The 55,815-nt window shown below is 60.2% G+C and carries 57 protein-coding genes and 2 tRNA genes (2 of these 59 only partly in view); 34 read left to right on the forward strand and 25 right to left on the reverse strand.

The features are described from left to right. The 5 genes from AC1RR7_RS13105 to ntrC all read left to right on the forward strand — a co-directional run. A protein-coding gene (locus AC1RR7_RS13105; RefSeq protein WP_256580669.1) for a toxin-antitoxin system YwqK family antitoxin crosses the window boundary here: on the forward strand, positions 1-337 show its end. It extends 1,007 nt beyond the left edge of the window; the window shows 337 of its 1,344 coding nt (coding positions 1,008-1,344); the start codon falls outside the window, past its left edge; its stop codon occupies positions 335-337. A 97-nt stretch (positions 338-434) separates the two neighbouring features. After that, on the forward strand, positions 435-944 hold the full coding sequence (locus tag AC1RR7_RS13110; protein WP_493157632.1) for a DUF4124 domain-containing protein: 510 nt from the start codon (positions 435-437) through the stop codon (positions 942-944). Next, positions 941-1,564 (forward strand): DUF4124 domain-containing protein, encoded by a 624-nt coding sequence (locus AC1RR7_RS13115; protein WP_096821968.1) that lies wholly within the window; start codon positions 941-943, stop codon positions 1,562-1,564. The genes AC1RR7_RS13110 and AC1RR7_RS13115 overlap by 4 nt, the downstream gene beginning before the upstream one ends. 230 nt (positions 1,565-1,794) lie before the next feature. Beyond that, a complete protein-coding gene (gene glnL / locus AC1RR7_RS13120; protein WP_096821967.1) occupies positions 1,795-2,880 on the forward strand; it encodes a nitrogen regulation protein NR(II) in 1,086 nt (361 codons plus the stop codon). After that, the gene (gene ntrC / locus AC1RR7_RS13125; protein ID WP_096821966.1) at positions 2,877-4,313 is read left to right on the forward strand and encodes a nitrogen regulation protein NR(I); all 1,437 of its coding nucleotides are present in this window, start codon (positions 2,877-2,879) and stop codon (positions 4,311-4,313) included. The genes glnL and ntrC overlap by 4 nt, the downstream gene beginning before the upstream one ends. Before the next feature lie 410 nt (positions 4,314-4,723). On the opposite strand, the gene AC1RR7_RS13130 is transcribed toward ntrC, so the two are convergent. After that, a complete protein-coding gene (locus tag AC1RR7_RS13130; protein WP_493157634.1) occupies positions 4,724-5,164 on the reverse strand; it encodes a hypothetical protein in 441 nt (146 codons plus the stop codon). Here AC1RR7_RS13130 and AC1RR7_RS13135 point away from each other — a divergent pair. Beyond that, the gene (locus tag AC1RR7_RS13135; RefSeq protein ID WP_003220777.1) at positions 5,163-5,618 is read left to right on the forward strand and encodes a tRNA (cytidine(34)-2'-O)-methyltransferase; all 456 of its coding nucleotides are present in this window, start codon (positions 5,163-5,165) and stop codon (positions 5,616-5,618) included. The two genes, AC1RR7_RS13130 and AC1RR7_RS13135, sit on opposite strands and share 2 nt — an antisense overlap. Positions 5,619-5,683: 65 nt before the next feature. Here AC1RR7_RS13135 and secB read toward each other — a convergent pair whose 3' ends face one another. From secB to AC1RR7_RS13150, 3 genes are read right to left on the reverse strand one after another with little or no spacing between them, the layout of a single operon-like run. Beyond that, positions 5,684-6,169, reverse strand: coding sequence for a protein-export chaperone SecB (gene secB, locus AC1RR7_RS13140; protein ID WP_085733279.1), 486 nt, complete (start codon positions 6,167-6,169; stop codon positions 5,684-5,686). A gap of 57 nt (positions 6,170-6,226) precedes the next feature. Beyond that, positions 6,227-6,481 (reverse strand): glutaredoxin 3, encoded by a 255-nt coding sequence (grxC, locus tag AC1RR7_RS13145; RefSeq protein WP_096821963.1) that lies wholly within the window; start codon positions 6,479-6,481, stop codon positions 6,227-6,229. Between the two features lies 1 nt (position 6,482). Further along, positions 6,483-6,896 (reverse strand): rhodanese-like domain-containing protein, encoded by a 414-nt coding sequence (locus tag AC1RR7_RS13150; RefSeq protein WP_096821962.1) that lies wholly within the window; start codon positions 6,894-6,896, stop codon positions 6,483-6,485. A gap of 153 nt (positions 6,897-7,049) precedes the next feature. Between AC1RR7_RS13150 and gpmI the strand changes: the two genes are divergently transcribed. The 5 genes from gpmI to AC1RR7_RS13175 all read left to right on the forward strand — a co-directional run bounded on the left by gpmI (position 7,050) and on the right by AC1RR7_RS13175 (position 13,659). Beyond that, the gene (gpmI, locus tag AC1RR7_RS13155) at positions 7,050-8,576 is read left to right on the forward strand and encodes a 2,3-bisphosphoglycerate-independent phosphoglycerate mutase (protein ID WP_493157636.1); all 1,527 of its coding nucleotides are present in this window, start codon (positions 7,050-7,052) and stop codon (positions 8,574-8,576) included. Positions 8,577-8,712: 136 nt separating this feature from the next. Continuing rightward, positions 8,713-10,017: a murein hydrolase activator EnvC family protein gene (locus tag AC1RR7_RS13160; RefSeq protein ID WP_102622641.1), complete on the forward strand. Its 1,305-nt coding sequence runs from the start codon at positions 8,713-8,715 to the stop codon at positions 10,015-10,017. A gap of 34 nt (positions 10,018-10,051) precedes the next feature. Next, positions 10,052-11,371 carry a S41 family peptidase gene (locus AC1RR7_RS13165; RefSeq protein WP_096821959.1) on the forward strand — a complete coding sequence of 440 codons (1,320 nt, stop codon included), beginning with the start codon at positions 10,052-10,054 and terminating at the stop codon, positions 11,369-11,371. Positions 11,372-11,373: 2 nt separating this feature from the next. Continuing rightward, positions 11,374-12,150 (forward strand): divergent polysaccharide deacetylase family protein, encoded by a 777-nt coding sequence (locus AC1RR7_RS13170; RefSeq protein ID WP_102622640.1) that lies wholly within the window; start codon positions 11,374-11,376, stop codon positions 12,148-12,150. 108 nt (positions 12,151-12,258) lie between these two features. Beyond that, positions 12,259-13,659, forward strand: a complete 1,401-nt coding sequence (locus tag AC1RR7_RS13175) for a Vps62-related protein (protein ID WP_493157638.1) — start codon at positions 12,259-12,261, stop codon at positions 13,657-13,659. Here the strand turns inward: AC1RR7_RS13175 and AC1RR7_RS13180 are convergent. The 7 genes from AC1RR7_RS13180 to AC1RR7_RS13210 form a co-directional block, all read right to left on the reverse strand. Further along, positions 13,640-14,395 carry a substrate-binding periplasmic protein gene (locus AC1RR7_RS13180; protein WP_096821956.1) on the reverse strand — a complete coding sequence of 252 codons (756 nt, stop codon included), beginning with the start codon at positions 14,393-14,395 and terminating at the stop codon, positions 13,640-13,642. The genes AC1RR7_RS13175 and AC1RR7_RS13180 overlap by 20 nt on opposite strands. Before the next feature lie 76 nt (positions 14,396-14,471). Beyond that, on the reverse strand, positions 14,472-15,242 hold the full coding sequence (gene hisF, locus AC1RR7_RS13185; RefSeq protein ID WP_007897430.1) for an imidazole glycerol phosphate synthase subunit HisF: 771 nt from the start codon (positions 15,240-15,242) through the stop codon (positions 14,472-14,474). Positions 15,243-15,251: 9 nt separating this feature from the next. Further along, positions 15,252-15,989 carry a 1-(5-phosphoribosyl)-5-[(5-phosphoribosylamino)methylideneamino]imidazole-4-carboxamide isomerase gene (gene hisA, locus AC1RR7_RS13190; protein WP_003220753.1) on the reverse strand — a complete coding sequence of 246 codons (738 nt, stop codon included), beginning with the start codon at positions 15,987-15,989 and terminating at the stop codon, positions 15,252-15,254. Between the two features lie 42 nt (positions 15,990-16,031). Next, entirely contained in the window at positions 16,032-16,292 is a 261-nt protein-coding gene (locus AC1RR7_RS13195) for a DUF2164 domain-containing protein (RefSeq protein ID WP_096821955.1), read from the reverse strand. Next, on the reverse strand, positions 16,293-16,931 hold the full coding sequence (hisH, locus tag AC1RR7_RS13200; RefSeq protein WP_085712765.1) for an imidazole glycerol phosphate synthase subunit HisH: 639 nt from the start codon (positions 16,929-16,931) through the stop codon (positions 16,293-16,295). Continuing rightward, the gene (hisB, locus tag AC1RR7_RS13205; RefSeq protein ID WP_085712764.1) at positions 16,931-17,524 is read right to left on the reverse strand and encodes an imidazoleglycerol-phosphate dehydratase HisB; all 594 of its coding nucleotides are present in this window, start codon (positions 17,522-17,524) and stop codon (positions 16,931-16,933) included. The genes hisH and hisB overlap by 1 nt, the downstream gene beginning before the upstream one ends. Before the next feature lie 263 nt (positions 17,525-17,787). After that, positions 17,788-19,452 (reverse strand): OFA family MFS transporter, encoded by a 1,665-nt coding sequence (locus tag AC1RR7_RS13210; RefSeq protein ID WP_493157640.1) that lies wholly within the window; start codon positions 19,450-19,452, stop codon positions 17,788-17,790. Positions 19,453-19,805: 353 nt separating this feature from the next. Here AC1RR7_RS13210 and AC1RR7_RS13215 point away from each other — a divergent pair, with 353 nt between their 5' ends. The 5 genes from AC1RR7_RS13215 to AC1RR7_RS13235 all read left to right on the forward strand — a co-directional run bounded on the left by AC1RR7_RS13215 (position 19,806) and on the right by AC1RR7_RS13235 (position 24,030). Further along, entirely contained in the window at positions 19,806-22,037 is a 2,232-nt protein-coding gene (locus AC1RR7_RS13215) for an AsmA family protein (protein WP_102620625.1), read from the forward strand. Further along, on the forward strand, positions 22,034-23,101 hold the full coding sequence (gene mutY, locus AC1RR7_RS13220) for an A/G-specific adenine glycosylase (protein ID WP_102620624.1): 1,068 nt from the start codon (positions 22,034-22,036) through the stop codon (positions 23,099-23,101). Before AC1RR7_RS13215 ends, mutY begins: the two co-directional genes overlap by 4 nt. Continuing rightward, complete coding sequence (locus AC1RR7_RS13225) at positions 23,098-23,370, forward strand: oxidative damage protection protein (protein WP_007952551.1); 273 nt, start codon at positions 23,098-23,100, stop codon at positions 23,368-23,370. Before mutY ends, AC1RR7_RS13225 begins: the two co-directional genes overlap by 4 nt. A 103-nt stretch (positions 23,371-23,473) precedes the next feature. Continuing rightward, a tRNA-Phe gene (locus AC1RR7_RS13230) sits at positions 23,474-23,549 on the forward strand. A 136-nt stretch (positions 23,550-23,685) separates the two neighbouring features. Then, the gene (locus AC1RR7_RS13235) at positions 23,686-24,030 is read left to right on the forward strand and encodes a hypothetical protein (RefSeq protein ID WP_192559542.1); all 345 of its coding nucleotides are present in this window, start codon (positions 23,686-23,688) and stop codon (positions 24,028-24,030) included. Between the two features lie 17 nt (positions 24,031-24,047). On the opposite strand, the gene AC1RR7_RS13240 is transcribed toward AC1RR7_RS13235, so the two are convergent. Next, entirely contained in the window at positions 24,048-24,332 is a 285-nt protein-coding gene (locus AC1RR7_RS13240) for a YceK/YidQ family lipoprotein (protein ID WP_493157643.1), read from the reverse strand. A 77-nt stretch (positions 24,333-24,409) separates the two neighbouring features. Continuing rightward, entirely contained in the window at positions 24,410-24,859 is a 450-nt protein-coding gene (locus AC1RR7_RS13245; RefSeq protein ID WP_096821945.1) for a hypothetical protein, read from the reverse strand. A 261-nt stretch (positions 24,860-25,120) separates the two neighbouring features. Between AC1RR7_RS13245 and AC1RR7_RS13250 the strand changes: the two genes are divergently transcribed. From AC1RR7_RS13250 to AC1RR7_RS13265, 4 genes are all read left to right on the forward strand, one after another. Further along, the gene (locus tag AC1RR7_RS13250) at positions 25,121-26,179 is read left to right on the forward strand and encodes a PDDEXK nuclease domain-containing protein (protein WP_493157645.1); all 1,059 of its coding nucleotides are present in this window, start codon (positions 25,121-25,123) and stop codon (positions 26,177-26,179) included. A gap of 69 nt (positions 26,180-26,248) precedes the next feature. Continuing rightward, entirely contained in the window at positions 26,249-27,223 is a 975-nt protein-coding gene (locus tag AC1RR7_RS13255; protein ID WP_493157647.1) for an alpha/beta hydrolase family protein, read from the forward strand. A 30-nt stretch (positions 27,224-27,253) separates the two neighbouring features. Further along, the gene (locus AC1RR7_RS13260) at positions 27,254-27,667 is read left to right on the forward strand and encodes a hypothetical protein (protein WP_096821942.1); all 414 of its coding nucleotides are present in this window, start codon (positions 27,254-27,256) and stop codon (positions 27,665-27,667) included. 6 nt (positions 27,668-27,673) lie between these two features. Beyond that, positions 27,674-28,126 carry a hypothetical protein gene (locus AC1RR7_RS13265; RefSeq protein WP_102620620.1) on the forward strand — a complete coding sequence of 151 codons (453 nt, stop codon included), beginning with the start codon at positions 27,674-27,676 and terminating at the stop codon, positions 28,124-28,126. 70 nt (positions 28,127-28,196) lie between these two features. Here AC1RR7_RS13265 and gabP read toward each other — a convergent pair whose 3' ends face one another. After that, positions 28,197-29,588: a GABA permease gene (gene gabP, locus AC1RR7_RS13270; RefSeq protein ID WP_493157650.1), complete on the reverse strand. Its 1,392-nt coding sequence runs from the start codon at positions 29,586-29,588 to the stop codon at positions 28,197-28,199. A 552-nt stretch (positions 29,589-30,140) separates the two neighbouring features. Here gabP and AC1RR7_RS13275 point away from each other — a divergent pair. From AC1RR7_RS13275 to AC1RR7_RS13310, 8 genes are all read left to right on the forward strand, one after another. After that, positions 30,141-30,914: an ABC transporter ATP-binding protein gene (locus tag AC1RR7_RS13275; protein ID WP_007897462.1), complete on the forward strand. Its 774-nt coding sequence runs from the start codon at positions 30,141-30,143 to the stop codon at positions 30,912-30,914. 13 nt (positions 30,915-30,927) lie between these two features. Further along, positions 30,928-31,677 carry an ABC transporter substrate-binding protein gene (locus tag AC1RR7_RS13280; protein WP_096821939.1) on the forward strand — a complete coding sequence of 250 codons (750 nt, stop codon included), beginning with the start codon at positions 30,928-30,930 and terminating at the stop codon, positions 31,675-31,677. 78 nt (positions 31,678-31,755) lie between these two features. Continuing rightward, on the forward strand, positions 31,756-32,451 hold the full coding sequence (locus tag AC1RR7_RS13285; RefSeq protein WP_096821938.1) for an ABC transporter permease: 696 nt from the start codon (positions 31,756-31,758) through the stop codon (positions 32,449-32,451). Continuing rightward, complete coding sequence (locus AC1RR7_RS13290) at positions 32,448-33,137, forward strand: ABC transporter permease (RefSeq protein WP_007952568.1); 690 nt, start codon at positions 32,448-32,450, stop codon at positions 33,135-33,137. Before AC1RR7_RS13285 ends, AC1RR7_RS13290 begins: the two co-directional genes overlap by 4 nt. Continuing rightward, entirely contained in the window at positions 33,118-34,353 is a 1,236-nt protein-coding gene (locus tag AC1RR7_RS13295) for a methyltransferase (protein ID WP_102620619.1), read from the forward strand. The genes AC1RR7_RS13290 and AC1RR7_RS13295 overlap by 20 nt, the downstream gene beginning before the upstream one ends. 344 nt (positions 34,354-34,697) lie before the next feature. Continuing rightward, positions 34,698-35,534, forward strand: a complete 837-nt coding sequence (locus tag AC1RR7_RS13300) for an FkbM family methyltransferase (protein ID WP_493157652.1) — start codon at positions 34,698-34,700, stop codon at positions 35,532-35,534. Positions 35,535-35,609: 75 nt separating this feature from the next. Beyond that, positions 35,610-35,685, forward strand: a tRNA-Thr gene (locus AC1RR7_RS13305). A gap of 684 nt (positions 35,686-36,369) precedes the next feature. Then, positions 36,370-37,194, forward strand: a complete 825-nt coding sequence (locus AC1RR7_RS13310; protein ID WP_192559510.1) for a 2OG-Fe(II) oxygenase — start codon at positions 36,370-36,372, stop codon at positions 37,192-37,194. Positions 37,195-37,383: 189 nt separating this feature from the next. Here AC1RR7_RS13310 and AC1RR7_RS13315 read toward each other — a convergent pair whose 3' ends face one another. Together AC1RR7_RS13315 and AC1RR7_RS13320 are read right to left on the reverse strand one after the other, a co-directional pair. Beyond that, entirely contained in the window at positions 37,384-38,094 is a 711-nt protein-coding gene (locus AC1RR7_RS13315; protein WP_096821934.1) for an SDR family NAD(P)-dependent oxidoreductase, read from the reverse strand. A gap of 49 nt (positions 38,095-38,143) precedes the next feature. After that, entirely contained in the window at positions 38,144-38,362 is a 219-nt protein-coding gene (locus AC1RR7_RS13320; protein WP_065257763.1) for a tautomerase family protein, read from the reverse strand. A 479-nt stretch (positions 38,363-38,841) separates the two neighbouring features. Here AC1RR7_RS13320 and AC1RR7_RS13325 point away from each other — a divergent pair, with 479 nt between their 5' ends. Then, positions 38,842-39,768 carry a LysR family transcriptional regulator gene (locus AC1RR7_RS13325; protein ID WP_085712740.1) on the forward strand — a complete coding sequence of 309 codons (927 nt, stop codon included), beginning with the start codon at positions 38,842-38,844 and terminating at the stop codon, positions 39,766-39,768. Here the strand turns inward: AC1RR7_RS13325 and AC1RR7_RS13330 are convergent. The 6 genes from AC1RR7_RS13330 to AC1RR7_RS13355 all read right to left on the reverse strand — a co-directional run bounded on the left by AC1RR7_RS13330 (position 39,685) and on the right by AC1RR7_RS13355 (position 44,383). Beyond that, positions 39,685-40,002 (reverse strand): AzlD domain-containing protein, encoded by a 318-nt coding sequence (locus AC1RR7_RS13330; protein ID WP_007909127.1) that lies wholly within the window; start codon positions 40,000-40,002, stop codon positions 39,685-39,687. The genes AC1RR7_RS13325 and AC1RR7_RS13330 overlap by 84 nt on opposite strands. After that, positions 39,981-40,697, reverse strand: coding sequence for an AzlC family ABC transporter permease (locus AC1RR7_RS13335; protein ID WP_085608636.1), 717 nt, complete (start codon positions 40,695-40,697; stop codon positions 39,981-39,983). Before AC1RR7_RS13335 ends, AC1RR7_RS13330 begins: the two co-directional genes overlap by 22 nt. Next, positions 40,694-41,071 carry a GNAT family N-acetyltransferase gene (locus AC1RR7_RS13340; protein WP_096821986.1) on the reverse strand — a complete coding sequence of 126 codons (378 nt, stop codon included), beginning with the start codon at positions 41,069-41,071 and terminating at the stop codon, positions 40,694-40,696. Before AC1RR7_RS13340 ends, AC1RR7_RS13335 begins: the two co-directional genes overlap by 4 nt. A 79-nt stretch (positions 41,072-41,150) precedes the next feature. Continuing rightward, positions 41,151-41,897, reverse strand: a complete 747-nt coding sequence (locus tag AC1RR7_RS13345; RefSeq protein ID WP_096821932.1) for a 2OG-Fe dioxygenase family protein — start codon at positions 41,895-41,897, stop codon at positions 41,151-41,153. A gap of 232 nt (positions 41,898-42,129) precedes the next feature. Further along, on the reverse strand, positions 42,130-43,416 hold the full coding sequence (locus tag AC1RR7_RS13350) for an OprD family porin (RefSeq protein WP_096821931.1): 1,287 nt from the start codon (positions 43,414-43,416) through the stop codon (positions 42,130-42,132). Positions 43,417-43,714: 298 nt separating this feature from the next. Then, on the reverse strand, positions 43,715-44,383 hold the full coding sequence (locus AC1RR7_RS13355; RefSeq protein WP_493157655.1) for a DsbA family protein: 669 nt from the start codon (positions 44,381-44,383) through the stop codon (positions 43,715-43,717). A gap of 266 nt (positions 44,384-44,649) precedes the next feature. On the opposite strand from AC1RR7_RS13355, the gene AC1RR7_RS13360 reads away from it, so the two are divergent. After that, positions 44,650-46,737: a TonB-dependent receptor gene (locus AC1RR7_RS13360; protein WP_493157657.1), complete on the forward strand. Its 2,088-nt coding sequence runs from the start codon at positions 44,650-44,652 to the stop codon at positions 46,735-46,737. Between the two features lie 63 nt (positions 46,738-46,800). Here the strand turns inward: AC1RR7_RS13360 and AC1RR7_RS13365 are convergent, their stop codons facing one another. The 3 genes from AC1RR7_RS13365 to AC1RR7_RS13375 all read right to left on the reverse strand — a co-directional run bounded on the left by AC1RR7_RS13365 (position 46,801) and on the right by AC1RR7_RS13375 (position 51,457). Then, positions 46,801-47,013 carry a hypothetical protein gene (locus AC1RR7_RS13365; RefSeq protein ID WP_065257771.1) on the reverse strand — a complete coding sequence of 71 codons (213 nt, stop codon included), beginning with the start codon at positions 47,011-47,013 and terminating at the stop codon, positions 46,801-46,803. Positions 47,014-47,258: 245 nt separating this feature from the next. After that, entirely contained in the window at positions 47,259-48,365 is a 1,107-nt protein-coding gene (aguA, locus tag AC1RR7_RS13370) for an agmatine deiminase (RefSeq protein ID WP_096821928.1), read from the reverse strand. 179 nt (positions 48,366-48,544) lie between these two features. Beyond that, a complete protein-coding gene (locus AC1RR7_RS13375) occupies positions 48,545-51,457 on the reverse strand; it encodes an aminotransferase (RefSeq protein ID WP_493157659.1) in 2,913 nt (970 codons plus the stop codon). A gap of 175 nt (positions 51,458-51,632) precedes the next feature. Here AC1RR7_RS13375 and rfbC point away from each other — a divergent pair, with 175 nt between their 5' ends. The 4 genes from rfbC to AC1RR7_RS13395 all read left to right on the forward strand — a co-directional run. Then, on the forward strand, positions 51,633-52,178 hold the full coding sequence (gene rfbC / locus AC1RR7_RS13380; protein WP_096821926.1) for a dTDP-4-dehydrorhamnose 3,5-epimerase: 546 nt from the start codon (positions 51,633-51,635) through the stop codon (positions 52,176-52,178). A 106-nt stretch (positions 52,179-52,284) separates the two neighbouring features. After that, positions 52,285-54,093: a sensor histidine kinase gene (locus tag AC1RR7_RS13385; protein ID WP_096821985.1), complete on the forward strand. Its 1,809-nt coding sequence runs from the start codon at positions 52,285-52,287 to the stop codon at positions 54,091-54,093. Continuing rightward, positions 54,090-55,475: a sigma-54-dependent transcriptional regulator gene (locus tag AC1RR7_RS13390; protein ID WP_102620613.1), complete on the forward strand. Its 1,386-nt coding sequence runs from the start codon at positions 54,090-54,092 to the stop codon at positions 55,473-55,475. Before AC1RR7_RS13385 ends, AC1RR7_RS13390 begins: the two co-directional genes overlap by 4 nt. Continuing rightward, positions 55,472-55,815 carry the 5' portion of a YiiD C-terminal domain-containing protein gene (locus tag AC1RR7_RS13395; RefSeq protein WP_102620612.1) on the forward strand. The gene runs 112 nt beyond the window's last position, so the window shows 344 of its 456 coding nt (coding positions 1-344); the start codon lies at positions 55,472-55,474; its stop codon lies off the right edge, out of view. Before AC1RR7_RS13390 ends, AC1RR7_RS13395 begins: the two co-directional genes overlap by 4 nt.

The raw sequence follows: 55,815 nt of genomic DNA on the forward strand, positions 1-55,815 counted from the left end.
GCGCGAGGGTCGTTGGCAGCTTCTCAACCACGACGACATGGAATGGGTCGCCACCGGATTCCAGACCTATGCCCACGGTCAACTCAACGGCCTCAGCGAATTGACTGTCCGCGGCGCTACCGAGCGCGGTGAATACCGCGATGACAAACGCCAAGGCCTCTGGGTGACCAAGGCGGACAATGGCCACACCCGGAGTGTCCACTTCGCTGACGACAAAAAGGAAGGCGAGTTGCGTGAAGTCGACGCCAATGGTGTGCTGCTCTTCATCGAGCACTACAAGGCCGATGTCCTGTCCGGCGCCCGCGAAAGTGCGGTTACGCCTAGCATCTCACAATAATTCCGGGGCGCTTGTGTGAGCGGATGTTGTCCCGGTTGGGCTAACCGCCGCCCCTGGCCTATGCTGCAACCCATCGTTTTCGTTTCCGGTCGATTTCATGGGTCGCACCTTTCTCTACATCCTGCTGCTGATCGCACTGCCCGCCAGCGCGCAGATCTACAAATACACCGACGCCAGCGGCAACACGGTGTACAGCGATCATGCGCCGGACGGCGTGAAGGCGCAGCCGGTGGCGTTGCCGCCGCTCAACAGCGTCCAGCCTCAGGCACCGAGCATGCCGTCGTCGGACACGGCCAGCCGGGCGCCTGCGCGCAATGCCTATGACGTGATGGAGCTGACCGGCCTGCCCACCGAAGAGGCCCTGCGCGCCAACAACGGCACGTTCACCGTCAGCGTGCTGATTAAGCCGCGCCTGCAACCGCCACATCAATTGCGCCTGCTGCTGGACGACGCGCCTTATGGCCAGCCGAGCAACGTGCCGATCCTGCAGCTGGTGAACATTGACCGGGGCGAGCATCGTCTGGCAGTTCAGGTGATCAATGGCGAGGCGATCATTCAACAGAGTCCGGCAGTGGTCTTCACTGTGCAGCGGGTGCACAAGCCATGACTCGCGGATTGATTGCCGTGTGTCTGGTTCTGTTCGCGCTTGGCGCATCCGCCGAGGTCTTCACGTATGTCGATTCGCAGGGCAATCGGGTCTACACCGATCAACCGCGCGGCAATGCCAAGCGTGTGCCGCTGGCCACCAGCAATCGCATGGCCTCCAACCCGACCGGGGCGGCGCCCATTACCAAAGCTAAAAAATCACCGGAGCAACCGCTGTTCCGCTACGACATGCTGCGGGTGCTGGTTCCCGAACCGGACGCGACCATTCGCAGCAGCGCCGGCGAATTGATCGTCAGCATCACCAGCGAGCCGGGGCTGCAAAAAGGTCATCGCTATCGCCTGCTGCTGGACGGCCAGGCCACCGGCGAGCCCGGCCTTAGCCCGGTGTTCCCGCTGAGCAATATCGATCGCGGCAGCCATAACCTGTCGGTGGAGATTCTCGACGCGCAGGATCGCATCGTCGAGCGCACCGCCAATCAGCCGTTCCACATGCAGCGCATTTCGCTGGCACAGAAACGCCAGGTCAAACCCTGCACCACCGAAGACTACGGCGTTCGCCCGGAATGCCCGCTGAAAGACAAACCCGTCGAACCGAAAAATCCCTTCCTGCGTTTCTTCTAACGCCGTTCAGCTTTGCGCACTATATTGGTGCAACAGTCTGCACCGTACCCACATTGCAACCCATTTTGGTTCGAAAGTACCCGCCAGGGCCGGCCGATCGCCACGCAAACGAGCGTCAAACGCCCGTTTCAGGGGTCGAACGCTTCTTTTCGGAGCCTTGGTTTGGTTTTTGCATTTTCCACACATCGGCGCCTAGTTCTCGCGCACGCCTTGCTCCAAAAGAGGTCCTGATGACCATAAGCGACGCACTCCACCGTTTGCTGCTCGACAACCTGACCACCGCCACCATCCTGCTCGATGCCGAATTGCGCCTCGAGTACATGAACCCGGCGGCGGAGATGCTGCTGGCCATCAGCGGTCAGCGCAGCCATGGCCAGTTCATCAGTGAGCTGTTCACCGAGTCCACCGAGGCGCTCAATTCGTTGCGCCAGGCGGTGGAACAGGCGCACCCGTTCACCAAGCGCGAAGCAATGCTCACCGCCCTCACCGGCCAGACCCTGACCGTGGACTACGCGGTGACACCGATTCTCAGCAACGGCGCGACCCTGCTGTTGCTGGAGGTTCACCCTCGCGACCGCTTGCTGCGGATCACCAAGGAAGAGGCGCAACTGTCGAAGCAGGAAACCAGCAAGATGCTGGTGCGCGGCCTCGCCCACGAGATCAAGAACCCGCTGGGCGGCATCCGTGGCGCCGCGCAGTTGCTGGCCCGGGAGCTGCCGGAAGACAGCCTGCGCGACTACACCAACGTGATCATCGAAGAGGCCGACCGCCTGCGCAATCTGGTCGACCGCATGCTCGGCTCGAACAAATTGCCGTCGCTGGCCCTGTGCAACGTCCACGAAGTGCTGGAGCGCGTTTGCCAGTTGGTCGAGGCCGAAAGCCAGGGCTGCATCACGCTGGTGCGCGATTACGACCCGAGCATTCCCGACGTCCTGATCGACCGCGAGCAGATGATTCAGGCCGTGCTGAACATCGTGCGCAACGCGATGCAGGCGATCAGCAGCCAGAACGAGTTGCGCCTGGGCCGCATCAGCCTGCGCACCCGCGCAATGCGCCAGTTCACCATTGGCCACATCCGCCATCGCCTGGTGACCAAGATCGAGATCATCGACAACGGTCCGGGGATCCCGGCGGAACTCCAGGAAACCATTTTCTTTCCCATGGTCAGCGGCCGTCCGGACGGTACCGGGCTGGGCCTGGCCATCACCCAGAACATCATCAGCCAGCACCAGGGCCTGATCGAGTGTGACAGCCATCCAGGCCACACCACGTTCTCGATCTTTCTGCCACTGGAACAAGGAGCCACATCGACATGAGCCGTAGTGAAACCGTGTGGATCGTCGATGACGACCGTTCTATCCGTTGGGTCCTGGAAAAAGCCCTGCAACAGGAAGGCATGACCACCCAGAGCTTCGACAGTGCCGATGGCGTGATGAGTCGCCTGGCGCGCCAGCAGCCGGACGTGATCATCTCCGACATCCGCATGCCGGGTGCCAGCGGTCTGGACCTTCTGGCGCGGATTCGCGAGCAACACCCACGACTGCCGGTCATCATCATGACCGCTCACTCCGATCTGGACAGCGCTGTCGCCTCCTATCAGGGCGGTGCCTTCGAGTACCTGCCCAAACCGTTCGATGTCGACGAAGCGGTGTCTCTGGTCAAACGCGCCAATCAGCACGCCCAGGAACAACAGGGCCTGGAAGTCGCGCCGACCCTGACCCGCACCCCGGAAATCATCGGCGAAGCGCCGGCGATGCAGGAAGTGTTTCGCGCCATCGGGCGCTTGAGCCACTCCAACATCACCGTGCTGATCAACGGTGAGTCGGGCACCGGTAAAGAACTGGTGGCTCACGCCCTGCACCGCCACAGCCCGCGTGCGGCCTCGCCGTTCATCGCGCTGAACATGGCGGCGATCCCGAAGGATCTGATGGAATCCGAGCTGTTCGGCCACGAGAAAGGCGCCTTCACCGGCGCGGCCAACCTGCGTCGCGGGCGTTTCGAGCAGGCTGACGGCGGCACGCTGTTCCTCGATGAAATCGGCGACATGCCGGCGGATACCCAGACCCGACTGCTGCGGGTACTGGCCGACGGCGAGTTCTACCGCGTCGGCGGGCATGTGCCGGTCAAGGTCGATGTACGGATCATCGCCGCGACCCACCAGAATCTGGAAACCCTGGTTCACGCCGGGAAATTCCGTGAGGACTTGTTCCACCGCCTCAACGTGATCCGCATCCACATTCCGCGCCTGTCGGACCGTCGCGAAGACATCCCGACCCTGGCCAAGCACTTCCTCAGCCGCGCTGCGCAAGAGCTCGCAGTCGAGCCGAAGCTGCTGAAAAGCGAGACCGAGGAATACCTGAAAAACCTGCCATGGCCGGGCAACGTGCGTCAGCTGGAAAACACCTGCCGCTGGATCACGGTGATGGCGTCCGGGCGCGAGGTGCACATCAGCGACCTGCCACCGGAACTGCTGAGCCTGCCGCAAGACTCGGCGCCCGTGACCAACTGGGAGCAAGCACTGCGTCAGTGGGCCGATCAGGCCCTGGCGCGCGGCCAGTCGAGCCTGCTCGACAGCGCGGTGCCGGCGTTCGAGCGGATCATGATCGAGACGGCGCTGAAGCACACCGCGGGGCGTCGTCGTGACGCTGCCGTGCTGTTGGGTTGGGGCCGCAATACCTTGACCCGCAAGATCAAGGAACTGGGAATGAAGGTCGATGGCGGGGATGACGACGAAGGCGAAGAAGGCTGACCCTCAGCGCCCGCCTGCACCGCCGCAAGGCACCGTGACCCGTAATCGGGCACGGTCGCTGGCTCATTCCTGCACCGCAACCCGCTGAAAAAACCATCCGATGAAAAGACGAAGGCCCCGTATTACGGGGCCTTCGTCGTTGTATCGGGCTTTTTTGTTTCAAAACGATAAAAACTGGCACGCCCCCTGCAATAACCCAGTCAGGTGATTCGATTCATCAACCCTTTCGGGGGCCTTGGTACAGGCAGGCCGGGGATTCCCCTCTTTACACCGGACTCGATGAGTCCACCCTTTTGGGGCCCTTGATACAGGCAGGTCAGGGGTTCCTTCTTTACACCGGCTCAGTACGCGATGCGATGAGCCCGCCCGTTTCGGGAACCTTGGTACAGGCAGGCCGGGGATTCCCTCTTTTATTGCTCCCGGAGATGGATCTCCAGCCGCCAGCGGTCATCGACCTTGCTGCCGGCCCACTCCCCTTGCAGCGGCCGCGCTGCTACCAGCGTCAGCAACAGGCCCCCATCACTCAATCGCGTCCGCCAGTTCACGTCCTTGCCGTTGAGCTTGAGCTGGCCCTTCTGCGCCTTGCCTTCGGCCTCGAACAACAGCGCAACGCTGCCATCGACGATCTCGCCGTGCAGCTTCGGTTCGTTGTTGAACCAGACCGCCAGACCGCCATCGACCACCTCGACCTGCTGCAAAACGCTCGGGTCAGGCGTGGTCAAACGGCCGATCATCATCCCGACCATCACACCGACGATCGCCAGTGAAGCCATCACCCGCGGGAATAGTTTCGAACGCGGGTCGGCTTGCGGCGTAGAATGCGCGTCATCTTTACCTTCGGAGCCGTGCATGTTTCACGTCATCCTTTTTCAACCGGAAATTCCACCGAACACCGGTAACGTTATCAGGCTGTGCGCCAACAGCGGCTGCCACCTGCATTTGATCGAACCGCTGGGCTTCGAGATGGACGACAAGCGCCTGCGTCGCGCCGGTCTCGACTATCACGAGTATGCCACTCTGCAACGCCACGCCGACCTGGCCAGTTGCCTGGAAAGCCTCGGTAACCCTCGGTTGTTCGCCTTCACCACCAAGGGTTCGCGACCGTTTCACGATGCGGCGTTCGTCCCCGGCGATGCGTTCATCTTCGGCCCGGAAAGCCGTGGCCTGCCGCCGGAAGTGCTGGATGCCCTGCCCGCCGAACAGCGCCTGCGCCTGCCAATGCGTGAAGGTTGCCGCAGCCTGAACCTGTCGAACACCGTGGCAGTGGCCGTGTACGAAGCGTGGCGGCAGAACGACTTCAAGTAACGCCATACGATCGCCCAAGAAAAAAGCGCCTGTAACGGCGCTTTTTTCGTTGTTGCATCGACCGTTTACTGAACGGTCGGGGTCTCGCCGGCTTCCTGCATGCGCTGCAGCTCTTGCGCGTACAGGGCGTCGAAGTTCACCGGAGCCAGCATCAGGGCCGGGAACGAACCACGGGTCACCAGGCTGTCCAGGGTTTCGCGAGCGTACGGGAACAGGATGTTCGGGCAGAACGCACCCAGGGTGTGGCTCATCGAAGCCGCGTCCAGGTTCTTGATCAGGAAGATACCGGCCTGTTGCACTTCAGCGATGAAGGCGACTTCTTCACCGTTTTTCACGGTGACGGACAGGGTCAGCACGACTTCGTAGAAATCGCCTTCCAGCGCCTTCTGACGGGTGTTCAGATCCAGACCGACCGCCGGGTCCCACTGCTGGCGGAAGATCGCCGGGCTTTTCGGGGCTTCGAAGGACAGGTCGCGTACGTAGATGCGCTGCAAGGAGAATTGCGGTGCGGTTTCTTCTTCGCTGGCTGCAGTGTTCTGTTGGTCAGTCATCTCAGATCCTTTCTGATCTTGGGTCTTTTAGGGTTCTTGGTTTGCAGGTGCAGCAGTTCAGGCCTTGAGCAGCGCGTCGAGCTTGCCGGCGCGCTCCAGGGCAAACAAATCGTCACATCCGCCGACGTGGGTGTCGCCGATCCAGATCTGTGGCACGGACGTGCGTCCGGCCTTCTGGGCCATGGCGGCGCGCACTTGCGGCTTGCCATCGACCTTGATCTCTTCGAAGGCCACGCCTTTGTTCGCGAGCAGGTACTTGGCGCGCGAGCAGTAAGGGCAGTAATCGCTGGAGTAGACGATGACTTCGCTCATGTCACTTCACCAGCGGCAGGTTGTCGCCTTTCCAGCTGGAAATCCCGCCGGACAGCTTGGCGGCGGTGAAGCCGGACTTCATCAGCTCGCGGGCGTGGGTGCCGGCGGTCTGGCCCAGGGCGTCGACCAGAATGATGGTCTTGGCCTTGTGTTTTTCCAGCTCGCCGATACGGGCGGCCAGTTTGTCCTGGGGAATGTTCACCGCGCCAACGATGTGACCGGCGGCGTAATCCTTGCTCGGACGGATGTCCACCACCACGCCGGCTTCCTTGTTGACCAGTGCGGTCAGCTCGCCCGTGCTCAGGCTTTTACCGCCGCCCTGCACTGTGTGCGCCAGCAGCAATGCCAGCAGTACGACGAAGATACCGACAAGAATGTAGTGGTTAGTGGCAAATTCAATCAGGTGAGCAACCATCGAAGGAGGTTCCAGGGCGTTAAAATGTCGGCCAGTATACACAGCCACTATGGTCGGCCAAACCCCGTCCGGCGGTGACGCGGTCGGAACTTCGCTTTAAACTCCAACTCCCTTTTCCATCGCCCTCTTCTTTATTAGCCACGAGTGGATTCCATGACTACCACGCCTAAACCTTTGGTCCTGATGATTCTCGACGGCTTCGGTCACAGCGACAGCCCCGAATCCAACGCCGTCTTCGCGGCCAAAAAGCCTGTGCTGGATCGCCTGTGGGCCACCGTGCCGAACGGCCTGATCTCGGGCAGCGGCATGGACGTCGGCCTGCCGGACGGCCAGATGGGCAACTCCGAAGTCGGCCACATGAACCTCGGCGCCGGCCGCGTGGTGTATCAGGACTTCACGCGCGTGACCAAAGCGATCCGCGACGGCGAGTTCTTCGAGAACCCAACCATCTGCGCCGCCGTGGACAAAGCCGTGGCCGCCGGCAAGGCCGTGCATTTCATGGGTCTGCTGTCGGACGGCGGCGTTCACAGTCACCAGGATCATCTGATCGCCATGGCCGAACTGGCTTTCAAGCGTGGCGCCGAAAAAATCTACCTGCACGCCTTCCTCGATGGCCGTGACACGCCGCCGAAAAGCGCCGCGTCGTCGATCGAGCTGCTCGACGCGACCTTCCAGGCACTGGGTAAGGGCCGCATCGCCAGCATCATCGGCCGCTACTTCGCCATGGACCGCGACAACCGCTGGGACCGCGTTTCCCAGGCCTACAACCTGATCGTCGACGGCAAGGGCGAATTCAATGCCGCCACCGCTCAGGAAGGCCTGGAAGCCGCCTACGCCCGTGGCGAGAGCGACGAATTCGTCAAAGCCACCAGCATCGGTGAGCCCGTGCAAGTCGAAGACGGCGACGCCGTGGTGTTCATGAACTTCCGCGCCGACCGTGCCCGCGAACTGAGCCGCGTGTTTGTCGAAGACGGTTTCAAGGAATTCAAGCGCGCACGCCAGCCAAAAGTGCAGTACGTGGGCCTGACCCAATACGCCGCCAGCATCCCGGCCCCCGCAGCCTTTGCGCCGGGCAGCCTGGAAAACGTGCTTGGCGACTACCTGGCGAAGAACGGCAAGACCCAACTGCGCATCGCCGAAACCGAAAAGTACGCCCACGTGACCTTCTTCTTCTCCGGCGGTCGCGAAGAACCGTTCCCGGGCGAAGAGCGCATCCTGATCCCGTCGCCGAAAGTCGCCACTTATGACCTTCAGCCGGAAATGAGCGCACCGGAAGTCACCGACCGCATCGTCGATGCCATCGAGAATCAGCGCTACGACGTGATCGTTGTCAACTACGCCAACGGCGACATGGTCGGCCACAGCGGTGTGTTCGAGGCGGCGGTAAAAGCCGTGGAATGCCTGGACACCTGCGTCGGCCGCATCGTCGAGGCGCTGGAAAAGGTCGGCGGCGAAGCGCTGATCACCGCCGACCACGGTAACGTCGAACAAATGGCCGACGAAGCCACCGGCCAGGCGCACACCGCTCACACCACCGAACCGGTGCCGTTCATCTATGTCGGCAAACGCGACCTCAAGGTCCGTGAAGGCGGCGTGCTGGCGGACGTGGCGCCGACCATGCTCAAACTGCTGGGGCTGGAAAAACCGGTGGAAATGACTGGCACTTCGATTCTGGTCTGATATCAAAAACGCCCTGTAATCAGCCTGAAACGGCTTTTTATGACGAACGCCTCAAAGCAGTTGGCTTTGAGGCGTTTTTTTTGCCGCGTGGGGCGGGCATACTAGGCCGTCCCTTACCCTGGTGCCGCCCGCCTCTATGCTTCGCGTCCTGATCGCCCTCGCTCTGACATGCCTGCTCCAACCGGCCTTCGCTGACGAGCGCGCGCAAACCCAACAACAGTTGGACGCCACGCGTCAGGATATCGCCGAGCTGAAAAAGCTGCTGGGCAAGCTCCAGGAAGAAAAATCCGGCGTTCAGAAAGAGCTCAAGGGCACTGAAACCGAGATGGGCAATCTCGAAAAACAGGTCGACGCCCTGCAAAAAGAGCTGAAAAAGAGCGAGTCCGAGCTGCAGCGGCTCGATGCGGAGAAAAAAAAACTCCAGAGCGCGCGCACTGAACAGCAACGACTGATCGCCATCCAGGCCCGCGCGGCCTATCAGAACGGCCGGCAGGAATATCTCAAGCTGCTGCTCAACCAGCAGAATCCCGAGAAATTCGCCCGCACCCTCACCTATTACGACTACCTGAGCCAGGCCCGCCTGGAGCAGCTGAAGAACTTCAACGAAACCCTGCGCCAGCTGGCCAATGTCGAAAAAGACATCTCGGCCCAACAAGCCCAGTTGCTGGTGCAGAAAAGCGACCTCGACACCCAGCGCGACGCACTCGACAAGGTCCGCAAGGAGCGCCAGCAGGTGCTGGCCAAGCTCAACGACGACGTGAAGGCGCGCGATCAGAAACTGGCCTCCCGCGAGCAGGATCAGGCAGACCTGTCTAAAGTCCTTAAAACCATTGAAGAAACCCTGGCCCGCCAGGCCCGTGAGGCAGAAGAAGCGCGGCAGAAAGCGCTCATCGCCCAGCAGGAAGCCGAAAAAAAGCGTTTGCGTGAGGCCCAGGCCCGCGCCGATGCGGACTCGGACACCAGCGACGCCCCACGCAAACAAGCCAGACCCACACCTGGCGCGCTGGTTTCCAGCAGCGGCGAGACGTTCGGCGGCCCTTTTGCCGCCACCCGGGGAAAACTTCCATGGCCGGTTGATGGTCGACTGCTGGCACGCTTCGGTGAAACCCGTGGCGACGATGCCCGCACCAAGTGGGATGGCGTGATGATCAGCGCCTCCGCCGGCAGCCAGGTGCACGCCGTACACGGCGGGCGCGTGGTGTTTGCCGACTGGTTGCGCGGTGCCGGGCTGCTGGTGATCCTTGATCACGGCAACGGTTTTCTGAGCCTTTACGGTCATAATCAGACGCTGCTGAAGTCGGCTGGTGACGTGGTAAAAGCCGGTGAGTCCATCTCCACTGTCGGTAGCAGTGGCGGGCAGGACACACCAGCGCTGTATTTCGCAATTCGTCAGCAGGGTCACCCGAGTGATCCGGCGCAATGGTGCCGCGCGCAAGGATAGGCGTTGAGTCACCAACTTTAGGAGTTCGTTCGACATGCTGCATTTGTCCCGTCTTACCTCGCTGGCCCTGACGATCGCCCTGGTGATCGGCGCGCCTCTGGCGTTCGCCGCTCAACCGGCTCCGGCTGTCGCTCCGGCAGGCACTGCCGCGACTTCCAAGGCCCCGTTGCCGCTGGAAGAGTTGCGCACCTTTGCCGAGGTCATGGACCGGATCAAGGCCGCCTATGTCGAACCGGTGGACGACAAGACCCTGCTGGAAAACGCCATCAAGGGCATGCTCAGCAACCTCGACCCGCACTCGGCCTACCTCGGCCCGGAAGATTTCACCGAGCTGCAGGAAAGCACCAGCGGTGAGTTCGGCGGCCTGGGCATCGAAGTCGGCTCGGAAGACGGTTTCATCAAGGTTGTGTCGCCAATCGACGATACGCCAGCGTCGAAGGCCGGCATCCAGGCCGGTGACTTTATCGTCAAGATCAACGGCGCGCCGACTCGTGGCCAGACCATGACCGAAGCCGTGGACAAGATGCGCGGCAAGATCGGCCAGAAAATCACCCTGACCCTGGTGCGCGACGGCGGTACGCCGTTCGACGTGACCCTGGCCCGTGCGGTGATCCAGGTGAAGAGCGTCAAGGCGCAACTGCTGGAATCGGGTTACGGCCTGATCCGCATCACCCAGTTCCAGGTCAAGACCGGCGAGGAAGTCTCCAAGGCCCTGGCCAAGCTGCGCAAGGACAACGGCAAGAAGCTCAACGGCATCATCCTCGACCTGCGCAACAATCCGGGCGGCGTGCTGCAGGCAGCGGTGGAAGTGGTCGACCACTTCATCACCAAAGGCCTGATCGTCTACACCAAGGGCCGGATCGCCAACTCCGAACTGCGCTTCTCCGCCACCGGCAAGGACGAAAGCGAAGCCGTGCCAATGGTCGTGCTGATCAACGGTGGCAGTGCCTCGGCCTCGGAAATCGTCGCCGGCGCCCTGCAAGACCAGAAACGCGCCGTGGTCATGGGCACCACCAGTTTCGGCAAAGGCTCGGTGCAAACCGTGCTGCCGCTGAACAACGACCGTGCGTTGAAGATCACCACCGCGCTGTACTTCACGCCGAACGGCCGCTCGATCCAGGCCCAGGGCATCGTCCCGGACATCGAAGTGCGCAAGGCCAAGATCACCAACGAAGCGGACGGCGAATACTTCAAGGAAGCCGACCTGCAGGGTCACCTGGGCAACGGCAACGGCGGCGCAGACAAACCGACCGGCTCCGGCGCGAAACCGAAAGCCATGCCGCAGGATGACGATTACCAGTTGGCCCAGGCCCTGAGCCTGCTCAAAGGCCTGAGCATCACGTCCGGCCGTTGAGGATGTCTTTGCGTTTTGTCTTTGTCCTGCTGTGCTGTCTGGCGGGTGCTGCTCACGCAGAGCCTGCCAGACCGACACCACAAAAAGCCTACCTGACACTGATCATCGACGACCTGGGGCAGAACCTGCCCCGGGATCGCCGCGTGCTGGCCCTCCCTGGGCCGGTCACCACGGCAATCATGCCCGACACCCCGCACGCCACCGAATTTGCCCGCGAAGCCCATCGCGCCGGCAAGATCGTGATCCTGCACATGCCGATGGACCCGGCCACCGGGCCGTTTGCCTGGCATCCCGAACTGCCCATCGAAGAGCTTGAGAAACGGCTGAACGCCGCGTTCAAAATGGTCCCCTACACCGCCGGCATCAACAACCACATGGGCAGCCGAATGACGGCTCAACCGGTGGCGATGGCCTGGTTGATGGGTGAGTTGCAGCGCCGTCACAAGTTCTTCGTCGACAGCCGCACCAGCGCCCAGACCGTCGCTGCTCAACAGGCACAGAAGATCGATCTGGCAAGTGTTTCGCGGGATGTATTTCTCGATGACGAGCGCACCGAAGCGGCGATCTACACCCAGTTGCAGACGGCAATCAACCTGGCGCGCAAACAGGGTTCGGCGGTGATGATCGGCCATCCTTATCCACAGACCCTGGCGGTGCTGGAACGGGAACTGCCGAAGTTGAAAGCTCAAGGCATCGAGTGGATCGACATCAAGCAGATGATCAGTGTGCGCAGCAATCGCGCCACGGCCGCTCATGGCAAAGACGGCGTCTACCGGTAACAAGCTGTCACGAAGCTATAGATAGATACCGCAGCCAGCCCCCTCCATACCCGGATATTGAGACCCGTCGCGGCGACACCAAGCCGCTTTCTTTATTCGGGATCAATCATGAACACCCAAACTTCTCTCAACTCATCTGTTCGGCAGATGGAGCCCATTGCAGTTGAAAACCTGCTGATCAATTTCACCACCGAGTTTCACCGGATCTGGGACAACACAGGCTCGAATTCAAAACCCGGCAGCTTCTGGCGCCCGACACCGGCTCCCGACCTGCTGCCCGGCTATTTTCCGCTGGGCGATCTCGTTGTCTCCGGACGGGACAATATCAACGACAGGCAGGTGATGGCGGTTGTCCGCGAGGGCGATCCGCAGAATGCCGAAGCCGGCAAGGGACCGGCACTGAGCAGGCCTGATGATTACCAACGGGTATGGAGCGATTCAGGTTCACGCGCCAACGGTGACTGCTCCGTATGGCGGCCGATTCCTCCCGAAGGCTATGTGGCACTCGGAATGGTATGTTCCAACGACCGCAACAAGCCGTCCTTCAACGCCGTTCGTTGTGTACGTGCAGATCTGGTGGTCGCCGCAAGCGCCAACGCGCTGATCTGGAGCGACAAGGGTAGCGGAGCCGACCGCGATTTCAGCACCTGGAGCGTCAAGCCTCCGACCGCACCTGCCGGGGAGATATTCTTTGCACCCGGCACGTTTATCGGTGCCAACGGCTACAGCAAACCTGCTGCATCCATCACGGCCTATGCCTTACGGATGCCTATTGCGCTTCAGGTCGATACGCCTCCGGCGGCCCCTGTACTGACCGGGCATGATGCCTCCGCCATCCTGACGCCACCCAAGATTACACAGGTCGTCCGATTGCCGTGGTTCACGGTCAGCGACCCGGCGATGACAAGCCTTGTACAGCTACGCACTTCACCGTTTTATCGTATGGAAAGAACTGATCGCTACTTGCTCGTCGGCCAAGACCAGAACAGCACAGACATGCATCGCCCTTTCAGGTGGAGAGCCGGCCGAGCCCAATCCTTCGAAATGGTGCGCACGTTCACGCGCAAAACCGGAATCGACATCGGCAGCCAATGGCCGTCGGCATTGTCTGCGCCTGAGTCGGCCATCACCTGCTCAGCCAGGTTGGGCGACAGTTTCTGCAACACCGAATCGGCACCCTATGAATGGGTGAACTCCGAACAGGCAGAAGTTATTGCGCTGGTTGCGAAAAACCGGTTCGCAGCGATTTATCTTATGCAGAGCGACTACCGATTGCTGCGCGAAGACGGTTCACAAGTGGAAGGCCATCTCAGCTATACCGATATGAATAGCCTGCATCTGACTGATTACCCGGCCGAGCCGGAACCGTCAAAGGATACGAAGAAAGAACTTGAGAAACCGACTGCCATCGAGCCAGAGAAGGAACCTGAAAAGCTGCCGGCTGCGGAGCCCGTGGCAGGTCCGCAATCAACGAAAGAATCAGCGACAGTTACAGATACCGCCCCATGATCTCGTCGACCACGCCGTCCTTGCGCATCTGATCAAGCGCTGCCTGAAGTTTGGCGACGGCTTCGTCCGGCACGTCCTTGTTCAGCGCCAGATACAGTTCGGCGCTGTTGAAGCGAAGCACGGTTTTCAACCCGGTCACGCCATCCTGCCGCGCCAGATAACGGCCGGCGGGATCGCCGGTAGCCCACAGGTCGATCTGACCGCTGACGAGCTTTTTGGCGTTGTCCTGATCGCGCAACACCACCACCGGTTTCAGGCCCTGCTTGGCCAGGGTCTCTGCAATCGCATCGCCTTTGTAAGCGCCGATCTTGTACTTGCGCGCATCGTTCAGGGTTTCGAGGGTGATCTTGCTGTCGGCTTTGGCCAGCATGACCCAGTCATCCGGGCCGATGGGGCCGACCCACTTGAACAGCGTCTCGCGATCCGGCAGGCGTGCCATGACGAAAGCACCGTAACCGGGATTCTCCAGCGCCAGCTTGTAGACCCGTTCCCACGGGAAGCGCAGGGTCAGGCTGTAAGTGATGCCGGCACGCTTGAACATCTCGCGCACAATGTCTGTGGCGATGCCGTTGATGTTTTCGTCTTGAGCGAAATTCTTGCCGTTCTTCGCCATGTTGTACGGCGGGAAGTTTTCGGTGAGGAGCACCAGATCGGTGTCGGGACTTTCTTCGGCGTGGCCAGTGTTGATCAACAACACGGAGGCACTGGCGAGAGCGAGAAGCAGGCGTTTGATCATGTCGGGCTACCGAAATCCATGGCGTGCCCAAGAGTGCCTTGGGTACGCCATGCTGTCCACTGGCCTGTATGGATGTTTAACGCATTACGATGCCGCGGTGCGCCATATAAGCCTTGGCTTCCTGAACGGTGTATTCACCGAAGTGGAAAATACTTGCCGCCAGTACAGCGCTGGCGTGACCTTCGAGGATGCCATCGGCCAGATGCTGCAGGTTGCCGACGCCACCGGAAGCGATCACCGGGATCCCCAGCGCATCGCTGATGGCGCGGGTCACACCCAGGTCGAAACCGTTTTTCATGCCGTCCTGATCCATGCTGGTCAGGAGGATTTCACCGGCACCCAGGCCTTCCATTTTCTTCGCCCACTCGACCGCGTCGAGACCGGTCGGCTTGCGACCGCCGTGGGTGAAGATTTCCCAGCGCGGGGTTTCGCCCGGGCCCGAGACCTTCTTCGCGTCGATGGCGACGACGATGCATTGCGAGCCGAAATGCTGCGCCGCTTCGCCGACGAATTCCGGGTTGAACACGGCAGCGGTGTTGATCGACACCTTGTCCGCACCGGCATTGAGCAGATTGCGAATGTCCTGCACGGTCCGCACGCCGCCGCCGACGGTCAGCGGAATGAACACCTGGCTGGCCATGCGCTCGACGGTATGCAGCGTGGTGTCACGACCATCGACACTGGCGGTGATGTCGAGAAAGGTAATCTCGTCGGCACCCTGCTCGTCGTAGCGTCGGGCGATTTCCACCGGGTCGCCGGCGTCACGGATGTTCTCGAACTTCACACCTTTGACGACCCGGCCGTTGTCCACGTCCAGGCAAGGGATGATGCGTTTGGCCAGCGCCATGGTCAGTCCTCAGCCTTGGTACGAGTCGCAGAAAGCTTGCGCTTCGGCGACGTCGAGAGTGCCTTCGTAGATCGCCCGGCCGGTGATGGCGCCGATGATGCCTGGCGCCTTGGCGTCGAGCAGCGACTTGATGTCACCCAGGTTGTGAATGCCGCCGGACGCGATCACCGGGATCTTGGTGGCAGCAGCCAGCGCAGCGGTGAACGGTACGTTGCAGCCCTGCATCATGCCGTCTTTGGCGATGTCGGTATAAACGATCGAGGACACGCCGTCTGCTTCAAACTGTTTGGCCAGGTCGATGACCTGCACGGTGCTGATTTCAGCCCAGCCATCGGTGGCGACAAAACCGTCCTTGGCATCCAGACCGACGATGATCTTGCCCGGGAACGCACGGCAGGCTTCCGCGACGAACGCCGGATCCTTCACCGCTTTGGTGCCGATGATCACGTAGCTCACGCCGGCCTTGACGTAGTGTTCGATGGTTTCCAGCGAACGGATGCCGCCGCCGATCTGGATCGGCAGGGTCGGGTAGCGCTTGGCGATGGCGGTCACCACTTCGCCGTTGACCGGTTGGCCTTCGAAAGCGCCGTTCAGGTCGACCAGATGCAGACGACGGCAACCGCCCTCCACCCACTTGGCAGCCATGCTCACCGGGTCATCGGAGAACACTGTGGAATCTTCCATGCGGCCCTGGCGCAGACGTACGCAGGCACCGTCTTTGAGATCGATAGCGGGAATAATCAGCATCTGGCAAACCTTCAAATTTGAATGTTCAGCTTGGCTCGGAAATCAGTTTTTCTCGAGCGCCCACAGGTCGCTTTCGATGCTTTCAAACCGCTCCTTGAGGTGGGTCTGCACATCGAAAATCGCCCTGTTGTAATAGTGCGGAGCAATTTCGCGGGTAAACAGCTCAAGAATTTCCGCCGCCTCGAACGAACCCAGGTCCAGTTCGAAACGATCCTCCATGAACCGCTGGATCTTGCGATTGGCGTCGCTTTCCTGCTCGGGCGTGAGGGTCAGGATCGGCGGCTTGGATTTCTTGACGGCCATTTACCAGCGACCATCCCACGCAGCGAAGTTCTGCAGCAATTGCAGGCCATGGGTATGGCTCTTCTCCGGGTGGAACTGCACGGCGAAACGCGAACCTTCGGCCAGCGCCGCGGCGAAATCGACACCGTAATGACCGCTGCCGACCACCTGCCGCGGGTTACCGGCGGCGATGTAGTAGCTGTGCACGAAGTAGAAACGCGCCAGGTCCGGAATGTTGTGCCACAGCGGGTGATCCACCGACTGCTTCACTTCGTTCCAGCCCATGTGCGGGACTTTCAGGTGCTCGCCGTCTTCATGCAGGTCTTTGCCGAAGAACTTCACCGCGCCCGGGAACAGGCCGATGCAGTCGACGCCGTCGTTCTCTTCGCTGGTGTCAAGCAAGGCTTGCATGCCGACGCAGATGCCGAGGAACGGGCGATCCTGGCTGACTTCACGTACCAGCGAATCGAAACCGAGGCGACGGATCTCCGCCATGCAATCGCGAATCGCGCCGACGCCGGGGAACACCACGCGGTCGGCTTCGCGGATCACGTCCGCATCGCTGGTGATCAGCACCTTGCCGGCGCCAACGTGCTCGAGGGCCTTGGCCACCGAGTGCAGGTTGCCCATGCCGTAGTCGATTACCGCAACCGTCTGCATTACAGCACGCCCTTGGTCGAAGGCATCTGGCCGGCCATGCGGTCGTCCAGTTCGACGGCCATGCGCAGCGCGCGGCCGAAAGCCTTGAACACGGTTTCGATCTGGTGGTGAGTGTTGGTGCCACGCAGGTTGTCGATGTGCAGGCTGACCAGCGCGTGGTTGACGAAGCCCTGGAAGAATTCCTGGAACAGGTCGACGTCGAAGCCGCCGACGGTGGCGCGGGTGTACGGCACGTGCATCTGCAGGCCCGGACGGCCGGAGAAGTCGATCACTACGCGCGACAGCGCTTCATCGAGCGGCACGTAGGCATGGCCGTAGCGACGGATGCCTTTCTTGTCGCCGATGGCTTGTGCGAAGGCCTGGCCGAGAGTGATACCGACGTCTTCCACGGTATGGTGGTCGTCGATATGCAGATCGCCCTTGCATTGGATATCCAGGTCGATCAACCCGTGACGGGCGATCTGATCCAGCATGTGCTCAAGAAAAGGAACACCGATATCGAATCGGGCCTTTCCGGTGCCATCAAGGTTGATCGAGGCTTTGATCTGGGTTTCCAGAGTGTCGCGCTCGACAGACGCCTTACGTTCGGCCATCACCAGCTCCGCAAAATCATTGGGCGAAAAAGGCAGCCATTATAGGGGCGCGGGGCCGAAACAGAAACACGAGACGTGATATGGCAGACGGATAGAAGCCCGTACTGTCGGGGATAGACATGTCCATACAAGCCATTTCGGACAGCCCAAAACAACTGTGGGAGCGAGCTTGCTCGCGATGAGGGCCGCACATTCAACATCACTGTCGACTGTCAGACCGCTATCGCGAGCAGGCTCGCTCCCACAGGGTTACGACGTTTTACTTAGTGGAACAGCACCGCAGTCTTCTGCAGGGTCACCCACACACCCCACGCCAACGGAATCCCGACCGCCAGCCACGCAGCAACCGCCAACGGCTTGCTGCCCGGCGCGGCTTTCCACTCAAGCACGGTGCTGCTGTCAGCACCCTTGTCGTGGCCCAGCGCCTGCTCGGCAGCCAGTTCGGCGTCGGTCATGAAGTACTTGTCTGCCACCGGACGTACCAGCAGGTTGCACAGGAAACCCAGCACCAGCAGGCCGGCGAGGATGTACAGGGTGATGTCGTAAGCCGCCGCGCGTTCAACGCCGATGCTCAGTTGATACTCACGCAGGTAGTTCACCAGCACCGGACCCAGCACGCCAGCAGCAGCCCATGCTGTCAGCAGACGACCGTGGATCGCACCGACCATCTGCGTGCCGAACAGGTCGGCCAGATAGGCCGGAACGGTTGCGAAGCCACCGCCGTACATCGACAGGATGATGCAGAACGCCGCCACGAACAGCGCAACGTTGCCCAGATGGCCGAGGTTCGGAATCAGCGCGTACAGCGCAAAGCCCAGCGCGAAGAACACGAAGTAGGTGTTCTTGCGACCCAGGTAGTCCGAGAACGACGCCCAGAAGAACCGGCCGCCGATGTTGAACAGGCTCAGCAGACCAGTGAAACCGGCCGCAATCGCTGCGATCGACGCCAGTTGCCCGGCATCCAGCTGACCGAACGGCAGATCATTGCCCAGCAGCTTGCCGCCGAACACTTCCTGCAACAGTGGCGAAGCCATGCCGAGGATGCCGATACCGGCGGACACGTTCAGGCACAGCACCAGCCACACCAGACGGAATTGCGGGGTTTTCCACGCCACATTCACGTGTACGTGACGGTGGGTGATCATCGCATTCGACGCTTTCTTCGCTGGCGCGGTCCAGCCTTCAGGCTTCCAGCCGGTCGGCGGGACGCGGTACGACAGCGCACCACCGATCATGAACACGAAGTAGATCGCGGCCATGGCCACAAAGCTCTGCCACACGCCCACGTCAGCCGGCGAAGCGAAATGGCTCATCAGAGCGGTCGCCAGTGGCGCACCGACCATCGCGCCACCACCGAAGCCCATGATCGCCATGCCGGTGGCCATGCCGCGCTTGTCCGGGAACCATTTGATCAGGGTCGACACCGGCGAGATGTAGCCCAGGCCCAGACCGATACCGCCGATCACGCCGGAGCCGATCCACATCAGCCAGATCTGGTGGGTATAAATACCCAACGCCGAGATCAGCAGTCCGCCACACCAGCACAGTGCCGAGACCACACCGGCCTTGCGCGGGCCGGCGTGTTCGAGCCAGCCACCCCAGATCGCTGCCGAGCAGCCGAGGAAGATGAAGAACAGGGTGTAGATCCAGCCGAGCATGGAGATCGGCCAGTCGCATTGCGACGAGAAGACTTGTGCGATGAAGCTCATGTCCGGCGCGCAAGCCACCGGAGCGGTGATGCCCAGCGCCTTGGACAACGGCAGCCAGAACACGGAAAAACCGTAGGCCATGCCGATGCACAGGTGAATGGCCAGAGCGGCCGGTGGTACCAGCCAGCGGTTGAAACCGGGCTTGGCGATGATGCGTTCCTTGGACAGGAACGCAGGCTGGGCGGCGCTGAGGCCGTCCGCCGTAATGCTCGTGCTCATTGTGTATCCCCCAATTATTAGTATGGTTCGCCAGCCACTGCTCACCCCCGGCCTTTATGCACGCAGGCATGACCGTGTTGGTGGGTGAAGCTCCTTGAGGCGCGACCAAAAGTCGCAGAAGGGCGGACGAACGGGCGAAGGTTACCATCTGCACGTGACAGAAAAACCAAACTGATATCACCTTTTTTGAGTCATCTGATCTCCTGTGACCGGGGAACCCTCCTGCCGACCGTTGTCGAAGCGCTGCACGTCGCGGATCAACAGGTTCCTCAGGACGCCGCACCAGCGCGGGGTTATGCAGCGCTATACTCCCCGGCTAAATTACGAATTCGACTAACTACAAGGACTCGCCCATGAAAGCGTTCGGCAAAATCCTGGGTCTGGTACTTCTCGGGCTGTTGCTGATCATTGTGGCGGCGGGCTTCGCCCTGACCCACCTCTTCGATCCCAACGACTACAAAGACGAGATCCGCCAGATAGCCCGCGACAAGGCCCACATCGAGCTGACGCTCAATGGCGATATCGGCTGGAGCCTGTTCCCGTGGCTCGGCCTGGAATTGCACGAGGCCAGCGTCGCCACCCTGATCAAGCCCGCCGAACCGTTTGCCGATCTGCAGATGCTCGGCCTGTCCGTGCGCGTGCTGCCACTGTTGCGCCGCGAAGTGCAGATGAGCGATGTGCGTGTCGAAGGCCTGAACCTGCGCCTGAACCGTGACAAGAACGGTCACGGCAACTGGGAAGACATCGGCAAGCTGCCTGCCGCAGCGCCTGCGCCGGGCAGCACCCCGCCGGTTGCCGCTGGCGAGCCGGTTGCCGAAACGCCTGCCCAGCCGGAGAAACCGCCGCAGCCGATCCGCCTCGACATCGATAGCCTGACCGTCAACAACGCCCGGGTTGAATACAACGACGAGCAGACCGGCAAGCAGTTCAGTGCCGAAAGCATCCAGCTGAGCACCGGCGCGGTACACGATTCAACCAACATTCCGCTGAAAGCCACGGCGTTCCTCAGCACCAATCAGCCCGTGTTGCGAGTACGCACCGAGCTCAATGGCGAGTTGCGCATCGAGCGCGCCCTGCAACGCTACAAGTTCGAAGACTTGAAGCTGTCCGGCGAACTGACCGGCGATCCACTGCAAGGCAAGGCCATGACGTTCTCCGCCCAGGGGCAGATGCTGCTGGACAAGGCTGCGAACGTCGCCGAATGGACCGGGATCAAGATCTCCGCCAACCAGTTGCGTGCCTTGGGTGAGCTGAAGGCCAACGATCTCGACAAGACCCCGCAGATCACCGGCGGGATTTCCATCGCCCAGTTCGATCTGGCGAAATTCGTCGACAGCATCGGCCAGACCCTGCCGGCGATGGCCGAAGGCAGCCTGAGCAAGGTCGAGCTGGTCAGCCGCGTGTCTGCCACGCCCACCAGCGTGGCGCTGGACAACATCAACCTGAAACTCGACGACAGCAGCTTCAGCGGTCGCATCGCCGTCGAAGATTTCGCCAAGCAATCGCTGCGGGCGATCCTCAAGGCCGACACTTTCAACGTCGACCGCTACCTGCCGCCAAAATCGGAAAAAGCCACCAGCGCCACCCAGGCACGTCAGACCGAAGTCGCCAGCACCGAAGCCGATGCCATGGCCGGCGCCGGCAGCACCCCGCTGCCGGACAAACCGAGCAAAAGTGCCTGGAGCACCGAGCGACTGTTTCCGGTGGAGCGCCTGAGCAAACTGGACGTGAACGCCGACCTGACCTTCGGCCAGTTGACCCTCGACAAGTTGCCGATCCAGAACGCTGCACTGAAAGCCACCGGCCAGGGCGGCCTGCTGACCCTGGAGAACCTGCGCGGCGAGCTGTACAACGGCGACTTCGAAGCCAAGGGCACGCTGGATGTACGCCAGACCGCGCCAGTGCTGAATCTGCAAACCCGGATCAACCGCGTACCGGTGGAAAAAATCCTCGAAAGCCAGGGCAAGAATCCACCGGTCAAAGGTCTGGTAAACCTCACCAGCACTGTCACCGGTAGCGGCAACAGCCAACAGGCGTTGATCGACACCCTCAACGGCAATGCCAGTTTCGTGATCAACAACGGCGTGTTGCTCAATGCCAACCTTGAACAGCAACTGTGCAAAGGCATCGCCACGCTCAACCGCAAATCCCTGAGCGGCGAGCCACGCGGCAAGGACACGCCGTTTCAGGAGCTCAAGGGCAACCTGACCTTCCGCAACGGCGTCGCCAACAACCCGGACCTGAAAGTGCGGATCCCGGGCATGACCGTCAACGGTGACGGCGACATCGACCTGAAAGTGCTGGGCATGGACTATCGCGTCGGCATCATCGTCGAAGGCGACACCAGCGCCATGCCGGACCCGGCCTGTCAGGTCGGCGACAAATTCGTCGGCATCGAGTGGCCGCTGCGCTGCCGTGGCCCGCTGGAGCTCGGTGCCAAGGCTTGCCGTGTGGATAACGAGCGGCTCGGCCAGGTCGCGACCAAAATGGCCGGCGACAAACTCAGCGAAAAAATCGAAGAGAAACTGGGCGACAAAGTCAGCCCTGAACTGAAAAACGCATTGAAGGGGCTGTTCAAGCGATGAGAGCGGAGCAGTTTTCCACGGCGGTGCTGGAATGGTTCGACCGCCACGGCCGCCATGATTTGCCTTGGCAACAGAACATCAACCCATACCGGGTGTGGGTGTCCGAGATCATGTTGCAGCAAACCCAGGTCAGCACCGTGCTCAATTACTTCGACCGGTTCATGGCTGCGTTGCCGACGGTCGAAGCCCTGGCCGAAGCGCCGGAGGACGAAGTGCTGCACCTGTGGACGGGCCTGGGTTACTACACCCGCGCGCGCAATTTGCAGAAGACCGCGAAGATCGTCGTCAGCCAGTACGGCGGCGAGTTTCCCCGTGATGTCGAGAAGCTCACGGATTTGCCGGGCATCGGCCTGTCCACCGCTGGCGCGATTGCCAGTATCAGCATGGGTCTGCGCGCACCGATCCTCGACGGCAACGTCAAACGGGTGCTGGCGCGCTTTACTGCGCAGGAGGGCTACCCCGGCGAGCCAAAGGTCGCCAAACAGCTGTGGGCCAACGCAGAACGCTTCACGCCGCAGGATCGGGTCAACGCCTACACCCAGGCGATGATGGATCTGGGCGCCACGCTGTGCACCCGCAGCAAACCGAGCTGCCTGCTGTGTCCACTGGAGAAGGGCTGCGAAGCGCATATGCTCGGTCTGGAGACGCGCTACCCGATTCCCAAGCCGCGTAAAGCCATCCCGCAGAAACGCACGCTGATGCCGCTGCTGGCCAACGAGGAGGGCGCGATTCTGCTTTATCGCCGCCCCTCCAGCGGATTGTGGGGCGGTTTGTGGAGCCTGCCGGAACTCGACGACCTCGACGACCTGCAACACCTCGCCGCGCAGCACTCGCTGGAACTCGGCGAGCAGCAGGCGCTGCCGAGCCTTGTCCACACCTTCAGCCATTTCCAGCTGTCCATCGAACCCTGGCTGGTTCAGGTGCAGGAAGCCGGCGGTCACGTGGCCGAGGCCGACTGGCTCTGGTATAACCTCGCCACCCCGCCGCGCCTGGGCCTCGCCGCCCCGGTCAAAACCTTGCTCGAACGCGCGGCCGCCGTCTTGAATGCAGGAGAGTCGACATGACCCGCACCGTAATGTGCCGCAAGTACAAAGAACAACTCGAAGGTCTGGAGCGCCCACCGTACCCGGGCGCCAAGGGCCAGGACATCTTCGAACACGTCTCGGCCAAGGCCTGGGCCGACTGGCAGAAACACCAGACCCTGCTGATCAACGAAAAACGCCTGAACATGATGAACGCCGAAGATCGCAAATTTCTGCAGGGCGAAATGGACAAGTACTTCTCCGGCGAGGAATACGCCCAGGCGGAAGGCTACGTGCCGCCAGCGGAATAACCCCCGAAAATCGGGGGTCGGATCGTAAGCGACGGAATTAATTTAAGAAATTTTAAAAAAGTGTTTGACGTAAATCCGAAAAACCCTTTTAATGCGCCCCGTTGCCCAGATAGCTCAGTCGGTAGAGCAGGGGATTGAAAATCCCCGTGTCGGCGGTTCGATTCCGTCTCTGGGCACCAAATACCGAAAACCCTGAATCGCAAGATTCAGGGTTTTTTTATGCCTGCGATTTGATGGAGGCTGGATCCCGCGCTTCTTGCAGGCCGGAATTCGCGATATTTTTCCCAGCCCTTACGGAAGAGGGTCATCCAGTCGATGAACCAGAAAAGAACCCGCGTCCCCCTACCCCATCCACCACCCTATCGCCAGAGCCGGGCTTCGTTCTGGCTGACGCTTCTTGTCGGGCTGTTGATAACGTTCGCCATTGGCGCGTCGATTTACATGATCATCGACAGCCTGATCAGTGGCTCGATCACCACAACCAATCGCGGCCCGCGCACGACTTACACTCTGGCCCAGCAGCCACGGCGGTATTGGTTCGAGGTCGCCGGGCAAAGCCTTGTCCCCCTGTTGTTGCTGGGCGTTTCGCTGTATGGGTTCCGGATCTATCGCAAGGTGCGCGGGCCTGTGAAAAAACACAAACACAGGCGCGCTGATTAGTAACACCAAGACCGGACCTAGAGCGTATTGACGTAGTCAACCGGAAGTAAAACCGTATCGAGCACAGCGTCGACCGGCAGTGAGACAACCGTGATCAGCGGGCACACAATCATGAAGTAACAGATGATCGCGGCGGGCTTGCTTTCTTTCCCTCTCACGCCAAGCAATTGCAGGTTTCCGTCGACGCCCTTGTAGTAATCCACATCGGACATTCCGTTGCTCACGCGCCCGATCATGGTTCCACAACCAACCAGCTCCGGTACGAGGGCCGCCAACAAGCCCGCACGCAAAATCCATTTCAAAGCCAAATCCTTGCAATCAAAAAAAGAAGGGCGGGATTGTACCGGCTATCGCCCGCCGAACCCCGCCCTCGCCTGCCTTATTGATGCCAGTCCCAATGGAACACCAGGTTACTTGCCCCGCCGCTGCCAACATTGGCAACGTCCCGCCGCACCTCACCATTGCGCGTGGCAACCACGGTGTATTTGCCTGGCGGCAGTTGCGCATAGACCAGCGGCCCGATCTGACTCAGGTTCAGCACCGGTTGTCCTGTCGCTTTCTGGACAACCAGGTCGACGTCCGAGGTGTACAGATTTTGTGCGCCGACGGAGAAGGTCATGTGCAGGTTGTAGCCGGCGGCTTGCTGAATGGCTCGCGACTCGTCCAGGCCAATCCCTCCGGACAGGTAATTGATACCGTTTTGCTGTTGTTGCTGGACTTGCACACCGGCACTGTCGATCGGCTCGGCGCTGCTCGCCTGCGCCATGAGCGGGAACATCAGAACAGCCACTGCAGCGACCGGCAGCATGAATGAAATGACGCGTTTCATGATGAGTACTCCCGGGTTCTCGCAGAACCCAATCGTTACTCCTGTTTAGATTTTGCTGAGCGGGACGGGTTTTAGATTGATTGGAACTTGGAGCGGGTACGAAAAGGACTACGCGTTGTATTCCTCAATCGCTATCTTCGTCGGTCGTATCTTGCAAACCCCGTCCCCCCTTCCTTCGTTTGAGCCAGACACGGCCGGCATCGCCAGTCCGTGAGTTATTGGCATGCTCTTGCTTCTGTTTCTCCTGAGCCGGAAGACCTGATGAGCCAACTTGAACCTGCTGATACGCAAGATCCAAAATTCGATTCGCTGTTGGGCGATCTGGGTGACCTGATACGCCAGGCGCGGCAGAAAGTGCTGCGAACGGTCGACACGATTCAGGTCCAGACCTGCTGGCAGATCGGGCGACATATTGTCGAGTTCGAACAACAGGGGGCCCGGCGGGCGGGGTATGGAAAACAACTTCTGGCTACGTTGGCAAAAGAACTGACTGCGGACTTTGGGAAAGGCTTCGATTCTTCAAACCTTCGCTACATGCGTTTGTTTTATCAGGCATTTCCAATTCGTGACGCACTGCGTCACGAATTGAGCTGGACCCACTATCGCAAGCTATTGGGGATAGAAAGCGAATCAGCCCGCCAGTGGTACATGAACGAAGCCGCCACGCAAAACTGGTCAAGCCGCGCCCTGGATCGCCAGATCAACACGCTCTACTACGAACGTCTGTTGATGAGCCGAGACAGAACCGACGTCTATGCAGAGGCAGCGACCAACATTGCCGCGATGAAAAGCAATCCCCGGGAATTCATCCGCGACCCCGTCCTTCTGGAATTTCTCGGCCTGCCATCACCGGGCAAGCTTCAGGAGTCAGAACTGGAACAGGCCTTGATCGATCAGCTCCAGGGTTTTCTCCTCGAACTGGGCAAGGGCTTCGCTTTTGTCGGCCGTCAGCAACGCATCAGTGCTGGAGACGATGATTTTTACATCGACCTGGTGTTCTACAACTATCTGCTCAAATGCTTCGTCATCCTGGATCTGAAGCGCGGCAAACTCAGCGCTCGGGACGTGGGACAGATGGACATGTACATACGCATGTACGACGACCTGAAATGCAGTGAGGGCGACGGGCCTACGGTGGGGATCATTCTCTGTGCACAACAAAATGAATCGGTTGCGCGCTACACAATCCTCAAGGGCAATGAACAACTGTTCGCCAGCAGCTACAAACTGGTGCTGCCGAGCGAAGAGGAATTACGAGCGGAGCTAAACCGGGAACACACGCTGCTGGAAGAACGCTTGATTGATCAGCCGGATGATTAACCGACGACGGATTGTTCACGGAGCCGCCTGAGACTATCGTTGGCAGCTACTCCGCGAAGGTCGAGAGCCATGGGTTTTCAAGAGACGCACGCACTGGAAGATGCCCGGAACAGAACCGCGCTCGCAAGCGATGTTCAGGACGCACCCTTTCAGGAGCCCGCCGCCGATGGCTATCGCCTTGGTGGTTTCACCTGGCGCCACGCTTCGCCCGACCCACAGCGCCCGGTGGTGATCATCAACGCCGCCACTTCTGTGCGCTGCCGTCACTATTCGCGCTTCGCCGCGTACCTGTTCGCCAACGGTTTCGACGTGATCATTTATGACTACCGGGGCATTGGTGAATCGCGCCCGAAGTCGATGAGGCATTTGCAGGCTTCGTGGACGGATTGGGGCGTGCTGGATTTCGAGACGATGCTCAAACGCGCTCAGAGGGAGTTTCCCGGTCAGCCGATCGATGTGGTCGGGCACAGCTTCGGTGGTTGTGCGGCGGGGCTGGGGGCCTCCGGACAGGTAATCCGACGATTGGTTACGGTCGGCGCGCAGTTCGCTTACTGGCGCGATTACGCACCGGAACACCGCTGGCGGATGTTCGGCAAATGGCATCTGCTGATGCCGCTGGTCACGCTGTTCTGTGGCTACTTTCCGGGCAAACGCCTCGGCTGGCTGGAAGACACGCCCGCGGGCGTGGTGCGCGACTGGAGCACGCCTGGCGCACGTTATGAGCAGCGTCCGAGCGGTCGGGCGATGCTGGCGAAAAACGACCGCCTGCCCTTCTCCAAGGTCCACGCAAACACCCTGGCAATCAGTATCGGCGACGATCCTTACGGGACCATTCCGGCAACCGAACGCCTGCTCGATTACTTCGACAGTGCGCAAAAGACCCACCTGCGAATCGAACCCCAGGACATCGGCGAACAAGAAGTCGGACATTTCGCCTTTTTTCGCAGCGCATACCAAGCCACACTATGGCCCATCGCTCTGACCTGGCTGCAAACCGGCGCACTGGCCCCCGACACACCGGGGCGGCAAGTACCGTGCAGCTGAGCCCCTCCAACGCACCACGGAACACACACCATGGCTTCCGCCAACAAGCAGCAAAAACGTGCCGCCCGGGCCAAGACCAAGGCCAAGCAGAACCGCACCAAACGTGCGGAAGCGCCAGTCGAGCTGGACCCGAACGACGACCGCATCGATTTCGAATCGGTGGACCTGACCGAGCTGTTCAAGAAAATGATCGACGCCGAGAAGATCAGCCAGCAGGCCATGTGCGCTGCGTTCCTCGAAGACCCGTTGCTGGAACTGGTGTACGAACAGGAAGGCGAAGAAGGTGCGATGGACTTCATCCTCGCCGCGCTGATCGAGTACCGCCAGTGGTCCACCGAGACCGACGAGGCCGGTGCCCTGGCGTGGATTGAATCGCCTGCCTTCCAGAAAGACTATGTGGCCGCGTCCGACGCAATCGCCGCACAAACCCAACAGAAAAACTGAGTCCCCATGGCATCCCTGAACAAGCAGCAGAAACGCGCCAAACGCGCCAAGGCCAAAGCCAAGCAGATCCGCATGGTCGGCCGCAAACCTCTGGCCCAGGACGATGACCTCGGTCACCTGGCCGAGCCGATCCCGGAATACACCCTGGCGATGTTCAGCAAGATGCGCGACGCCGAAGCCGTCAGCCGCAACGACATGCTGCTGACGCTGCTGCGGGAGCTGGCGTTCATCATCGTTGATCATCCTGAACTGCTGGACATGGAAAACGCCGACAACGAAGGCATGGCCGCCACCCACCTGGCCGCCGACATGCTGATCGACTACCGCATGTGGGCCGACGGCATGGACCGCGAGACCGCCCAGGCCTGGCTGAGCGAACCGCAGTTCATCACCGACTTCGGGATTGCGCTGGACACCTACGGCCAGTCGCTGGATGCGCCGGAAGAGAAGAGCGAATAAACCCCGCTCAGTAACAAAAACGGCCGCTTGTCATCACTGACAGCGGCCGTTTTGCATTACGCGATACGGATCAGTTCAGAACCGGCGCACCACGGTTTTCCGCCTTGCGACGGCGAGCGACCAACAGACCGGTCGCCACAACGACCAGACTCAGCAGGCCGGTCGCGAGGATTTCCACACGGTGGGCGTCCTGGAACAGCATGATGGTCAGGGCTGCCACGATGAAGGCGATCACCGCGTAGGTCAGGCCCGGGAACAGCCACATGCTGAAGACGATTTTTTCGCCGCGAGCCATGCGTTGTTTACGCATGCGCAGTTGCGAAATCGCGATCACCAGGTACACCAGCAGCGCGATGGCGCCGGAGCTGGCCAGCAGGAACTCGAACACCGCAGCCGGGGCCACGTAGTTGGCGAAGGTGCACAGGAACGCCGCGCCAGTGGACAGCATCACCGCCCAGTAAGGGGTGCCGCTCTTGTTGGTGCGGGTTGCCATGGCAGGCGCATCGCCACGCTTGCCGAGGGAGAACAGCATGCGCGACGAGGTGTACAGCGCCGAGTTCAGGCAGCTTGTCACCGCGACCAGTACCACGATGTCGACGATCATCTTGGCGTTCGGGATGCCCATGCGCTCAAGCACAGTCTGGTAGGAGCCGAGGCTCGCCAGAACCGGGTCGTTCCATGGCACCAGGGCCACAACGATGAAGATCGATACGAGGTAGAACAGGCCGATCCGCCAGATCACCGAGTTGGTGGCCTTGGAGATCTGCTTGCCAGGGTTCTTCGATTCCGCGGCCGCGATGGTCACGATCTCGGTACCCATGAAGGAGAACATGGTGGTCAGGATCGCGCCCAACACCGCGCCCATGCCGTTTGGCAGGAAGCCCTGGGTGTCGAAGATGTGCGAAACGCCGCTGACCTGGCTGTTCGGCAGGAAGCCGAAAATGGCCGCGATACCGAGGATGATGAAACCGATGATCGCCACGACTTTGAGCAGGGCGAACCAGAATTCGAACTCACCGTAGTTTTTCACGCTGAACAGGTTGGTCACCGTCAGCAGCATGGTGATGATCAGCGCGAAGGCCCAGATTTCCACGCTCGGGAACCAGGCGTGCAGGATGGTCGCGGCGGCGTTGGCCTCCAGCGGGATCACCAGTACCCAGAACCACCAGTACAGCCAGCCGATGGTGAAACCGGCCCAATGGCCGATGGCGCGGTCAGCATAAGTCGAGAAGGAGCCGGTGTCAGGCGAAGCAACAGCCATTTCGCCGAGCATGCGCATCACCAGTACAACCAGCGCGCCAGCAGCGGCGTACGCCAGCAGAACAGCGGGACCGGCGGCGGCGATGGCGTGGCCGGAGCCTACGAACAGACCTGCACCGATCACCCCGGCGATCGACAGCATGGTCACATGACGCGGTTTGAGCCCCTGTTCGAGGCCATTGGAGCTTTGGGTACTGCTCATTGAAACTACCTTTGCGAGGAAAGCGATTCAGTCCGTCCCGTCTGGCGTTCCTTCTCGTAAAAAGAATCCAACGGGGCGTTCCGGATTCTGCACGCAATAATTGCGCCAAAATGTTTCAAACTCTTCTGCCTCGCGGTTTTCAGCGCGACCGGACAGTCATCGCAAGTCCTTGAGAATGCTGGCCTTTCGCCAAAGCGTTACCCTGCGACTCACTTTTTAAACGATCGAGCGCACCAGAAACACACTGAAAAAGTGTGGGATGCACAATAAAAGGGCGAATGAGGAACGTTCGGCCGGTTAGCGCTTCCAACACCCCGCCAAAGGTGGCAACATCGCGCCTTTTTTTACGCGGCACCCACGGGAATCAACGTTCAAACACCCGTTCGGTTGTTGATGGGGCGACAGTCTGCTGCGCCGATGCGACAACCTGCCACACGCCATCCGTTTACCGCCCGTAGCGCTGTTGGCTGCCATTGAAACGCTATGCTAGCTTGGCCGCCTCGCCAGGAAGGCCAACCAACAGCAGGAGCGCAACATATATGAGGAACGCACATGGCTGAGGCCACGCCCGCGCTTGAAATCCGCAACTTGCACAAACGCTACGGACAGCTTGAGGTGCTCAAAGGCATCTCGCTGACCGCCCGCGACGGCGATGTGATCTCGATCCTGGGTTCCTCCGGTTCCGGCAAGTCCACGTTCCTGCGTTGCATCAACCTGTTGGAAAACCCGCATCAGGGCCAGATCCTGGTGGCCGGGGAAGAACTCAAGCTCAAGGCCGCCAAGAATGGCGAACTGGTTGCCGCCGACGGCAAACAGATCAATCGCCTGCGTTCCGAGATTGGTTTTGTGTTTCAAAACTTTAATCTGTGGCCGCACATGAGCGTGCTCGACAACATCATCGAAGCCCCGCGCCGCGTGCTCGGCCAGAGCAAGGCCGAAGCCATCGAAGTCGCCGAAGCCCTGCTGGCCAAGGTCGGCATCGCCGACAAGCGCCACGCCTACCCGGCGCAACTGTCCGGTGGTCAGCAACAACGCGCGGCGATTGCCCGCACGCTGGCGATGCAGCCCAAGGTGATCCTGTTCGACGAGCCCACCTCCGCCCTTGACCCGGAAATGGTCCAGGAAGTACTTAATGTCATCCGCGCATTGGCCGAAGAAGGCCGCACCATGCTGCTCGTGACCCACGAAATGGGGTTCGCCCGTCAGGTTTCCAGTGAAGTGGTGTTCCTCCACCAGGGCCTGGTCGAAGAGCAAGGATCGCCACAGCAGGTGTTCGAAAACCCGCTTTCGGCGCGCTGCAAACAATTCATGTCCAGCAACCGCTAACGGAGCTACCCGCATGCAGAACTACAAAAAGGTCTTCCTGGCCGCCGCCGTATCCCTGGCGTTCAGCGCCGGCGCCATGGCCGAGACCCTGAAGATGGGCATCGAAGCGGCTTACCCGCCGTTCAACAACAAAGATGCCAGCGGTAACGTCGTCGGCTTCGACAAAGACATCGGCGATGCCCTGTGCGCCAAGATGAAAGTCGAGTGCTCCGTGGTCACTTCCGACTGGGACGGCATCATCCCGGCCCTGAACGCCAAGAAGTTCGACTTCCTGATCTCTTCGATGTCGATCACCGACGAGCGCAAGCAAGCGGTGGACTTCACCGACCCGTACTACTCCAACAAGCTGCAATTCATCGCGCCGAAAAACGTCGACTTCAAAACCGACAAGGCTGCGCTGAAGGGCAAAGTGATCGGCGCCCAGCGCGCGACCCTGGCCGGCACCTTCCTGGAAGATCACTTCGGTGACGACATCACCGTCAAGCTCTACGACACCCAGGAAAACGCCTACCTCGACCTGACTTCCGGTCGCCTGGACGGCATCCTCGCCGACAAATACGTCAACTACGAGTGGCTGAAAAGCGACGCCGGCAAAGCCTACGAATTCAAGGGCGACCCGGTGGAAGAAAGCGACAAGATCGGTATCGCTGTACGTAAAGGCGACGCCATCCGCGAGAAGCTGAACGTCGCGCTGAAGGAAATCGTTGCCGACGGCACCTACAAGAAGATCAACGACAAGTACTTCCCGTTCAGCATCTACTGATCCTGACCTGCCGGATCGACGCCGCTACAGAGTGGCGCCGATCCCCGGCCTTGCCTGCCGCGATTTGAAAAGAAATCCATGATTATCGACCTCTACGGATTCGGCCCGGCGCTCGCCGCCGGCGCGCTGATGACCGTCAAACTGGCACTCTCGGCCCTGTGCCTCGGGCTGGTGCTCGGTCTGCTCGGCGCCTTGGCCAAGACTTCCCCGTACAAGCCGCTGCAATGGCTTGGCGGCACTTATTCGACCCTGGTGCGCGGCGTCCCGGAATTGCTCTGGGTGCTGTTGATCTACTTCGGTACGGTCAACGCCATGCGCGCCCTCGGTGAGTTCTTCGGCAATCCCGATCTGGAACTCAGCGCCTTCGCCGCCGGCGTCATTGCGCTGGGCCTGTGCTTCGGCGCCTACGCCACGGAAGTGTTCCGTGGCGCGATCCTCGCCATTCCCAAAGGCCACCGTGAGGCCGGCGTGGCCCTGGGCCTGTCGAAATGGCGGATCTTCACCCGGCTGATCATGCCGCAGATGTGGCGCATCGCCCTGCCCGGTCTGGGCAACCTGTTCATGATCCTGATGAAGGACACCGCACTGGTGTCGGTGATCGGCCTGGAAGAAATCATGCGTCACGCGCAGATCGGCGTGACCGTATCCAAACAACCATTCACCTTCTATATGGTCGCCGCCTTCATGTACCTGGGCCTGACCGTACTGGCCATGACCGGCATGCACTTCCTGGAAAAACGCGCCGCACGCGGCTTCGCGAGGAGCGCTCAATGAACTGGGAAGTCATCATCAAGTGGCTGCCGAAACTGGCTCAGGGCGCGACCCTGACCCTGGAACTGGTGGCCATCGCCGTGATCGCCGGATTGCTGCTGGCAATCCCGCTGGGCATCGCCCGTTCTTCGAAGCTGTGGTACGTGCGCGCATTGCCCTACGCCTACATCTTCTTTTTCCGTGGCACGCCGTTGCTGGTTCAGTTGTTCCTGGTCTATTACGGCCTGGCGCAGTTCGACGCGGTGCGTAACAGCTCGATGTGGCCGTACCTGCGCGATCCGTTCTGGTGCGCTACCGCGACCATGACCCTGCACACCGCGGCGTACATCGCCGAGATCCTGCGCGGCGCGATCCAGGCGATTCCCCCGGGTGAAATCGAAGCGGCGCGGGCGCTGGGCATGTCCCGGCCGAAAGCGCTGTTCTACATCATCCTGCCGCGTGCTGCGCGCATCGGCTTGCCGGCCTACAGCAACGAAGTGATCCTGATGCTCAAGGCCAGTGCCCTGGCCAGTACGGTGACTTTGCTGGAACTGACCGGCATGGCCCGTACGATCATTGCCCGCACTTACTTGCCGGTGGAGATCTTCTTCGCGGCCGGTGTGTTCTATCTGGTAATGGCCTACGTGCTGGTTCGCGGCTTCAAGTTGCTGGAACGCTGGCTGCGCGTCGATGCCTGCCAGGGGCGCTGAAGCTTCTTATGTGCTGACGGGCGAGGATCTGCTCGCCCGTTTCACGGCACTGGATACATTTCTCACGGCGCATCAGGCGCTGTGGAAACCCCGCCCGTTCACTCATCTGCAACTGCCCTGGGAAGCGTCCTACCCGGAGCTGGCCTTGTGGCTACGTGGTCGGTCGCTGGAGGATGCGGAAAACGCCCACAACCATCCTGCCGAACTTTTGGGTGCGCCCGAACCCTTTGCTTCATTGGCAGCGTTATCGCTTGAGCTGAGCTCGGTGGGTGAATTACCTGCACACGAGTTGGAAGCTTCCAGCCATCGACTGAATGTCGATGTGCCGGGGCGCAAATGGCAGCAGATCGAGGCCTTCGCCAGCCGTTTGTCGTTTGCCTCGCAACCGAAGCACTGGCTGGATTGGTGTTCGGGAAAAGGTCATTTGGGCCGTCGCCTGCTCGGCGCTGACCAGCAACTCACCTGTCTGGAATATGACCCGGCGCTGGTCGCCAGCGGTCAGGCGCTGAGTCAACGTCATCACCTGAATACGCTGCATGTCGAGCAGGATGTGCTCGCGGCGAACACCGCTTTATTGCTGAACGCCGAGCACACACCCGTCGCCCTGCACGCTTGCGGCGACCTGCATGTGCGGCTGATGCAACTGGCTTCCGACGCTGGCTGCCGACAATTGGCGATCGCACCGTGCTGCTACAACCGGATCAGTCTTACTGAATATCAGGCATTGTCCTCCGCTGGTTCGCGATCAGACCTCCAGCTCTCGCTGGAAGATCTGTCCCTACCGATGAGCGAAACCGTCACTGCCGGGGCCCGCGTCCGACGTCAACGTGATACCTCCATGGCCCGTCGGTTGGCCTTCGATCTGCTGCAACGGCAAGTGCGGGGCATCGACGAGTACCTCCCGACGCCATCCCTTCCCAGCGCCTGGCTGGACAAGCCGTTCGACGACTTCTGTCGCGACCTGGCGGCGTTGAAAGAGTTATCCACAATCGGCGAGCACGATTGGCCGGCACTGGAAGCAGCGGGTTGGCAGCGGTTGGCCGAAGTTCGCAACCTGGAATTAATGCGCGGACTCTTCCGACGACCGTTGGAGCTTTGGCTGAATCTTGATCGGGCACTTTTCCTCACCGAACAGGGATACGTCGTACGTCTCGGTACCTTCTGCGAGGCGCCGCTCACACCCCGCAATTTCCTGCTGCTGGCCGAACGCGCTTAATTCCTTGCAGCCTGTGGATAACTCTGTTGATGGATTTATCGTGGATCCAATATCCACGGCTGTTTCAAGCCATTAACAGCCCTGGTCATTTTTTGTTCATATGAATAAAAAACCGGTAAAACAGGGATTTGCGATTCAAATGAGAACCCGTCCACAAAATCCCGCCTGACCCTGTCGAATTAAACGCCTGTTGTGCATAAGCCCCCAAGCAAAAGGACATAACCGCCGAATCACGGACGCCGGCAACCGAAAATTGCGCCTGCCCACCACCCTTGCTATACAGGCTCACACCGTGCCGGCAGCGCACGCACGAACAAGAAGAACCTGACCGACAGGGAGCGACCGTGACGTTCATCTCTTACGCACAGAATTTCGAAGACATCCGCCTGTGGCGCGCCCTCAAGTTCTTTGAAAACGGCTTCTACATCGATGTCGGCGCCAACGATCCGACCCACGACTCGGTCACCAAGGCGTTCTACGATCGCGGCTGGAGCGGCATCAACGTCGAGCCGATGCAGAACTTCCACGACGCCCTGTGCGAACAACGCCCGCGCGACACGACCTTGCAATGCATCGCCAGTGATAAGCCCGGTGAAGTGACCTTCTACGGCATTCCCGGGACCGGCCTGTCCACCGCCGACCCCGTCACCGCCCAGGAGCGCCGCGATCTCGGCCTCGACGTGCGCAGCCTCACCGTCCAGGCCCGGACCCTGACCTCGATTTGCGAAGAACACACCAGCGGCCGCGAAATCCATTTCCTGAAAATCGACGTCGAAGGCCACGAGGAAACCGTGCTGCGCGGCATGGACTTCAGCCGCTTCCGTCCATGGATCATCCTCATCGAAACTCCGTTCGAACGCGACCACACCTGGGAACACCTGGTCACCGACGCCGGCTACACCAACGTTTGCTTCGACGGCCTCAACAGCTACTTCCTGGCCGACGAACACCTGAATCTGAAACCGGCCTTCGACATGGCGCCCTGCCAACTCGACAACTTCCAGCTATGCCTCGGCCACCCCTTCGCCCACCCCGTCAGCCCCGGCGAAGCCGACGCTCTGGCGCAAATCAGCGCCGCTCTGCAACGCGCCGAACACGCCGAAGCCCAACTGCGCGCCATCCAGAACAACCGCGCCTGGCGAGCGATCCAGAAACTGCGCAACGTCCTGCGCCGGGCCTGATCGAAGCCCGCGCAAAAATAGTCTGAATTCAGGGGTTTACAGAAGCAACCGAGTCGCTATAATCGTCGCCCACACGCCGGTATAGCTCAGATGGTAGAGCAACTGACTTGTAATCAGTAGGTCCCGGGTTCGATTCCTGGTGCCGGCACCATACAAAACAAAGCCTCTGCAGAAATGCAGGGGCTTTGTTGTTTCTAGAAGCCGTATTTAATGCTTGCTCGCATAGCTACCTCTCACAACTCGGCCGATGTAACTATTTAGCCCTTGCCCCGCTACAGCCAATCGCTGCATCTCCGCCACGACCAAAGCACCCGGCCGATTCGAATCATATACATACGTCCTGTGGGTACCGGTTGCGAACTGAACAGTAATTGAACCCTGCCCCAGCTCATAGGCGACCACATTCGAATCGCCACCTAAATTTCTGTATCGCTCCATTTATATCCCCAAAAGAATAAGTAGCCAATTGCTACCACCCTTAACGATAGTTCGCCTCCTCAGAACTCCCGAAAGATTCTCTTTCAAAATGTAAAATGTCATGAGAAATGGGGACTGAGAAATGGGGACAGATTTATTTCCAGTGTGGCCTTGGGAAGGATCATTTTCAGAGCCTACCCATACCCGGCACTCAATACGTGATTAAGGTGCAAGATTTTCTGGTTACAACACGCACTTGCAGCTTCCCTCCCACGCTCAACATTACCCCTCCGTATCAGATGAGCGTGCTAAAAATAGATCTGTCACCATTCCCAAAATAACTGCTTCCGTTTGAATACGATGATCCGTTTCGGGGAGAATGTTGGTCGCTCAAATGCCACCAGGCCAAGGATCTCAAATGGAAGTCACACAAATCGCTGCGCTTATCGTCAATCGGCTTGACGAAATGGGCACTGACATTCAGAGACAGTGGAACAATCCCGAGGGCACCCACACTCGCCACTTCTTCGTTGACGACCTGCTCACGGACGAAATGGCCGAGGCGATTTATGAGGCGTTCCCGCGTAATGCTGATGGGTTCTTTGACCGCCAGTCGTTCCGGGAGAAGAAAAAGACGCTGACCAATCTCTCCGACTATCCGCAGATCCTGAGCGCCGTGACCTACGCAATGCAGCACGAATCTGTTGTGGCCAAGGTTGCACAACTGGTCGGGATGGACGATGTCGTGCCGGACCCAAGCCTGTACGCCGGCGGCCTGTCGATGATGTTCCAAGGTGACTTTCTGAACCCTCACATCGACAACAGCCACGACGGCACGCGCAACCTGTACCGCCGCCTGAATCTGCTCTATTACGTGTCGCCCGACTGGGTGCTTGAAAATGGCGGCAACTTTGAGCTGTGGGATCCGAAGGTCAAGCAGCAGAAAACGATCGTGTCCAAGTGCAATCGCCTGGTGGTGATGGAAACCAACAAATACTCCTGGCACTCCGTGAGCGGTGTTCGCGCCGAAATGCCTCGGTGCTGTGTTTCCAACTATTACTTCTCGGCAACTTCGCCGGATGATCACGAATACTTTCACGTAACGTCGTTCAGTGGCCGCCCGGAAGAAACGGGTCGTCGCCTGCTGGGTATTGTGGACAACAGCCTTCGTAATGTGGTCTCGAAAGCGCTGCGAGTGGGACGAGGAACCAAGCTGATCAACAAAAAGGATCAAAATGATTGAGCCGAATTTCAGCGATCCGTTCGGTATCAAATTGATTCTGCAGTCCTGGTTTCATTGACAGGCGTAAGAAAAACAAGCCCCCCCCTGCGGCTTGATCCTATCGTTCACGATTCTGTATGGATGCAGCTGACCGAAGCCTCGGCCAGCCGCATCAGGTCAATCAGTTGCACCCGATCGACACGCCGACGGTCAGTGCCCGGCGCTCTGCCCGCCATCCACATGCAGAATCTCACCCGTCACAAACGCCGCGTTATCCAGATACACCACGGCCTGCGCGATATCGTCGACCTCGCCCATGTGCCCAACCGGGTGCAGAGCCCCCAGTGCCGCGTGGGTTTCCTCGCCATGCATCGGCGTCTTGATGATGCCAGGCGAAACCGCGTTCACCCGGATCCCGCGTTTGGCGTATTCGATGGCCAGGGATTTGGTGGCGGCGTTGAGACCGCCCTTGGTCAGTGAGGCGAGGACCGAGGGCACGCCGTCGACCGCGTGGTCGGTCAGGCTGGTGGTGATGTTGACCACGTGGCCCTTGCCCTGTTTTTCCATTTCGGCGATGGCCAGTTGGGTGATGTAGAAGAAGCCGTTGAGGTTGACCGACAGCACCGCCGCGTAGTCTTCCGGGGTGTAGGCGGTGAACGGTTTGGCGACGAAGATGCCGGCGTTGTTGACCAGGGTGTCGATGCGGCCAAAGCGCGCCACACCTTCGCTGATCACACGCTGAGCGGTGGCAGGATCGCCTATGTCGCCGGCGATGGTCAGGATCTGCGGATCGTTCGACGGTTTGATCGAGCGCGAAGTGGCGACGATGTTGTAGCCCAGTTCACGGAAGGCCTTGACCATGCCTTCGCCCAGACCTTGGGAGGCGCCAGTGATGACGACGGTTTTTTTCGAATGGCTCATGATGAAATCCTCAACAGGTTGATGGTGACCGAAAAGACAGTGAGTGCGGTCATGACTGATTCCGTTCCGCCAGTTGTCGGCGGTATTCGGTGGTGGTGATGCCGGCGTAACCCCAGTTATCGGTGTCGACTTCTTCGATCACGATGTGGGTCAGATCCGGGCGTTTGTTGAGGACGCGTTCCAGGGTTTCGGTGATTTCGGCGATCACCTGAGCTTTCTGCTCGCGGGTAACACCGTCGCGGGTGATGCGTACGCTGACAAATGGCATGACGATTACTCCAGTGACCTGGCCTCGGGATGATGGTCAGGTGTTGGAGCTCAATTTAGGCGTGTGCCGGTAGGGGAAAAAGTAGGGGTGGGGTACTTCATTTGTGAGGTGGTGTAATGAATAACTTGTCACAACCAGGCCTGAATTTGAGCAAAAGACCGCGTCCGATATCAGCTCATTCGCAGTGATCTCTGAGACCTATCCGTAAAAATTGCGGGCGAAAGCCCCCATTCGTGTCAGTCGTTTCCCTTTGAAAAACCCCGGAAACGCACCCAAACCGTGCACTTTTTTTGACCCCAATCACCCCCGCGTCACCAAAAACCCCGATCCTGTGTCAGCCTCCAGCCATCGGCAGGGACATCAATTCGCTACTAATTGCGCGACAACTATGCTCAGGTGCAGGAATATAGCCGGCAAATGGAGCCGTTCAGGCCGTCACGTACACAACAATACCCAGCCCACTTCAGAGGGCATTACCCATGGATAGCAGAACCTTACGCAACCTCATGCGCATCGTGCAGACCGGCTCGTTGTCGGCCGCAGCCGAGCATTCGTGCCTGACTGTGCAGGCCCTGGCCGCGCAGTTGAACAAGGTCGAAGAACAGTTCGGTTTCCGCTTGTTTCGCCGTTCCAACAAAGGGCTGACGCTGACGCCGCAAGGCACGGAGCTGACGCCCTATATGGACAGAGTGCTGATTGCCACGCGGCAGATGGAAGAGAAAGTCGAGGCGCTGAAGGTGCCGGGACAGCGCACGTTGAAAGTGGCGTTGAACACCACGCTGGACCCGGATTTCAACCGACGATTGATCGGACGCCTGATCGACGTGTTTCCCGACTACCAGATGGAATTCAGCTACGCCGAGTCGATGGAAAACCTCAGCAAGCTGAAGAACGAGGACTTCGACCTCGCGGTGTTGATCGGCCCGCAACGTCCGGGTTTGCCGAGCATTGTCCTGCCTGAAGTGCAGGTGCAAGTGGTCGGCGCGCATTGCGGCCAGGAAAACGATCCGCTGACGTTGCTCGGCAACAAGTTTCAGGTGCGTCCGGCAGAAGATTGTCCGTATTCCCACAGTTTTTTGCGTTTTCTCGACGCCGGGCTGGGCAATCACGAGAACAGCCAACGGACGATTTATTCCTGCAGCGAAACGCTGACCCTGTCGCTCATCACGCAAATGGACGCCGTCGGCATGGTCTCCCGCGAGGCCGCGCAGAAGAACGGCCTGACGATTTTCCCCGGGTTCGAGGATTTCCTCGAAGTGCGCCTGGCGGTGAACAACCCGGATCTGTCCGGCCAGGCGTTGAACGATGTGGTCGATCTTCCGCTACATGAACGAGCCGAGCGCAATGTACGCAGCCGTCCCAACCGCCACACTGAGAAAGAGGTTTTTGCTGAAATACGCACATAACAGCGTCGGAATCGCTGCATAGAATTCCGGGCGATCGAGCTGTATGTGCTGATCCTTGATCAACAAGGGAGTCAGGCTGATCGCAGCGACGATCGCCACCGGCAGGTATTCCAGCGCCCGGGCGATGAAGGGCGGCCAGTGCTCGGTGTTGACCTGCAACGGCAAGGCACGCGGCAGGAAGGTCACGGCCATCATCAGCGCGACCACCAGAATCAGGAACGTTTGGTCAGGCATACACCCACTCCGCAGCCCACAAACGTGGCGATGAAAACGTTGAATGGCGAGCTGCCGACCAGGCTCAGTGCGCCCATGCAGACCACAGCGGCCAGTGCGGCGATGAGTTTGTTGCGGGTGTTGCACAGCGAGACCAGCACGTAGAGCATCATCGCGGTCAGCGCATAGTCGAGCTGGTATTTGATCAGGTGTGACGCGTACTGCGCGCACAGGGCGCCGAGCAATCCGCCGATCACCCAGGAGGTGTGGCAGAACAGGTTGAAGCCGATCAGATAACGGATGTTTACCGGCGCACCGGTGCCCAGTTTGACGCTGTGGAAGGCGAACGATTCATCGGTCAGGCCGCCGGCGTAGCACCAGCGCTCCATGCGGCTCAGGCCCAGCGCCCGCAGGGCCTTCGCCATGTACACCGACATCAGCATGTGCCGCGCATTGATCAGAAACGTGGTCAGCACGATGGTGGTCAGTGACGCCCCGCTGCTGATCAGCGCCAGCGCCGCGAATTGCGAAGCCCCGGCATACACGAACAGACACATTGCCACCGGCAGCCACAGCGGCAGCCCGGCGTTGACCGCCATCAACCCGAACACGAACGACACGGTGAAATAACCGGCCACCACCGGGCTGGCTTCGGCAAAAGTGCGCGACGGCTGACGGTCGACCATCAGCGGCGCACTGCCGGATGTTTCATTCATAGATCCCTCTCAAATGTCCGCTCGCCGTGTGGTTCGCAAAAACCCTGGGCAGTCCAGAAACGCTTGCCCGCGAGGTTAGCATCATCGACGAACAGGAACATCCGCAGCACACCGACCCGTTTCATGTCGGCCGACGCTGCTTCCACCAGCCGCTGGCCGACGCCCTGGCTGCGATAGCGCGCGCTGACTGCCAGATGGTTGATCGTACCGCGACTGCCCAGCATGCCGCCCAGCACCGCGCCGACGATCTCGCCTTCGACATCGAAGGCCAGATACGCCGTGGTGGTCTTCTGGATCAGCACGCCGCGCAGGCATTTGGCGTCCTGCCATTCGCAGAACGACACTTCGTCGAACTGGCGGAAGAAGCGCTCCATGCGCTGCGCATCCTTGGCCGTCGCGCGCCGCAGCACCACCGGCGTCGAGCATTCGACGCCGTCAATTTGAGTGATCTGATTAGCGAACAATGTCGAAAGCGGTCCCGGGCCGCGAGAAGGAAATCGCCAGAATCTGCCGGTACGCCATGGCATGGGAGTGGGTATTGCGTGCCGGTGTCACGTAGTGGCGCATGTCGCGGTCGAGGAAGTAAGTGGTGTCGAGGATTTCCAGGTAAGTGGTCGACGCCAGTTGCTGCTCGTGAATGTCGTACAGACGACTTTCGGCGCCCTCGACATTGTTGCGGCCCCAGAAGTGCACACCGCTGAACGGATAACCGTCGCAGTGAATGCCTTCCGGTGTGATTTCCAGTTGTTTGCCGGGTTTGATCTCGATGCGGATCTGATGGATCTGGCATTGCCAGATTTCATCGTGCAGCTCTTCCGGCAACACGCTTTTGTACACTTCGAAATCGGTGTCGATCAGGCTGCGCATCACCGGCGAACTGATGACTTCATCAGAGAAGTCCTGGAAGTGCCGTACAACGCCGCCCACGTAAGCATTGTTTTCCTTGGACTGCACGTACGCGCGGTGTTCCAGTTGCTTCAGTTCGCGTGTCTTGGGGTTGTACTCAAAGTCGCTGTAACGACGGTAACGCATGCCGGCTTCAGCCTGACCGTAGTAACTGTCAGGCTCCATGTTTTCCCAACTTTTGGTCAGTCTGACGAAGTCGGCGAAATGACCGTAGAGATTGAAGTCAGCACCCTGCACATTGGCGTACTTGTCACGCCGTAGCGATTCGCCCACTTCTCTGGTTAAAACGATCATTACCAAATTCTCCGCTGCATTGAGCGGCCTAATCTATTAGGTGGAGAATTTGCGTCCATGAGAAAGAATTTCAGGCATTTAAAGCCCTGTTTGAAACGCGATTTGAAACGCCTTCAAAGTGCGTTTCAAATGACAAAAACACGGGTTTTTATGCTTTTTTTTCAAAAAACGTCAAAAAAAAACCCCGAACCAGTCGGGGTTTTTTATGGCGTTTCGCAGCCTTAACCGATCATCAGAAGATGTTGATCGGATAATCCACGAACACACGCAGCTCGTTGCCGCTGACGTTGTATTCGCTGGATTTCTGCGAAACACGCAGGATCGAGCTGCGCAGTTTCACGCTCAGGTCTTTGGCCGGGCCACTTTGCACGACGTACTTGAACTGGTTGAAGATTTCGCGCTCGGTGCCGCCTTCGCTAGTGGACGTGGTGATGTTATCGCCACGCACGTACGCGAAGTTGTAGCTCAGACCCGGTACGCCGAATGCGCCGAAGTCCAGGCCGTAGCCCAACTGCCAGCTGCGCTCGTCTTCAGCGTTGAAGTCCGACCAGTAGGAGTTGGCCAGGTAGATGGTGTTGCCACCGTCACCCACGCGACCCTGACCTTTCTGGTAGCCGCCATAGGCGTAACCCAGGTTGCTGTCGCCGGTGGAACGCTGGTGCGCCACGGTGAACGAGTGCGGACCGGTAGCGAAGGTCGCTGCCAGGCTCCAGATCTTGTTGTCGTCGCCGGTCACACCGTTTTCGCGGACATAGGAGTTGTCCAGCTTGGTGCGGTAACCGTTGAAGTCCAGGGTCAGGGACTGATCCTTGTCGATCGGGAACACGTAGTTGGCGTTCACGTATTGCTTCTTCAGCACGTCTTCGACGTCGGAAGCGTACAGCGCTGCCTTGAACTGTTCGGTGAACTGGTAGCTACCGCCCAACACGTTGATCGACTTCAGACCACCGCTGTCACGGCCTTCAGCGCTTTTGCGCGATTCGGCAGTGAAACGACCGGCATCCAGTTGCAGACCTTTGATCTCTTTGGAAGTGATCAAGGTACCGGTGTAGCTTTCCGGCAGCAGGCGCGAGTTGTCGTAGTTCAGCACCGGCAGGGCCGGCATCTGGTCACCGTAAGTCAGGGTGGTGTTGGACAGGCGGAATTTCACCGCTGCGCCGCCCTTGGACAGGTCATTGGCCGGGTGGCCGCTGTCGCCCTTCTTGAAGAAGTCGATACCCTGGGCGCCGCTGCGATCTTCGCTGCGCTCCAGGTTCAGGGCGTACAGACCGAATGCGTCCACACCGACACCGACGGTGCCCTGGGTGAAACCGGATGAGAACGTACCGATGGCCGCCTGGCCCCACTCGGATTTGTCCTTGTTGCCGTCTTTATAGTCACGATTGATATAGGCATTGCGCAGCAGCACTTTGAGGCTGCTGTCTTCAACAAAACCCTTGGACTCTGCCTGGTCGTTAGCCATGGCCTGAGTGGCGCTCAACATCCCCAATGCGATCAGACTGATCCGCTTGTTCAACATTTTGTTTTCCTTATTACGGGTTGAAACGCGCTGTGTCGAACGGCTGAAACGGCGCTAATGCACTCTTTTTTCACCCCGAAACAAAAAGGCCCGCCCACGACAAAGTCGTGGCGGGCCTTCTTATTATTTTTGAGTCATGGCGGTTGGCCACAGGCGTTGGGCCGAATCGTAGCCGCGCCCTGAACAATGTGTCAATTTCAAGAATCGTCTTTAAATAGGCAAAAATCGTCTAAAAAAAGTAAATTTTTCGATGGCTGCGTGCAGGGAAACGCCTGTAATCAGGGATTTTGATGCCGTCTCACGCGCAACCGTCGAGGCCGCAAACCGGCAAGGTTTGCGCCGATGGTACCGACGGAATCGACTCGCTCAACCACTGTGCAAAGGCCTGCGGTTTGCCGAGCCACGGGCCGATATCGATCAGGGTGAACTTGCCGTCCTGCTCCAGCGCGAAGGTGGGAAAGCCTTGGCCGCCGAGTTTCGCCAGCAGTGCGCGGCTGTTCTTTATGTGCTGATCAATGTCAGTCGCTTTGAGGGTTTTGAGGAACGTATCCGCCTCGTAGCCCATCTCTGCCGCGCACTCCACGAGCACGGCTTCATCGGCAATTCGCCGGCCTTCTACATAGTGTGCGGTTTGCAAACGGCCAAGCAGTTCCAGGCCACGCTCATCGATGCTTTCTGCTGCCATGACAGCAGCAATCGGTGGCGCGGAATCAAAAACTGCCGTGTGATCGCGCAACAGACCTTCGAAATAGGCTTCGCCGAACGGCTGTCCGGTGTATTCGGCGATGCGTCGGTCGTGAGGCATCACGTAATTGCGCAGTTGCGGTGAAACACTCTGGCGGTTGGCACCGGTCATCATGCCGCCCGCGTGGGCGATCACCGGCAGCACTTGTTGTGCGGCTTTTACCAGCGGTTTGGCGCCATAGCACCAGCCGCACAGAGGGTCGTAGATGTAATGAAGCGTCATCGGAAAGCTCCGGCAAGAAGGTGGGAAAAACGATGTCGCCACCTTAATCCTCTGGTCGTTGCGGAAAAACGCCGGAATGGCTTTCAGTCTGTTTCGGCAATCGGTCGAATGGGGTCGTTGTCAGTCTTGTAACAGTCTTGAAAAAGACCTGAAACAAAATGAAACAATCAAACAACGGAACCTTTCAGGAATAATTAACGGAAGTAAATGCAAAGCATTACCATTCGCGCACTCGAATTCTTCCACCCTTCCGGATGCGCTTTTCAATGCCTGCCCCGTTCCGTCTCACGCCCGTCACGCTTGGGCTTTCTGCCTTTTTGTCCTCCGGTTTTGCTTACTCCGCGACCGAACTTCCCGCCACTTCGATCAGTGCTGAAGCGCAGGCCGACGACCCGCGCGTAAAGGTCAGCAACACCGCAACCCGCACGTCCACCCCCGTGCGCTACGTGCCGCAGGCGATCGATTCGATCAAGACCGCCAACGTCGCGGATTACGGCGTCAATGACATCGAAGATGCCCTGAGCGGGATTCCCAACGTCAGCGGCGGAGGCGACACGCGCTTCGACAGCCTGCGCATCCGTGGTTTCGACGCCAGCAACGACTTCTACCTGGACGGCATCCGCGACGACAGCCAGTACAAGCGCGATCTGCACAACATCGAACGCGTCGAAGTGCTCAAGGGCCCCGCCGCCGTGCTGTACGGCCGTGGCAGCCAGGGCGGGATCGTCAACCGTGTGAGCAAGGCGCCCGAGTTCGGCCGCCGCTCGACCATTGAGGCCCAGGGCGGCAGCGAGGATCTGCGCAGTCTGTACGCCGACCTCAGCGCCGACCCGAGCGAGAACATCAGCCTGCGTCTGAACATGGGCAACATGGACGAGAACAGCTTCCGCGACGGTGTCAGCGGCAACCGCAAACTGTTTGCGCCGTCGATGAGCTGGCAGCTCACGCCTGACCTGAACTGGCTGGTGCAATACGAATACAGCCGCTACAACCGCACGCCGGATCGCGGCATTCCCGGGGTCGGTGGACGTCCGGCGGATGTTGGCCGGGACACGACCTACGGCAACGATCACGACTTCATCGACGACAAGACGCAGTCCCTGCGCTCGAAACTGAGCTACGAAATCAATGACAACTGGCAACTGCGCCACACCCTCGGTGTGTTCAAACTCGACAGCGATTTCGACAACACCTACCTCACCGGTTTCGACGCGAAGACCAACAAGGTCACCCGCCAGCACTGGCAACAGGACCTGACCACCCGCAACGTGTTCAACAACGTCGAACTGGAAGGCGGCTTCGATACCTTCGGCCTCGAACATCGACTGCTGACCGGAATCGAAACCGGCAGCCAGCGCCGCGACCCGACGCTGTACAACGCGGCCACCGGCCGTGGCACCCAACCGGTGCCGTCGCTGGATCTGTACAACCCGGATCGCAGCCAGCGCCACACCGGGCGCATGCAGGTGTCGAGCAGCAGCCACACCGAAGTCGAAAGCCGCGCGATCTATGTTCAGGATCAACTGCGCCTGAACGATGAATGGCAACTGCTGGCCGGTCTGCGCTACGACACTTTCGATATCGAGTCGACCAACAAACTGCGCAACATCTCCGAGGACCGCGACAGCCACAGCACCAGCCCGCGTTTCGGCGTGGTCTGGACGCCGCTGCAGAATCACTCGTTCTACGCTTCATGGACCAAGACGTTTTCGCCGGTTGGCGGCGGTCTGATCGGTATCACCCCCGGTGCAGCCGGCAACACCAACGACTTGAGTCCGGAGCTGACCAAGCAAAAGGAAATCGGCGTCAAGAGCGACTGGCTCGACGATCGCCTGAGCACCACCCTCGCCGTCTACGAGCTGGAACTCTACAACCGCCGCACCACCGACCCGGTCGATCCGACGCTGACCGTGATGAGCGGTTTGCAGCGCTCGCGCGGGATCGAACTGACCGGTACCGGCAAGATCGTCGGCAACTGGTATGTGCGCGGTGGCGTTGGTGTGCAGGAAGCGACCATCGAGAAGGACAACAACGGCCTGGAAGGCAAACGCGTCAACAACGTCGCCAAGCACAACGGCAGCCTGTTCCTGACCTGGAAACCGGAGATGGGCTGGTACGGCGAAACCGGTCTGACCCTGGTCGGTCAGCGTTACGCCGACAACGCCAACACCACCGTGCTGCCGGGCTACGGTCGCTGGGACGCCCTGGTCGGCTACCGCCACAAGGACTGGGACTTGCGCGCAGCGCTGAACAACATCACCGACCGCGAGTATTACTCGTCGGCCACCAGCGCCTTCCAGATCCAGCCAGGCGCACCACGCAGCCTGGTCATGACCGGCACCTACAGCTTCTGATTCACGCCCATAAAAAAGCGCTGCCATCCCGGCAGCGCTTTTTACAATCCTTGTTTGTTCTTCTTATCCTTCCATCACATCCCACAATGCGTCCAGTTCGGCCTCGCTGAACAGGCCAGCGGGGTAACGCTCGATCATCATCCGGCGCGGATCAGGTTCCCTGATCTGACGCGTTCCATTGGATTTCAACCAGTGCGCGACAATCTGGAGCGACTCACTATTTACAGCCATGGGATGCAACGTCCGCTCGCTGATTACGTTCACTTCGGCGTTCATTTCAGCGCTCTCTCCCCGTTCGTGAGCGGCTACGTTATCCAAGGTTTATGACAGAACTGTTGAAGTTCTCCCCCCTCCCTAGTGCGTCATGAGCGATACAAGAGCTATGCCAATGTGTTGAAAATGCCGACAGGCGGATATAAAGAAACCCGCAGTCCTGACGGGCTGCGGGTTTCTCTTCAAGCGTGGGCAACAAATGACTGCCCGGTCGATTTTTCAATCAACTCAAGCTGTTACATCCGCACTCACTCTTTGTGCGGCGCGGGTTGCTGTTGGGTAAGGCAGTGAATGTTGCCGCCACCCAGTAACAGTTCACGACCCGGCACCATCACCACTTCGTGTTGCGGGAACAGGTTCTGCAGGATTTCGCGGGCCGGGGCGTCCATTGGATCGTCGAAACTCGGTGCGATGATGCCGCCGTTGACGATCAGGAAGTTCACGTAGGAACCGGCCAGACGCACGCTCGGGTTGCGCTCCTGAGTGCCGTCCACCGGGTCCACGCCCGCGCACTCTTCTTCGGTGGCAAACAGCGGCCCCGGAATCGGCATCTTGTGCACCGTGAACGGGCGGCCCTTGGCGTCGGTGCTGCTTTCCAGCACTTTCATCGCAGCCTGGCAGCGCGGGTAGTTCGGATCCTGCGGATCGTCGGTCCACGCCAGCAGCACTTCGCCCGGACGCACGTAGCAGCAGAAGTTATCCACATGGCCGTCGGTTTCGTCGTTGAACAGGCCATCCGGCAGCCAGATGATCTTGTCCACCGACAGGTTTTCGCTGAGCACCGCTTCGATTTCCTCGCGGCCCAGGTGCGGGTTGCGATTGCGGTTGAGCAGGCACTCTTCGGTGGTGATCAGGGTGCCTTCGCCGTCGACGTGAATCGAGCCGCCTTCAAGCACGAAACCTTCAGTGCGGTAGCGTGGGCTGCGTTCGATCTCGAGGATCTTGCCGCCAACCTGAGAATCACGGTTCCACGGCGAATACAGGCCGCCGTCAAAGCCGCCCCAGGCGTTGAAGTCCCAGTTCACACCGCGCACTTCGCCGCTGTTGTTGATCACGAAGGTCGGACCGCTGTCGCGGACCCAGGCGTCATCGCTGGACATCTCGACCACGCGGATATTCGGCACGTCGAGGCGAGCGCGAGCGTTTTCGTACTGGCCGGCGGACACCGCCACGGTCACCGGTTCGAAACGCGCGATGGCCTTGGCCACGGCGGCGTGAGCGGCCTGCGCGGGCTTGCCGCCCAGACGCCAGTTGTCCGGACGCTCGGGCCAGATCATCCAGGTCTGGGTTTGCGGCGCCCATTCGGCCGGCATGTGGAAGCCATCGGCGCGTGGGGTACTTTTCAAGGTGGTCATGTCGATCAGGACTCCAGGGAACGGTCGAGGGTGTTCAACGCGCCGAACAGGTTTGGACGACGGACTATGGCGACTTTATAAACGATAAATATCGACTTTAAAAGCTAAAAACAAATGATCGCTTTTGAATCTACCGATTAATGCCGATACAAATCGGCATTAATCGGCCTATCACAGGCTCAGAGGCCTTCTTCCAGCACCTTCGACAGCATGTCGACAAAGAAATCCACGCTCTGACGCGAAGTGACCATCGGCGGTTTGATCTTGAGGATATTCAGGTCATCGCCGGTCGGCTGCATGAAGATCCCCAGCTCTCGCAGGCGATCGCACAGCAACGTGGTTTCTTCGGTTGCCGGCTCCAGGGTCTGCCGATTGCGGATCAGTTCGACCCCCAGATAGAACCCCGAGCCATGCACCGCACCGACCAGCGGATGTTTATCGATCAATGCCTCCAGCCGCTGCTTGAAGTGCCCGCCGACCAACTGGGCGTTTTCCCAGAGTTTTTCTTCTTCCATCACATCGAGCACGGCCATGCCGATCTGGCAACTCACCGGACTGCCGCCCGCGGACGAGAAGAAGTAACCCTCGGCTTCCAGCGCTTCGGCGATTTCCCGGCGGGTGATCACGGCGCCCAATGGCTGGCCGTTGCCCATGCCCTTGGCCATGGTGATGATGTCCGGCACCACGCCTTGCTCTTCGAAGCCCCAGAAGAAGTGGCCCATGCGCCCGTAACCGACCTGCACCTCGTCGGCGATGCACACGCCGCCCCGGGCGCGCACCAATTCATAGACTTTTTTCAGATAGCCCGGCGGCAGCGAGATCCCGCCCGCATTGCCGTAGACCGGCTCGCAGATGAACCCGGCCAGTTGCCGTTTCTGCTCGTCGATTTTGGCCAGGTTGTGTTCGACACTGCGCACGTAGTCCGGCGTCGAATCGAGGCCTCGGAATTCGCCGCGATAGATATTCGGCGCAGTCACCGGGTGTACCCAGTCCGGACGGCTGCTCAGGGCCTGCGGATTGTCGGCAATCGAGGTCGACACTGCATCCGCGCCGACCGTCCAGCCGTGATAGGCCTCCAGCACACTGAGCATGTCGCGCCCGCCGCTGTAGGCCCAGGCCAGACGGATCGCCAGATCATTGGCCTCGCTGCCGCTGTTGACCAGGAACACCCGGTCCATGCCTTCCGGCGCCAGTTTCAGCAAGCGTTCGGAAAACTCGGCGACCGCCGCATAGTTGAACCGCGAGTTCGTGTTGAGCAACGACCACTGCCGGCTCGCAACCGCGGCCATACGCGGATGACCGTGCCCGAGCACCGCGACGTTGTTGAGCATGTCGAGGTAGGAACGGCCCTGCATGTCGATCAAGTGATTGCGCCAGCCGCGCTCGATGCGCGGCGGGTCGACGTAATAATGTTTCTGGGTGCGGGCGAAACTGGCATCACGGCGTGCCAGCAGGGTTTGCGCATCCAGTTCCGGCTCAGCGTCGCAGGCCAGGCCCAGCAGCGCCGCTGGCGATGGGGACAGCGCCTGCCACGCCGGCGCGCGGGTCGGCGTGCAGAACAGCGGTGCCTCAAGGTGCGCATCGCGAACCAGTTGCACGATCAACGGACCGTCCACCGAACCCAACACCTGGCCTTTGACCAGCGCCGCGCCGCTGTGCAGCGACGGCGTCACACCCCACAGGCGCACGCTCAGTTGCGGGCCATCGAGTCGCAGCGCGCCGTCAGCCGACAGATGCAGAACGCCCGCAAACGGCGCTTCCACCGTCGTACCCTGAGGTACGCGCAATTCAACGTGCAGCGGGAATGTTTCTGGCTCCTCGGCACTGTCAGGCCGGGTACGAGACAGACGGTATTGCCCGTATCGACTGGCGGCCAGACCGTGGATGGCGGCGGCCTCGTTCAACAGACGTTGATCAATGCCCGATTGCTCCCAATTGCCCGCCTCGAAGTGCGCACTCAACACACCCAGATCAATCAGCGCGAACTCGCGCCCGACCAGACCGGGCAACAACGGCGCGAAGCCTTCACTGTCGATGGCCGGCAACGTCTGCCCGACCGCCGAGAGGATCGCCGCCTCCATCAGCGCCAAAGGCACCGAGGTGGCGACCCGGAAGATTTCCCACTCATGAGTAAGGTTGTCGCGGCTGTAGGTATTGCCCGGATCAATGCTGACCTGTTGCTCGCCACTGAGCACCAGCACCGCCGCGCGCGCCACGATCAGCGGCCACAGCGCCTGCAATTCTTCGTGTTGCAACGGATTGACCGCGTGGTAGGCCTGCACTGCCGGCAGGATCACGAACGGATCGCCCCCGGCGTGATGCAGCAACGCCGCACAGGTGACCGACAGATCGGTGATACGCCAGGTGCGCACCAGATCACCGAAATCGATGACGCCCTGCAACTGCCAGTGTCGCCGGGCATCACGCTGCCAGACCACGTTGTCGTCGGTGATGTCCATGTGGATCGCCTGCACCGGCAGCTTTTCCAGCAACGGTTGCAGACGGCGACCAGCCTGTTCGGCGGCCTCGGCGATCAGTGCGCGCTGGCGCTGATCCTCGATCACCGGCAGCAGGTGCTCGATCAGGGCACTGGCGTGGCGCGCATCCCATTGCAACGTGCGCGCGAGCCCCGGATGGTCGAACCCGGCCAGGGCCAGGTCCATTTCACCGCAGAGCCGGCCGAATCCGGCGACGACTTCGTGGCCAAGATGATCGAGCGCCGTCAGCGGCTGACCTTCGATGTAATCGAGCAACCGCACATGCACCGCTTCACCGCCGATCTCCAGCGACAACAGGTCCTGGCCGTCATTGGCCGGGATGACCCGGGGAACATGGACATCGCAGTGTTCGGCCAAATATTTCAGGCCAGCATGCTGGGCCTGCAACTCCACCAGCGAATAGTCGCCCCGGCAGATTTTCAGCACGAATCGCCCGCGCTCGCTGTCCACACGATAGTTGAGGTCCTGCTGGCTACCCAGTGCCTGCAACGTGCCGTTCAGCCCGTAATGCTGCGCCAGAACCTGCAACGCCTGCTCCGCAGTGACCTGTGGGCCTGGCAGACTGGCACGATGAATCAACGTGGCGAACGACATGGAACGACCCCTGAAATTTTATTAGGCGCCTATATCGCCATTGCTTTGGACGATTCGCAACCCCTGCTCCCTCGGACGGGATCGCAAGTTCGGGCGAAATGTTTCAGACCACTCGCGCCCACCGGCACTTTGCGCAAGAATGTCGACCATTCACACCTCTCACTGGAAAAAACTCATGAATGTAATCGCTACCGATCTGCCCGGCGTTCTGATCATCGAACCCAAGGTGTTTGGTGACGAGCGTGGTTTCTTTTACGAAAGCTTTAATGCCAAGGCTTTTCAGGAAGCGACCGGTCTGGATACGCAATTCGTCCAGGACAACCATTCGCGCTCGCAGAAAGGCGTGCTGCGCGGTCTGCATTACCAACTGGAAAACACTCAGGGCAAACTGGTCCGTGTCACCGTTGGTGAAGTGCTCGACGTGGCGGTAGACATCCGCCGCAGCTCGCCGAACTTCGGCAAATGGGTTGCTGTACGGCTGTCGGCCGAAAACCACCGCCAACTCTGGGTACCGGAAGGCTTCGCCCATGGCTTCGTGGTGTTGAGCGAATTCGCCGAATTCCTCTACAAGACCACCAACTACTACACCCCGTCCGCGGAGCGCAGCATTCGCTGGAACGACCCGGATCTGGGCATCGACTGGCAGTTGGACGAAGAACCGAAACTGTCGGCCAAGGATCAGGCGGGTGCACTCCTCAAGGACGCCGACGTCTTTTCCTGAATGCCTGTGTGAAACTTCAGCGCTGCTGTGCACCCGACAACGGGTGCGCAGACTGCGACTGCAAGCCTAGGCATAATGCGCCTGTATCCACAGGCGCATTATGCTCATGACTCCGACCCTTCCCCGCCGCCCCCGCTGGCGCAGCCTCGCCCTGCTGGCCCTGTGCCTGGCCCCGCTGCTGTGGCCGCTGGAGCATCTCGCCGAGCGTTACTACCGCAGTGAGCTGGCTGGCCAGAACCGCCAGACTCTCGACCTCTACGTCGCCAACCTGCTGGGCACTCTGCATCGTTACGAAGTGCTGCCACAGATCCTCGGCGATCTGCCGGCCCTGCGTGCGGTCGTCGGCGCGCCGGACGACGGTGTCACCCAGGGCAATGCCAACCGCCTGCTGAAGAACATCGCTTCCCAGACCGGCGCCGAAGTCATGTACCTGATGGACACCACTGGCCGAACGCTGGCGGCGTCGAACTGGGACAAGCACGACAGTTTCGTCGGGCGCAATTTCTCGTTCCGGCCCTACTTCAGCGAAGCCATGGCCGGACGCCTGGGCCGCTTCTTCGGCCTTGGCACCACCTCCGCCAAACGCGGCTATTTCTTCGCAGCGGCCGTGCGCAATGGCGAGAAAATCATCGGTGTGCTGGTGATCAAGGTCGACCTCGACCACACCGAAAGCCTGTGGGGCAAAACCCCGGAACAACTGCTGGTGACCGATCACAACGGCGTGGTCATTCTCACCTCGCGCCCGGAATGGCGCTTCCGCTCCACCCGTCCATTGAGTAACGACGAACGCTCAGCAATCACCGCGATCCAGCCGTACCCGACTCGCGAGCCGCGGCCATTGAACCTCAGCCCGACCGCCTGGCTGACCCAGACCCGGGACATCGAAGAAACCGGCTGGAGCGTCAGCATTCTTGCGCCGCGCACCCTGATCGACCGTCCGGTGCGCACCGTGGTGGCCGTCGGCGGCGCCACGTTACTGGTGGTCATGCTATTGCTCGGGCTGATGATGCAGCGCCGCCGCCATTACCTGGAACGGATCGCTTTCGAAGCCAAGGCGCGACGGGAACTAGAAGGCCGGGTCGCCGAGCGCACCAGCGATCTGGAGGGGCTCAACCGGCGCCTGAAACAGGAAGTGCTGGAGCGTGAACAGGCCCAGCAGGAACTGGTGCGGGCCCAGGACGACCTGGTGCAGGCCGGCAAACTGTCAGCGCTCGGGACGATGTCGGCGAGCATCAGCCACGAACTCAACCAGCCGCTGGCGGCGATCCGCAGTTACGCGGAAAACGCCGAGGTGCTGCTTGACCATCAGCGCACCGACGACGCTCGTGGCAACCTCAAGTTGATCAGCGAACTGACCGGGCGCATGGCGTCGATCATCGCTCACCTGCGCGCCTTCGCCCGCCGCGATCGCCACGCCCCGGAAAGCGTGGCCCTGCAACCGGCACTGGACGATGCATTGGCGCTGCTGGCCAAACGTCGCCGGAGCATGGACGTCGAGCTGATCCGCGACCTGCCCGCCGCAACCTTGTGGGTTGAAGCCGGGGAAACCCGTCTGCGCCAGGTCCTCGGCAACCTGCTGGCCAACGCCCTCGATGCCCTGACCGAGAAAGGCCCGCCGCGCAAATTGTGGCTGAGTGCCGAATCCACCGGCGAGGGCGTCAATCTGTACATTCGCGACAATGGCCCGGGTTTTTGCATGGAAGCGCTGGGCCGCGCCAGCGAACCGTTTTACACCACCAAGACCCGCACTCAGGGGCTTGGCTTGGGGTTGGCCATCTGCGAAACCCTGATGCGCGCCTTCGGCGGTGAACTGTCGTTCGCCAACCACAAGCAAGGTGGCGCCTTGATCACCCTGCGGCTGCGCGCCGGCGCGCCCGGGGTCAGCCTGCAACCGTCCGAGGATCGAAGTGCATGACCATCGACAACCGCATTCAGGTGGTGCTGATCGACGACGATCCGCACCTGCGTCAGGCCCTGGGCCAGACGCTGGATCTGGCCGGCCTGAAAATCCTTCCGCTGTCCGAAGCCAAGGGGCTGGCCGCCCAACTGGAGCGTGACTGGCCGGGCGTGGTGGTCAGCGACATCCGCATGCCCGGCATGGACGGTCTTGAGTTATTGAGCGAACTGCACGCTCAGGACCCTGAGCTGCCCGTGCTGCTGATCACCGGCCACGGCGACGTACCGCTGGCCGTGCAGGCCATGCGCGCCGGCGCCTACGACTTCCTCGAAAAACCGTTCGCCAGTGACGCCCTGCTCGACAGTGTGCGCCGCGCATTGGCCCTGCGGCGTCTGGTGCTGGACAACCGCAGCCTGCGCATGGCCCTGAGCGACCGCAACGAACTGAGCGCGCGACTGGTCGGCCAGTCGGCGCCGATGGCGCGCCTGCGCGAGCAGATCGGCGCACTGGCCGCGACCAAGGCCGACGTCTTGATCCTCGGCGAAACCGGTGCCGGCAAAGAAGTTGTCGCCCGCGCATTGCACGACCTGTCGAGCCGGCGCAACGGCCCGTTCGTGGCGATCAACGCCGGGGCGCTGGCTGAGTCAGTAGTGGAAAGCGAACTGTTCGGCCATGAGCCAGGCGCGTTCACCGGTGCGCAAAAGCGCCGAATCGGCAAGTTCGAATTCGCCAATGGCGGCACGCTGTTCCTCGATGAAATCGAGAGCATGAGCATGGACGTGCAGGTCAAACTGCTGCGCATGCTGCAGGAGCGAGTCGTCGAACGGCTGGGCGGCAATCAGTTGATCCCGCTGGACATCCGCGTCATCGCCGCCACCAAGGAAGACCTGCGCCAGGCCGCCGATCAAGGGCGGTTCCGGGCCGACTTGTATTACCGCCTCAATGTAGCGCCACTACGTATCCCGCCATTGCGCGAACGGGGCGAAGACGCGCTGGTGCTGTTCCAGCACTATGCCGACGAAGCCAGCGCCCGCCACGGTTTGCCACCGCATGAACTGCAACCGGCGCAACGGGCATTGCTGCTGCGTCACTCATGGCCGGGAAATGTGCGGGAATTGCAGAACGCGGCAGAGCGTTTCGCCCTTGGCCTGGAGCTGGCGCTGGACAACACTCAGCCTGACGGCAGCAGCACCGCCATCGAGGTCACCAGCGGTGGCCTCAGTGAACAGGTGGAGAATTTCGAGAAGTCATTGATCGCCGCCGAACTGGCCCGTTCGCACAGCTCGGTACGCAGCCTTGCCGAAGCCCTGGGCATTCCGCGCAAGACCCTGCACGACAAACTGCGCAAGCACGGTCTGAATTTCGCCGACAGCAGCAGCCATGGAGACGAATCCGAATGAATCGCGACAGCCGCTATCTGGAATCCGTCCTCCATCACGACATTCCGCTGACCCGGGACATGGGCCTTAAGGTGCTCGACTGGCAGGAACAGCAACTACGCCTGCATCTGCCGTTGGAAGCCAACGTCAATCACAAGAGCACCATGTTCGGCGGCAGTCTGTATTGCGGCGCGGTGCTGGCCGGCTGGGGCTGGCTGCACTTGCGTTTGAAAGAAGAAGGCATCACCGACGGACACATCGTGATCCAGGAAGGACAGATCAGTTATCCGCTGCCGGTAACCGGCGATGCCAACGCCATCTGCGCGGCGCCGAACGCAGCCGTATGGAAGAAATTTCTGAC

This window comes from Pseudomonas sp. GW821-FHT11G12 (assembly GCF_058808055.1).

Coding starts and splice junctions, on each gene's coding strand:
- AC1RR7_RS13195 (WP_096821955.1), bottom strand. CDS start 16,292: ATGGCCGTCAAGAAATCCAAGCCGCCGATCCTGACCCTCACGCCCGAG.
- AC1RR7_RS13375 (WP_493157659.1), bottom strand. CDS start 51,457: ATGTCGTTCGCCACGTTGATTCATCGTGCCAGTCTGCCAGGCCCACAG.
- rfbC (WP_096821926.1), top strand. CDS start 51,633: ATGAATGTAATCGCTACCGATCTGCCCGGCGTTCTGATCATCGAACCC.
- AC1RR7_RS13130 (WP_493157634.1), bottom strand. CDS start 5,164: ATGCACGGCTCCGAAGGTAAAGATGACGCGCATTCTACGCCGCAAGCC.
- AC1RR7_RS13255 (WP_493157647.1), top strand. CDS start 26,249: ATGGGTTTTCAAGAGACGCACGCACTGGAAGATGCCCGGAACAGAACC.
- AC1RR7_RS13280 (WP_096821939.1), top strand. CDS start 30,928: ATGCAGAACTACAAAAAGGTCTTCCTGGCCGCCGCCGTATCCCTGGCG.
- AC1RR7_RS13210 (WP_493157640.1), bottom strand. CDS start 19,452: ATGAGCACGAGCATTACGGCGGACGGCCTCAGCGCCGCCCAGCCTGCG.
- AC1RR7_RS13390 (WP_102620613.1), top strand. CDS start 54,090: ATGACCATCGACAACCGCATTCAGGTGGTGCTGATCGACGACGATCCG.
- AC1RR7_RS13170 (WP_102622640.1), top strand. CDS start 11,374: ATGTCTTTGCGTTTTGTCTTTGTCCTGCTGTGCTGTCTGGCGGGTGCT.
- gabP (WP_493157650.1), bottom strand. CDS start 29,588: ATGAGCAGTACCCAAAGCTCCAATGGCCTCGAACAGGGGCTCAAACCG.
- AC1RR7_RS13335 (WP_085608636.1), bottom strand. CDS start 40,697: ATGAATGAAACATCCGGCAGTGCGCCGCTGATGGTCGACCGTCAGCCG.
- hisB (WP_085712764.1), bottom strand. CDS start 17,524: ATGGCCGAACGTAAGGCGTCTGTCGAGCGCGACACTCTGGAAACCCAG.
- AC1RR7_RS13275 (WP_007897462.1), top strand. CDS start 30,141: ATGGCTGAGGCCACGCCCGCGCTTGAAATCCGCAACTTGCACAAACGC.
- mutY (WP_102620624.1), top strand. CDS start 22,034: ATGAGAGCGGAGCAGTTTTCCACGGCGGTGCTGGAATGGTTCGACCGC.
- AC1RR7_RS13295 (WP_102620619.1), top strand. CDS start 33,118: ATGCCTGCCAGGGGCGCTGAAGCTTCTTATGTGCTGACGGGCGAGGAT.
- AC1RR7_RS13175 (WP_493157638.1), top strand. CDS start 12,259: ATGAACACCCAAACTTCTCTCAACTCATCTGTTCGGCAGATGGAGCCC.
- AC1RR7_RS13325 (WP_085712740.1), top strand. CDS start 38,842: ATGGATAGCAGAACCTTACGCAACCTCATGCGCATCGTGCAGACCGGC.
- AC1RR7_RS13330 (WP_007909127.1), bottom strand. CDS start 40,002: ATGCCTGACCAAACGTTCCTGATTCTGGTGGTCGCGCTGATGATGGCC.
- gpmI (WP_493157636.1), top strand. CDS start 7,050: ATGACTACCACGCCTAAACCTTTGGTCCTGATGATTCTCGACGGCTTC.
- AC1RR7_RS13110 (WP_493157632.1), top strand. CDS start 435: ATGGGTCGCACCTTTCTCTACATCCTGCTGCTGATCGCACTGCCCGCC.
- AC1RR7_RS13345 (WP_096821932.1), bottom strand. CDS start 41,897: ATGATCGTTTTAACCAGAGAAGTGGGCGAATCGCTACGGCGTGACAAG.
- AC1RR7_RS13115 (WP_096821968.1), top strand. CDS start 941: ATGACTCGCGGATTGATTGCCGTGTGTCTGGTTCTGTTCGCGCTTGGC.
- grxC (WP_096821963.1), bottom strand. CDS start 6,481: ATGAGCGAAGTCATCGTCTACTCCAGCGATTACTGCCCTTACTGCTCG.
- AC1RR7_RS13320 (WP_065257763.1), bottom strand. CDS start 38,362: ATGCCATTTGTCAGCGTACGCATCACCCGCGACGGTGTTACCCGCGAG.
- AC1RR7_RS13315 (WP_096821934.1), bottom strand. CDS start 38,094: ATGAGCCATTCGAAAAAAACCGTCGTCATCACTGGCGCCTCCCAAGGT.
- AC1RR7_RS13265 (WP_102620620.1), top strand. CDS start 27,674: ATGGCATCCCTGAACAAGCAGCAGAAACGCGCCAAACGCGCCAAGGCC.
- secB (WP_085733279.1), bottom strand. CDS start 6,169: ATGACTGACCAACAGAACACTGCAGCCAGCGAAGAAGAAACCGCACCG.
- AC1RR7_RS13135 (WP_003220777.1), top strand. CDS start 5,163: ATGTTTCACGTCATCCTTTTTCAACCGGAAATTCCACCGAACACCGGT.
- AC1RR7_RS13260 (WP_096821942.1), top strand. CDS start 27,254: ATGGCTTCCGCCAACAAGCAGCAAAAACGTGCCGCCCGGGCCAAGACC.
- AC1RR7_RS13285 (WP_096821938.1), top strand. CDS start 31,756: ATGATTATCGACCTCTACGGATTCGGCCCGGCGCTCGCCGCCGGCGCG.
- hisF (WP_007897430.1), bottom strand. CDS start 15,242: ATGGCGCTGGCCAAACGCATCATCCCTTGCCTGGACGTGGACAACGGC.
- glnL (WP_096821967.1), top strand. CDS start 1,795: ATGACCATAAGCGACGCACTCCACCGTTTGCTGCTCGACAACCTGACC.
- AC1RR7_RS13160 (WP_102622641.1), top strand. CDS start 8,713: ATGCTTCGCGTCCTGATCGCCCTCGCTCTGACATGCCTGCTCCAACCG.
- AC1RR7_RS13310 (WP_192559510.1), top strand. CDS start 36,370: ATGGAAGTCACACAAATCGCTGCGCTTATCGTCAATCGGCTTGACGAA.
- AC1RR7_RS13355 (WP_493157655.1), bottom strand. CDS start 44,383: ATGACGCTTCATTACATCTACGACCCTCTGTGCGGCTGGTGCTATGGC.
- AC1RR7_RS13225 (WP_007952551.1), top strand. CDS start 23,098: ATGACCCGCACCGTAATGTGCCGCAAGTACAAAGAACAACTCGAAGGT.
- AC1RR7_RS13215 (WP_102620625.1), top strand. CDS start 19,806: ATGAAAGCGTTCGGCAAAATCCTGGGTCTGGTACTTCTCGGGCTGTTG.
- AC1RR7_RS13245 (WP_096821945.1), bottom strand. CDS start 24,859: ATGAAACGCGTCATTTCATTCATGCTGCCGGTCGCTGCAGTGGCTGTT.
- AC1RR7_RS13150 (WP_096821962.1), bottom strand. CDS start 6,896: ATGGTTGCTCACCTGATTGAATTTGCCACTAACCACTACATTCTTGTC.
- AC1RR7_RS13180 (WP_096821956.1), bottom strand. CDS start 14,395: ATGATCAAACGCCTGCTTCTCGCTCTCGCCAGTGCCTCCGTGTTGTTG.
- AC1RR7_RS13250 (WP_493157645.1), top strand. CDS start 25,121: ATGAGCCAACTTGAACCTGCTGATACGCAAGATCCAAAATTCGATTCG.
- hisH (WP_085712765.1), bottom strand. CDS start 16,931: ATGCAGACGGTTGCGGTAATCGACTACGGCATGGGCAACCTGCACTCG.
- AC1RR7_RS13385 (WP_096821985.1), top strand. CDS start 52,285: ATGACTCCGACCCTTCCCCGCCGCCCCCGCTGGCGCAGCCTCGCCCTG.
- AC1RR7_RS13360 (WP_493157657.1), top strand. CDS start 44,650: ATGCCTGCCCCGTTCCGTCTCACGCCCGTCACGCTTGGGCTTTCTGCC.
- AC1RR7_RS13290 (WP_007952568.1), top strand. CDS start 32,448: ATGAACTGGGAAGTCATCATCAAGTGGCTGCCGAAACTGGCTCAGGGC.
- AC1RR7_RS13365 (WP_065257771.1), bottom strand. CDS start 47,013: ATGAACGCCGAAGTGAACGTAATCAGCGAGCGGACGTTGCATCCCATG.
- hisA (WP_003220753.1), bottom strand. CDS start 15,989: ATGCTGATTATTCCCGCTATCGATCTCAAAGACGGTGCCTGCGTACGT.
- AC1RR7_RS13340 (WP_096821986.1), bottom strand. CDS start 41,071: ATGGAGCGCTTCTTCCGCCAGTTCGACGAAGTGTCGTTCTGCGAATGG.
- AC1RR7_RS13350 (WP_096821931.1), bottom strand. CDS start 43,416: ATGTTGAACAAGCGGATCAGTCTGATCGCATTGGGGATGTTGAGCGCC.
- AC1RR7_RS13235 (WP_192559542.1), top strand. CDS start 23,686: ATGAACCAGAAAAGAACCCGCGTCCCCCTACCCCATCCACCACCCTAT.
- AC1RR7_RS13165 (WP_096821959.1), top strand. CDS start 10,052: ATGCTGCATTTGTCCCGTCTTACCTCGCTGGCCCTGACGATCGCCCTG.
- ntrC (WP_096821966.1), top strand. CDS start 2,877: ATGAGCCGTAGTGAAACCGTGTGGATCGTCGATGACGACCGTTCTATC.
- aguA (WP_096821928.1), bottom strand. CDS start 48,365: ATGACCACCTTGAAAAGTACCCCACGCGCCGATGGCTTCCACATGCCG.